At 59.1% G+C, this 45,498-nt stretch carries 57 protein-coding genes (2 of these 57 only partly in view); 44 read left to right on the forward strand and 13 right to left on the reverse strand.

Annotated elements, in window-relative coordinates:
• The 4 genes from I6L41_RS17430 to dtd form a co-directional block, all read left to right on the forward strand.
• A protein-coding gene (locus I6L41_RS17430) for an aromatic amino acid transporter (protein WP_005355439.1) crosses the window boundary here: on the forward strand, positions 1-613 show its 3' portion. 614 nt of this gene lie to the left of the window's left edge; only the last 613 of its 1,227 coding nucleotides appear in the window; the start codon falls outside the window, past its left edge; it ends in the stop codon at positions 611-613.
• A gap of 254 nt (positions 614-867) precedes the next feature.
• Entirely contained in the window at positions 868-2,109 is a 1,242-nt protein-coding gene (locus tag I6L41_RS17435) for a malic enzyme-like NAD(P)-binding protein (RefSeq protein ID WP_158114060.1), read from the forward strand.
• A 176-nt stretch (positions 2,110-2,285) separates the two neighbouring features.
• On the forward strand, positions 2,286-3,158 hold the full coding sequence (locus I6L41_RS17440) for a virulence factor BrkB family protein (RefSeq protein ID WP_005340664.1): 873 nt from the start codon (positions 2,286-2,288) through the stop codon (positions 3,156-3,158).
• Positions 3,159-3,244: 86 nt separating this feature from the next.
• Positions 3,245-3,682, forward strand: coding sequence for a D-aminoacyl-tRNA deacylase (gene dtd, locus I6L41_RS17445; protein ID WP_005356887.1), 438 nt, complete (start codon positions 3,245-3,247; stop codon positions 3,680-3,682).
• Here the strand turns inward: dtd and I6L41_RS17450 are convergent.
• Complete coding sequence (locus tag I6L41_RS17450) at positions 3,671-4,351, reverse strand: spermidine synthase (RefSeq protein ID WP_216963997.1); 681 nt, start codon at positions 4,349-4,351, stop codon at positions 3,671-3,673. The genes dtd and I6L41_RS17450 overlap by 12 nt on opposite strands.
• A 169-nt stretch (positions 4,352-4,520) precedes the next feature.
• On the opposite strand from I6L41_RS17450, the gene I6L41_RS17455 reads away from it, so the two are divergent.
• Positions 4,521-5,429: a bifunctional GNAT family N-acetyltransferase/hotdog fold thioesterase gene (locus tag I6L41_RS17455; RefSeq protein WP_167557315.1), complete on the forward strand. Its 909-nt coding sequence runs from the start codon at positions 4,521-4,523 to the stop codon at positions 5,427-5,429.
• A gap of 54 nt (positions 5,430-5,483) precedes the next feature.
• Here I6L41_RS17455 and I6L41_RS17460 read toward each other — a convergent pair whose 3' ends face one another.
• The 4 genes from I6L41_RS17460 to gntU form a co-directional block, all read right to left on the reverse strand.
• Positions 5,484-7,601 carry an AsmA family protein gene (locus I6L41_RS17460; protein WP_216960327.1) on the reverse strand — a complete coding sequence of 706 codons (2,118 nt, stop codon included), beginning with the start codon at positions 7,599-7,601 and terminating at the stop codon, positions 5,484-5,486.
• Positions 7,602-7,744: 143 nt separating this feature from the next.
• Complete coding sequence (gene recG, locus I6L41_RS17465) at positions 7,745-9,814, reverse strand: ATP-dependent DNA helicase RecG (RefSeq protein ID WP_216949978.1); 2,070 nt, start codon at positions 9,812-9,814, stop codon at positions 7,745-7,747.
• Between the two features lie 190 nt (positions 9,815-10,004).
• Positions 10,005-11,354 carry a CDP-diacylglycerol--serine O-phosphatidyltransferase gene (gene pssA, locus I6L41_RS17470; RefSeq protein WP_204480656.1) on the reverse strand — a complete coding sequence of 450 codons (1,350 nt, stop codon included), beginning with the start codon at positions 11,352-11,354 and terminating at the stop codon, positions 10,005-10,007.
• A 150-nt stretch (positions 11,355-11,504) separates the two neighbouring features.
• Positions 11,505-12,845: a gluconate transporter gene (gene gntU / locus I6L41_RS17475; protein WP_216960331.1), complete on the reverse strand. Its 1,341-nt coding sequence runs from the start codon at positions 12,843-12,845 to the stop codon at positions 11,505-11,507.
• Between the two features lie 245 nt (positions 12,846-13,090).
• Between gntU and I6L41_RS17480 the strand changes: the two genes are divergently transcribed.
• The 3 genes from I6L41_RS17480 to I6L41_RS17490 are packed head-to-tail and all read left to right on the forward strand — an operon-like array spanning position 13,091 to position 16,044.
• Positions 13,091-13,600, forward strand: coding sequence for a gluconokinase (locus I6L41_RS17480; RefSeq protein ID WP_005340649.1), 510 nt, complete (start codon positions 13,091-13,093; stop codon positions 13,598-13,600).
• The gene (edd, locus tag I6L41_RS17485) at positions 13,597-15,393 is read left to right on the forward strand and encodes a phosphogluconate dehydratase (RefSeq protein ID WP_216960334.1); all 1,797 of its coding nucleotides are present in this window, start codon (positions 13,597-13,599) and stop codon (positions 15,391-15,393) included. The genes I6L41_RS17480 and edd overlap by 4 nt, the downstream gene beginning before the upstream one ends.
• Positions 15,394-15,402: 9 nt before the next feature.
• A complete protein-coding gene (locus tag I6L41_RS17490; protein WP_216960336.1) occupies positions 15,403-16,044 on the forward strand; it encodes a bifunctional 4-hydroxy-2-oxoglutarate aldolase/2-dehydro-3-deoxy-phosphogluconate aldolase in 642 nt (213 codons plus the stop codon).
• Positions 16,045-16,128: 84 nt separating this feature from the next.
• Here I6L41_RS17490 and I6L41_RS17495 read toward each other — a convergent pair whose 3' ends face one another.
• The gene (locus tag I6L41_RS17495; RefSeq protein ID WP_005355407.1) at positions 16,129-17,136 is read right to left on the reverse strand and encodes a substrate-binding domain-containing protein; all 1,008 of its coding nucleotides are present in this window, start codon (positions 17,134-17,136) and stop codon (positions 16,129-16,131) included.
• An 89-nt stretch (positions 17,137-17,225) separates the two neighbouring features.
• Here I6L41_RS17495 and I6L41_RS17500 point away from each other — a divergent pair, with 89 nt between their 5' ends.
• The gene (locus tag I6L41_RS17500) at positions 17,226-17,876 is read left to right on the forward strand and encodes a Qnr family pentapeptide repeat protein (RefSeq protein WP_216960339.1); all 651 of its coding nucleotides are present in this window, start codon (positions 17,226-17,228) and stop codon (positions 17,874-17,876) included.
• Positions 17,877-18,008: 132 nt separating this feature from the next.
• Here the strand turns inward: I6L41_RS17500 and envC are convergent, their stop codons facing one another.
• Complete coding sequence (gene envC / locus I6L41_RS17505; protein ID WP_216960342.1) at positions 18,009-19,361, reverse strand: murein hydrolase activator EnvC; 1,353 nt, start codon at positions 19,359-19,361, stop codon at positions 18,009-18,011.
• 9 nt (positions 19,362-19,370) lie between these two features.
• The gene (gene gpmM / locus I6L41_RS17510; RefSeq protein ID WP_005356867.1) at positions 19,371-20,900 is read right to left on the reverse strand and encodes a 2,3-bisphosphoglycerate-independent phosphoglycerate mutase; all 1,530 of its coding nucleotides are present in this window, start codon (positions 20,898-20,900) and stop codon (positions 19,371-19,373) included.
• A gap of 246 nt (positions 20,901-21,146) precedes the next feature.
• Here gpmM and I6L41_RS17515 point away from each other — a divergent pair, with 246 nt between their 5' ends.
• The 3 genes from I6L41_RS17515 to gpsA are packed head-to-tail and all read left to right on the forward strand — an operon-like array spanning position 21,147 to position 23,106.
• Positions 21,147-21,578, forward strand: coding sequence for a rhodanese-like domain-containing protein (locus tag I6L41_RS17515; RefSeq protein ID WP_005340640.1), 432 nt, complete (start codon positions 21,147-21,149; stop codon positions 21,576-21,578).
• A gap of 50 nt (positions 21,579-21,628) precedes the next feature.
• Positions 21,629-22,099, forward strand: a complete 471-nt coding sequence (gene secB, locus I6L41_RS17520; RefSeq protein ID WP_005340639.1) for a protein-export chaperone SecB — start codon at positions 21,629-21,631, stop codon at positions 22,097-22,099.
• Between the two features lie 2 nt (positions 22,100-22,101).
• Positions 22,102-23,106 (forward strand): NAD(P)H-dependent glycerol-3-phosphate dehydrogenase, encoded by a 1,005-nt coding sequence (gene gpsA, locus I6L41_RS17525; RefSeq protein WP_216960345.1) that lies wholly within the window; start codon positions 22,102-22,104, stop codon positions 23,104-23,106.
• Positions 23,107-23,175: 69 nt separating this feature from the next.
• Here the strand turns inward: gpsA and nfuA are convergent, their stop codons facing one another.
• Together nfuA and I6L41_RS17535 are read right to left on the reverse strand one after the other, a co-directional pair.
• Positions 23,176-23,754: a Fe-S biogenesis protein NfuA gene (gene nfuA, locus I6L41_RS17530; RefSeq protein WP_005340636.1), complete on the reverse strand. Its 579-nt coding sequence runs from the start codon at positions 23,752-23,754 to the stop codon at positions 23,176-23,178.
• Between the two features lie 80 nt (positions 23,755-23,834).
• On the reverse strand, positions 23,835-24,563 hold the full coding sequence (locus I6L41_RS17535; protein WP_216960348.1) for a ComF family protein: 729 nt from the start codon (positions 24,561-24,563) through the stop codon (positions 23,835-23,837).
• A gap of 38 nt (positions 24,564-24,601) precedes the next feature.
• On the opposite strand from I6L41_RS17535, the gene bioH reads away from it, so the two are divergent.
• From bioH to I6L41_RS17555, 4 genes are all read left to right on the forward strand, one after another.
• Positions 24,602-25,366 (forward strand): pimeloyl-ACP methyl ester esterase BioH, encoded by a 765-nt coding sequence (gene bioH / locus I6L41_RS17540; protein ID WP_216960351.1) that lies wholly within the window; start codon positions 24,602-24,604, stop codon positions 25,364-25,366.
• Between the two features lie 71 nt (positions 25,367-25,437).
• Positions 25,438-25,671, forward strand: coding sequence for a flagellar basal body rod C-terminal domain-containing protein (locus I6L41_RS17545; RefSeq protein ID WP_005342675.1), 234 nt, complete (start codon positions 25,438-25,440; stop codon positions 25,669-25,671).
• Position 25,672: 1 nt separating this feature from the next.
• Positions 25,673-26,440, forward strand: coding sequence for a putative metalloprotease CJM1_0395 family protein (locus I6L41_RS17550; protein ID WP_216960354.1), 768 nt, complete (start codon positions 25,673-25,675; stop codon positions 26,438-26,440).
• Positions 26,441-26,525: 85 nt separating this feature from the next.
• Complete coding sequence (locus I6L41_RS17555) at positions 26,526-26,804, forward strand: hypothetical protein (RefSeq protein ID WP_005355353.1); 279 nt, start codon at positions 26,526-26,528, stop codon at positions 26,802-26,804.
• A 70-nt stretch (positions 26,805-26,874) separates the two neighbouring features.
• Here the strand turns inward: I6L41_RS17555 and I6L41_RS17560 are convergent, their stop codons facing one another.
• Complete coding sequence (locus I6L41_RS17560; protein WP_216960357.1) at positions 26,875-29,184, reverse strand: Tex family protein; 2,310 nt, start codon at positions 29,182-29,184, stop codon at positions 26,875-26,877.
• A 201-nt stretch (positions 29,185-29,385) separates the two neighbouring features.
• On the reverse strand, positions 29,386-29,859 hold the full coding sequence (gene greB / locus I6L41_RS17565) for a transcription elongation factor GreB (RefSeq protein WP_005355349.1): 474 nt from the start codon (positions 29,857-29,859) through the stop codon (positions 29,386-29,388).
• Positions 29,860-30,107: 248 nt separating this feature from the next.
• Between greB and ompR the strand changes: the two genes are divergently transcribed.
• Together ompR and envZ are read left to right on the forward strand one after the other, a co-directional pair.
• Positions 30,108-30,830 (forward strand): two-component system response regulator OmpR, encoded by a 723-nt coding sequence (ompR, locus tag I6L41_RS17570; RefSeq protein ID WP_005340625.1) that lies wholly within the window; start codon positions 30,108-30,110, stop codon positions 30,828-30,830.
• Positions 30,827-32,137, forward strand: a complete 1,311-nt coding sequence (envZ, locus tag I6L41_RS17575; RefSeq protein ID WP_128834456.1) for a two-component system sensor histidine kinase EnvZ — start codon at positions 30,827-30,829, stop codon at positions 32,135-32,137. The genes ompR and envZ overlap by 4 nt, the downstream gene beginning before the upstream one ends.
• A gap of 37 nt (positions 32,138-32,174) precedes the next feature.
• Here the strand turns inward: envZ and I6L41_RS17580 are convergent, their stop codons facing one another.
• Positions 32,175-33,089 (reverse strand): DMT family transporter, encoded by a 915-nt coding sequence (locus I6L41_RS17580; RefSeq protein WP_005355344.1) that lies wholly within the window; start codon positions 33,087-33,089, stop codon positions 32,175-32,177.
• A 356-nt stretch (positions 33,090-33,445) separates the two neighbouring features.
• On the opposite strand from I6L41_RS17580, the gene rpsJ reads away from it, so the two are divergent.
• The 26 genes from rpsJ to rpsD all read left to right on the forward strand — a co-directional run.
• Positions 33,446-33,757 (forward strand): 30S ribosomal protein S10, encoded by a 312-nt coding sequence (rpsJ, locus tag I6L41_RS17585; RefSeq protein WP_005307944.1) that lies wholly within the window; start codon positions 33,446-33,448, stop codon positions 33,755-33,757.
• Between the two features lie 22 nt (positions 33,758-33,779).
• Positions 33,780-34,412: a 50S ribosomal protein L3 gene (gene rplC / locus I6L41_RS17590; RefSeq protein ID WP_005340620.1), complete on the forward strand. Its 633-nt coding sequence runs from the start codon at positions 33,780-33,782 to the stop codon at positions 34,410-34,412.
• Positions 34,413-34,429: 17 nt separating this feature from the next.
• Positions 34,430-35,035, forward strand: a complete 606-nt coding sequence (gene rplD, locus I6L41_RS17595) for a 50S ribosomal protein L4 (RefSeq protein ID WP_005340616.1) — start codon at positions 34,430-34,432, stop codon at positions 35,033-35,035.
• Positions 35,035-35,334, forward strand: coding sequence for a 50S ribosomal protein L23 (rplW, locus tag I6L41_RS17600; RefSeq protein WP_342690021.1), 300 nt, complete (start codon positions 35,035-35,037; stop codon positions 35,332-35,334). The genes rplD and rplW overlap by 1 nt, the downstream gene beginning before the upstream one ends.
• A 15-nt stretch (positions 35,335-35,349) precedes the next feature.
• On the forward strand, positions 35,350-36,171 hold the full coding sequence (rplB, locus tag I6L41_RS17605; RefSeq protein WP_005340614.1) for a 50S ribosomal protein L2: 822 nt from the start codon (positions 35,350-35,352) through the stop codon (positions 36,169-36,171).
• Between the two features lie 22 nt (positions 36,172-36,193).
• Positions 36,194-36,472, forward strand: a complete 279-nt coding sequence (rpsS, locus tag I6L41_RS17610; protein WP_005307960.1) for a 30S ribosomal protein S19 — start codon at positions 36,194-36,196, stop codon at positions 36,470-36,472.
• A 10-nt stretch (positions 36,473-36,482) separates the two neighbouring features.
• A complete protein-coding gene (gene rplV, locus I6L41_RS17615; RefSeq protein WP_005319741.1) occupies positions 36,483-36,827 on the forward strand; it encodes a 50S ribosomal protein L22 in 345 nt (114 codons plus the stop codon).
• Positions 36,828-36,830: 3 nt separating this feature from the next.
• Complete coding sequence (gene rpsC / locus I6L41_RS17620; protein WP_005307962.1) at positions 36,831-37,544, forward strand: 30S ribosomal protein S3; 714 nt, start codon at positions 36,831-36,833, stop codon at positions 37,542-37,544.
• 13 nt (positions 37,545-37,557) lie between these two features.
• Positions 37,558-37,971 carry a 50S ribosomal protein L16 gene (gene rplP, locus I6L41_RS17625; protein WP_005340612.1) on the forward strand — a complete coding sequence of 138 codons (414 nt, stop codon included), beginning with the start codon at positions 37,558-37,560 and terminating at the stop codon, positions 37,969-37,971.
• Positions 37,971-38,162 (forward strand): 50S ribosomal protein L29, encoded by a 192-nt coding sequence (rpmC, locus tag I6L41_RS17630; RefSeq protein WP_005307965.1) that lies wholly within the window; start codon positions 37,971-37,973, stop codon positions 38,160-38,162. The genes rplP and rpmC overlap by 1 nt, the downstream gene beginning before the upstream one ends.
• A complete protein-coding gene (rpsQ, locus tag I6L41_RS17635) occupies positions 38,162-38,410 on the forward strand; it encodes a 30S ribosomal protein S17 (RefSeq protein WP_005307966.1) in 249 nt (82 codons plus the stop codon). The genes rpmC and rpsQ overlap by 1 nt, the downstream gene beginning before the upstream one ends.
• 147 nt (positions 38,411-38,557) lie before the next feature.
• Positions 38,558-38,926: a 50S ribosomal protein L14 gene (gene rplN / locus I6L41_RS17640; protein WP_005307975.1), complete on the forward strand. Its 369-nt coding sequence runs from the start codon at positions 38,558-38,560 to the stop codon at positions 38,924-38,926.
• Between the two features lie 11 nt (positions 38,927-38,937).
• Positions 38,938-39,255 carry a 50S ribosomal protein L24 gene (gene rplX, locus I6L41_RS17645; protein ID WP_005307977.1) on the forward strand — a complete coding sequence of 106 codons (318 nt, stop codon included), beginning with the start codon at positions 38,938-38,940 and terminating at the stop codon, positions 39,253-39,255.
• A 13-nt stretch (positions 39,256-39,268) separates the two neighbouring features.
• Positions 39,269-39,808 (forward strand): 50S ribosomal protein L5, encoded by a 540-nt coding sequence (gene rplE, locus I6L41_RS17650; RefSeq protein WP_005331162.1) that lies wholly within the window; start codon positions 39,269-39,271, stop codon positions 39,806-39,808.
• A gap of 10 nt (positions 39,809-39,818) precedes the next feature.
• Positions 39,819-40,124: a 30S ribosomal protein S14 gene (gene rpsN, locus I6L41_RS17655; RefSeq protein WP_005340609.1), complete on the forward strand. Its 306-nt coding sequence runs from the start codon at positions 39,819-39,821 to the stop codon at positions 40,122-40,124.
• Positions 40,125-40,145: 21 nt separating this feature from the next.
• Positions 40,146-40,538, forward strand: a complete 393-nt coding sequence (gene rpsH / locus I6L41_RS17660) for a 30S ribosomal protein S8 (RefSeq protein ID WP_005307980.1) — start codon at positions 40,146-40,148, stop codon at positions 40,536-40,538.
• Positions 40,539-40,551: 13 nt separating this feature from the next.
• Positions 40,552-41,085: a 50S ribosomal protein L6 gene (gene rplF / locus I6L41_RS17665; RefSeq protein ID WP_005340607.1), complete on the forward strand. Its 534-nt coding sequence runs from the start codon at positions 40,552-40,554 to the stop codon at positions 41,083-41,085.
• Between the two features lie 9 nt (positions 41,086-41,094).
• Positions 41,095-41,448, forward strand: a complete 354-nt coding sequence (gene rplR / locus I6L41_RS17670; protein ID WP_005340606.1) for a 50S ribosomal protein L18 — start codon at positions 41,095-41,097, stop codon at positions 41,446-41,448.
• A 14-nt stretch (positions 41,449-41,462) separates the two neighbouring features.
• Positions 41,463-41,963 (forward strand): 30S ribosomal protein S5, encoded by a 501-nt coding sequence (gene rpsE, locus I6L41_RS17675; RefSeq protein WP_005340605.1) that lies wholly within the window; start codon positions 41,463-41,465, stop codon positions 41,961-41,963.
• 6 nt (positions 41,964-41,969) lie between these two features.
• Positions 41,970-42,149, forward strand: coding sequence for a 50S ribosomal protein L30 (rpmD, locus tag I6L41_RS17680; protein WP_005307985.1), 180 nt, complete (start codon positions 41,970-41,972; stop codon positions 42,147-42,149).
• A gap of 2 nt (positions 42,150-42,151) precedes the next feature.
• The gene (rplO, locus tag I6L41_RS17685) at positions 42,152-42,589 is read left to right on the forward strand and encodes a 50S ribosomal protein L15 (RefSeq protein WP_005340604.1); all 438 of its coding nucleotides are present in this window, start codon (positions 42,152-42,154) and stop codon (positions 42,587-42,589) included.
• A gap of 8 nt (positions 42,590-42,597) precedes the next feature.
• Positions 42,598-43,926 carry a preprotein translocase subunit SecY gene (secY, locus tag I6L41_RS17690; protein WP_005340602.1) on the forward strand — a complete coding sequence of 443 codons (1,329 nt, stop codon included), beginning with the start codon at positions 42,598-42,600 and terminating at the stop codon, positions 43,924-43,926.
• Between the two features lie 27 nt (positions 43,927-43,953).
• Positions 43,954-44,067, forward strand: coding sequence for a 50S ribosomal protein L36 (gene rpmJ / locus I6L41_RS17695; RefSeq protein WP_005319705.1), 114 nt, complete (start codon positions 43,954-43,956; stop codon positions 44,065-44,067).
• A 139-nt stretch (positions 44,068-44,206) separates the two neighbouring features.
• Positions 44,207-44,563, forward strand: coding sequence for a 30S ribosomal protein S13 (gene rpsM / locus I6L41_RS17700; RefSeq protein ID WP_005307991.1), 357 nt, complete (start codon positions 44,207-44,209; stop codon positions 44,561-44,563).
• Between the two features lie 14 nt (positions 44,564-44,577).
• On the forward strand, positions 44,578-44,967 hold the full coding sequence (rpsK, locus tag I6L41_RS17705) for a 30S ribosomal protein S11 (RefSeq protein ID WP_005307993.1): 390 nt from the start codon (positions 44,578-44,580) through the stop codon (positions 44,965-44,967).
• A gap of 39 nt (positions 44,968-45,006) precedes the next feature.
• Positions 45,007-45,498, forward strand: the 5' portion of a protein-coding gene (rpsD, locus tag I6L41_RS17710; RefSeq protein WP_005340600.1) for a 30S ribosomal protein S4. Its footprint extends 129 nt past the window's final position; the window shows 492 of its 621 coding nt (coding positions 1-492); the start codon lies at positions 45,007-45,009; its stop codon lies beyond the right edge, outside the window.

A 45,498-nucleotide genomic window follows, 5' to 3' on the forward strand; every position in this document is an offset into this window, starting at 1 on the left:
CTATTACCAGAACGAGCAGCAGGCCAGATGGGCCATTCTGGGGGGAACCCTGATCGCGCTGGCGCTCTACGTGCTCTGGCTGCTGGGGATCTTCGGCAACCTGCCCCGTCAGGATTTTGCCCCTGTGATTGCCAAAGGGGGAGACGTGAGTGTGCTGCTCTCCGCGCTTTCAGGGGTGATCGAATCGGAGAAGGTGGCCAGCGCCATCAACGGCTTCTCCATGGCGGCGATCCTCTCCTCCTTTATCGGGGTGGGGCTCGGGGTGTTCGACTATCTGGCTGATCTGTTCAAGTTCGATAACAGCCGCGCCGGTCGCTGCAAGACCTGGGCGGTCACCTTCCTGCCGCCGCTGGTGCTCTCCCTGCTCTTCCCGTTTGGCTTCCTGCTGGCCATCGGCTATGCCGGTGCTGCAGCCACCATCTGGACCTGCATCATCCCGGCACTGCTGGTGCTGCGCACCCGGGCGCGGGCCGAGCGGGGCGAAGTGACTCCCCACTTCGTTACCCCCGGCGGCAAGCTGATGGCCTGGTTGCTGATCCTGTTCGGGTTGGCGACCGCGCTGTTCCACTTTCTGTCTATGGCAAATCTGTTGCCGGTCTATCTGGGCAACTGAGTCAGGTCTACAGCACTGACAGAAAGGGCGGCAAGGCCAACTTGCCGCCCTTTTTGCGCCATTTTTACCCCACATAGCAGGATCTATAACTAAAGTGGTATGTGCGGGCGGGGTAAGGTGCTGAAATAACTGGTCTGATCTGGCTGATGGCAGCATGATCTGCTGGGCATGCTCAGCGCTTTCTTTTATGATCCCCGCCCTTCTGTGTGCCCCCTGTCGGCACCTCATTTGCACCAACCACATCGGGGTCCCCCATGTCCGATCTGCGTCAAGAAGCACTCGATTACCACGCCCAGCCCGTACCGGGCAAAATTGCCATCGCCCTGACCAAGCCTGCCGAAACCGCCCGCGATCTGGCGCTGGCCTACAGCCCGGGTGTTGCCGAGCCGGTGCGCGAGATCGCTGCCAACCCGGCCGATGCCTACCGCTATACCGGCAAGGGCAATCTGGTGGCCGTCATCTCCAACGGTACAGCCATTCTGGGTCTGGGCAATCTGGGGCCGCTGGCCTCCAAGCCGGTGATGGAGGGCAAGGCCCTGCTGTTCAAGCGCTTCGCCGGCATTGATGCTATCGACATCGAGGTGAAGCACGAGACCAGCCAGCAGTTTATCGACACGGTGGCGGCTATCGCCGATACCTTCGGTGGCATCAATCTGGAAGATATCAAGGCGCCGGAGTGTTTCGAGATTGAAGAGGCGCTGATCGCGCGCTGCGACATTCCGGTGTTCCACGATGACCAGCACGGCACCGCCATCGTCACCGCCGCCGGCCTGCTCAACGCGCTGGAGATCCAGGGCAAGCTCATCAGTGACAGCCGCATCGTCTGTATGGGGGCGGGGGCTGCCGCGACCGCCTGTATGGATCTGCTGATCAAGTGCGGCGCCAGGGCGCACAACATCTTCATGCTGGATCGTCAGGGTGTTATCCACACCGGCCGCAGCGATCTCAACAAGTACAAGCAGCGTTTCGCCAACGAGACCCCGCTGCGCACCCTGATGGATGTCATCGAAGGGGCGGATGTGTTTGTCGGCGTCTCCGGCCCCGATGTGCTGCCCGCTGAAGCGGTCGCCCTGATGGCGCCCAATCCGGTTATCTTCGCCTGCTCCAACCCGGATCCGGAGATCAAGCCTGCGCTGGCCCACGGGGTGCGTAGCGACCTTATCATGGGCACCGGCCGCTCCGACTACCCGAACCAGATCAACAACGTGCTCTGCTTCCCCTTCATCTTCCGCGGTGCCCTCGACGCCCGTGCCAGCCGCATCAACGATGCCATGAAGATTGCCGCGGTCGAGGCGATCCGCGCGCTGGCCAAGGAGCCGGTGCCGGCCGAGGTGCTGACCGCCGCCGGGGTCAACGAGCTCGCCTTCGGCAAGGATTACGTCATTCCCAAGCCGATGGATGCCCGTCTGCTGCCGCGGGTTGCCCGCGCCGTGGCGCTGGCGGCGGTGGCCTCCGGCGTCGCCCGCATCGAGCTGCCCGCGGACTACATGCTGTAATCCGGCATTGCAAACGGCCCCATAGCGGGGCCGTTTTTATTTCTGCTTCTGACGACAGCCAGAGACGCCAGCCGGGCGACAGGTTGGGGCAGATGGAGGCAAATCGGGTGCAAAGGTGGTCAAACAGCGCTCTCCTCTGACACAATATTGCCACTATGACGCTAACGAGAATCAAGATGCAGCAGCCTGTCAGCGGCCGTTTGGCCCACGCCCTCTCCTTCTTGCGCCATGATGGTCGCCACTTTGCCCAGTTTGTCTGGGGCCGTTTCCAGCAGGACAGATTGACGGTTACCGCCGGTTATCTGGCCTATGTCACCCTGCTTTCACTGGTGCCGATGATCGCCGTGGTCTTTGGCATGATGTCCGCCTTCCCGGTGTTCCAGAGCCTCAAACAGGCGATGGAGCAGTTCGTCTACCACAACTTCGTGCCGACCGCGGGCGATATGCTCAAGGAGTACATCGACGGCTTCGTCGCCAATGCCACCAACACCACGGCTGTGGGGATTGGGGCGCTGGTGGTGGTGGCGCTGATGCTGATCTCCGCCATCGACAAGAACCTCAACTACATCTGGCGCTCGACCCAGGGCCGCCCGCTGGCGCAGGCCTTTGCCATGTACTGGATGATCCTCACCCTGGGGCCCGTGCTTATCGGAGCCAGTATCGCCATCTCCTCCTACATCTTCTCGCTGCGGCTGTTTGGCGCCGAGAGCCTGTTCGGTATCGGTTATCTGCTGTTGCGGGGTTTGCCGTTCCTCTTCTCGGTGCTCACCTTCCTGCTGGTCTATACCGTGGTACCCAACTGCAAGGTGCGGCTGATCCACGCCTTTATCGGTGCGCTGGTAGCGGCGACCCTGTTCGAGCTGGCCAAGCGCGGTTTTGCCATCTACATCACCAACTTCCCCTCCTATCAGGCCATCTACGGCGCGCTGGCCACCATCCCGATCCTGTTTGTTTGGGTCTATTTGAGTTGGCTGGTGGTGCTGCTGGGGGCTGAGACTACGGCTTGCCTCGGCGAATATGAGAAACCGGCGAGTGAGGAGCTTGGCTAAGCCATCGCCTTGCCCACCGGTTTATTGGTAGCATCGACGACCGCCCCTGCGAGGGGGCGGTCGTTCTGTTTTCAAAGGAGAGGGATGTGATTGCATTGATTCAGCGGGTCAGCGAGGCCAGCGTGACTGTCGAGGGGGAGGTGACCGGCGCCATCGGTCAGGGATTGCTGGTGCTGCTCGGGGTGGAGCAGGGGGATGATGAGGCCAAGGCCGACAAGTTGCTGCATCGGGTCAGTGGTTATCGCATCTTTCCGGATCAGGAGGGCAAGATGAACCTCAATGTCAGCCAGATCGGCGGCAGTCTGCTGGTTGTCTCCCAATTCACGCTGGCGGCGGATACCAAGCGAGGGATGCGTCCCAGCTTCTCCTGCGGAGCTCACCCGAGCGAGGCCGAGCGCCTCTATGACTACTTCGTGGCCAAGGCTGCTGCCAGCGGCATCCCGACCGAAACCGGCCGTTTTGCCGCCGACATGAAGGTGGCGCTGGTCAACGAGGGGCCAACGACCTTCTGGCTACAGGTCTGAAGATGTTTCGTCCCGCGGTGTGACGTGGACGATCACGTTGATAAGTCCCGCAACCGGATAGGGGGTGGCGGGGCCAATCCACTGTTCTATCTGCGTCAGGGCGTGGGTTAGCTCAAGCGCGGTGCGCGGCAGCAGGTTGATCACCAGGGTGCCGCAGAGGCGGGGAGCCAGCGCCCGGTAGAGCCGTTCCTGAAACAGCAGCAGCGGGTTGCCATCCTGACTGAATAGATCGAGCAGGATGAGGTCGTACTGCTGCTCGCTCTGCTCCAGAAAGGCGAGGGCATCGGCCTGATGGAGTGCCGGCGCGGCGTGTTCATCGCTCTCCTGATGCTGGAAAAACTGCTGATAAACGGTCAGCACCTCTTCGTCGAGGTCGACGCACTCGTGGCGGGCATCGGGCCAGCGTTGGCAGAGATGGCGAGTGAGATCGCCGCCCCCCAGCCCCAGTTCGAGTATCTGTGTGGCCTGCTCCGGCAGCAGGCAGGCGATGACCCGTTGATGGGGCAGACAGAGGGTCGCGGGGTCGGCGAGCGACATGGCGGATTGCACCACGCCGTCTATCTCCAGCCAGCGGTGGTGGCTATTTTCCTGTACCGTGAGGCGGCGCTGGGGTTTGACGCTGAGGTGCAACAAGTGATCGGCTTGGTACGCTTGCAGATTGAAGTCCATGAATTTGCACGGCAAGATGGTTTCCGACCAGTGTAACTCAAGGATCGATCTATGTACTGGGTGGTCCCCCCCAAACGGCAGCCGAGCCGGGTACTTACTGCAAGCTGCGCTGGAAACGTCTGTGCAAGCCCTTCCATCTGCCAGTCAGCGCAAACTCAAGGATGAAACTATGTATCGGGTAGTCACCCCTCAGACAGCCGCCGAGCTGGATGCCTATTACCAGTTGCGCTGGGAACTTCTGCGTAAACCCTTCAATCTGCCCGTCGGTTCCGAGCGGGACGAATACGACACCGTCGCCATTCACCGGCTGATGCTGGCACCCGATGGCACCCCCATCGCGGTGGGGCGCCTCTTTATCGGCGGCGATGAGGCGCAGATCCGCTTTATGGCGCTGCGTCCCGAATATCGCGGCCAAGGGCTGGGCGCCAAAATGGTGGAGGACCTCGAAGAGCTGGCCCGCAGCGAGAAGGTGAAGCGGCTAGTGATGAACGCCCGTCAGGAGGCGGTGGAGTTCTATCGCAAGTGCGGCTTTCTCGAAGTGGGGGGCGGCCCCGTCTCCTTTGGCCGGATTCCCCATCGCCAGATGATCAAATCCCTGAGCCCGTTGCAGACTATCCAGTATCGGCCGGAGTGGTGTCAGGATCTCACCACCCGCTGGTCACGCGGGGTGCCCATCAGCGAGAAGATGGGGATGCACATCAGCCACTACGATGGCCAGACTTTCCACCTCAAGGCCAATCTGGCGGCCAACTTCAACGTGCATGGCAGCATGTTCGCCGGCAGTGTCTACAGCCAGTGCGTGCTGGCGGGCTGGGGGCTGATCTGGCTGCAGCTTAAAGAGGAGGGGCTGGTGGGCGAGCCGGTGCTGGCCGAGAGCACCATCAAATATCATGGCCCTGTCGATGAGGAGCCGGAGGCGCGAGTGGCCCGCGAGGGGATGCCCGCCGTGCTGCAGCCGCTCAAACGGGGGGAGCCTGCCACCTTCAGCCTCAAGATCCAGCTGTTCAGCGGCAGCAAGCTGGCGGCGGAGTTCTGCGGTCACTACGTGGTGCAGCCGCCCCGCCGTCCGGGCCAGTAACCGCGTCGTTTCCCCATCAAACAACAAGGCCTCATCATGAGGCCTTGTCTGTTTTTACCCTTGCTGGCTGTCGCTTGTCTGCCCGGCTTGGGTCTGCACTTGGGCCTGGTTTTGGGCTTTCGTTGCGGGAGCCGGTCGCCAGAGCGGGGCGCTGTTGCCTTGCGGCGGATAGCGTACTCCCACTTCCCAGCCGCAAGAGTCCTGCTTCTGCGGGAAGCTCCAGGCCAGCGTGGGGGCAGTTAGCGGCCCGCGCCACTGGCCGAGCAGCTCGGCGCAGCGGTTGCCGTTGAGGATCCCCAGATCGAGCTGCCACTGTTCGTTGACCAGATCGATCCCCCCTTGCAGCGCCAGCAGATGGGTGATGGTGGAGGCGCCAGCCTGCTCGACTTGTAGTTGCCCCTTGTCGATCTTGCCCTGCAGCTTGATGCGGTAGAAGGGGGTGTCACCCTCCTGCATCGCCTGCCACAGCTGATCCGGCGTCAGGGTGGGCGGGGTCGCCCCCTTGAACCACTGATCCAGCAGCGGATCTATCTTTACCTTGTCCCAGAACGGCTCGTCGGCATCGAGGGCAAAGCTGCCCTGCAGGGTCTGGCGCCACTCGCCCGCCGTTTTGCCATGTTCGGCTTGCAGATCGGCGCTCACGTCCGCCTTGCCAGCGAGCGAGACAGGGGAGTGGAATATCTTGCCCCATTGCTGCAGATCCAGCTTGGTTGCCTGCAGTTGGAGGCGGCTGCTCTGGCCCGGTTCGCGGCCCCACTGGCCACTCAGGCTGAGAGTGCCCTCATCCGGCAGCGAGCTGGTGAGTTTGCCCAGTTGCCAGGAGCTGGGGGTCAGCTCCCCATCCAGCTCGCCGTTGCGGGCGCTGAGGCCATCCCACACCAGCTCGAACCACTTGCTCTCGATACGGGCACGGCCGAGCAGCGGGCCGGGTTGGTTATCGCGCAGGGCGAGATCGCTCAGATAGAGCTGCCAGCCGGTCAGCGACAGGGGCAGGGTATCGTCGAAGGAGAGCACCTTAAGCTTGTCGAACGCCAGCTTGCGGATATCCACCTGCTGCGGGCGCCAGCTCTGCCAATCCTGCCACCAACCCTGCGGCAGGCTGATATCCATGCCGCTCAGCGCCACGTCTTTCAGGGTCAGCTTCTGCTGCTGGCTATCGAGGGAGAGCTCGACATTGAACTCCCCTTCATAGGCCTTGCCCTGCAGTTCGCCGTCGATCTGCTGGGGCGAGAAGGCGAGCTTGCCCTTGATCTCCTCCAGCTGAAACAGGCCACGGCCCATGTCGCCCAGGGTGCCGCTCAGGTAGCCGGTGGGCTGGTTGCCCGCCTGCCAGTTGAAGGCGGTGAGCTGGCCGCTGAAGTTGTTGAAGGAGAGCTCCTGATTGATGTCGTTGAGGCTGATGTTGTCCAGCTGGCCGCGATCCAGCGACACGCTTTGCAACGGGAAGCGCTGCGGGAAGCCTTGTTGTGTCAGATCCCCCAGCTCCACCCGCATGCCGCGCGCCTTGAGATCGTGCAGTTGCAGGGTGCGGGCTGGCCAGTCCAGCACCATGCCGGTCTCCAGCAGACCGTCGAACAGGTTGGTCACCAGCTTGTCGGTGCGCAGCATTTCTCCTTCCAGCCGTCCTTGCAGGTTGAGACGGGCGAAGGTGAACTGCGGGGTCTCCAGCTGGCCGATATTGAGGCTCAGGTTGGCCTGTGGTTGCCGTTTCGGGTCGATCAGCTCCCAGTCGCTCAGGGTGGCATTGAGGCCGCGCAGGGTCAGCTCGGGGCTCTCCAGACTGAGGCGATCGATAGTGCTGTCACTGATGGTGAGGGAGTGCACCGGCAGGTTCGGCAGCTGGTTGGGCAGCGGCAGCTTGATGGCGGGACGAATGAGATCGAGATGGGCGATGCGCACGTCGCGGCTCAGCCAGTCGATGCTCTCGATCTCCAGATAGATCTTGTCGAGTGAGACTGCATCGCCGTAGCGTACCTGCTCTGCCAGCAGGGTGTAAGGGTGCAGCGGGTTGAACACCAGTCGCCCTATGGTGACCGGCACGCCGGTCTGCTGGCTGATCCAGCTGGCGATGGGGCCTTTGGCGCGCTCGGCGTCGAACAGGCCGAGGGCAACCCAGACAAACAGCAGCAGGAAGGCGAAGGTGTAGAGCAGGCCGCGTAGCCAGGAATTCATGGTTGCTTTCCTCCTGTTTTGGGATCTGTTGTCAGGCGTTTGAGTAGTGGTCTCGCAGACCGAGCCAGCGCCGTATCAAGGGTTCGACATGACTCGGATGCCTATCCATAAGGAGATGTGCCCATCTTCTGCATTTACTTCGATCAGGCATTGGAATAGTGATCCCGTAAGCCGAGCCAACGGCGAATCAAGGGTTCGACATGGCTTGGGTGCCTATCCATGAGGAAGCGCGCCATTTTTTGCACCTGTGGAATAAGCGGCTGATCCCGCACCAGATCGGCGATCTTGAGATCGGCCAGACCGGTCTGGCGGGTGCCGAGCAGTTCCCCCGGGCCGCGCAGTTCCAGATCGCGCTGGGCGATGAGGAAGCCGTCGTTGGTCTCCCGCAGCACCCCGAGCCGGCTCTGGGCCGTCTTGGACAAGGGGGCATGATAGAGCAGCACGCAGTGAGAGGCCACCGCCCCCCGGCCAACCCGGCCGCGCAGCTGGTGCAACTGCGCCAGCCCGAGACGTTCTGGGTTCTCGATGATCATCAGGCTGGCGTTGGGCACATCCACCCCCACCTCGATGACGGTGGTGGCGACCAGCAGTTGCAGTATGCCTGCCTTGAACTCCTCCATCACCCGCTGTTTCTCCACCGGCCGCATCCGGCCGTGCACCAGCCCGATATGCAGACCGGGCAACAGGTTCTGCAGCTCGGCGGCGGTATCCTCGGCAGCCTGGCACTCCAGCACCTCCGACTCCTCGATCAGGGTGCATACCCAGTAGGCCTGCTTGCCCTCGGTGCAAGCGAGCTTGACCCGCTCGATCACATCGCCGCGTCGGCTGTCGGGCAGCGCTACCGTGGTGATGGGGGTGCGGCCCGGCGGCAGCTCGTCGATGACCGAGGTGTCGAGGTCGGCATATGCGGTCATTGCCAGAGTGCGGGGGATGGGGGTGGCGGTCATGATGAGTTGATGAGGATGTACCCCTTCCCGCTCCCCTTTCTCGCGCAGGGCGAGGCGCTGATGCACCCCGAATCTGTGCTGTTCATCGATGATGACCAGCGCCAGACGCTGGAACACCACCTGCTCCTGAAAGATGGCATGGGTGCCCACCACCATCTTGACGCTGCCATCTTTGATCGCGGCCAGCGCCTCCTCCCGCGCCTTGCCTTTCTGCTTGCCCGCCAGCCAGCCGACTCCGATGTCGAGCGGCTCCAGCCACTTGGCAAAGTTGATGGCGTGCTGTTCCGCCAGCAGCTCGGTCGGCGCCATCAAGCCCACCTGACAGCCGTTGCCGATGGCCTGCAGGGCGGCCATCGCCGCGACCAGGGTCTTGCCGGAGCCCACATCCCCCTGCACCAGCCGCATCATGGGGTGGCTCTGTTGCAGATCCTTGCTTATCTCCGCTACTACCCTACTCTGGGCGCCGGTGGGTTTGAACGGCAGAGCGCCGAGCAGCTGTTCAACCAGCTCGGGCGCCGGTTTGAGGGCGCGGGCCAGCTGGGTTTGTGCCTGAGCACGCACCTTGAGTACCGAGAGGTTGTGAGCCAGCAGCTCCTCCAGCACCAGTCGCTGCTGGGCCGGATGCTGGCCGCTTTCCAGTAGCGGCAGCGCCACCGAGGGAGGCGGGCGGTGCAGCAATTTCAGGGCGGCGGCCAGCTCAATCTGATGGGGATAGAGGCCAGCGGGCAGCAACTCCTCGACGCCGTAGAGGTCGAGCTGGGCCAGCGCCTGATCGGTGAGGTTGCGCAGGGTGAGCTGGCGCAGCCCTTCGGTGGTCGGGTAGACGGGGGTGAGCGCCTCTTCGGTCTGGCCTGCCTGCTCCTCGCCGAGCAGCTTGTACTCGGGGTGAGCCATCTCCAGCCCGTATTTGCCGGGGCGCACCTCGCCAAAACAGCGGATCAGGCGGCCCGCCGCCAGACTGTTTTTCTGGGCGGCGGTGAAGTTGAAGAAGCGCAGGGTGAGGGTGCCGGTACCGTCGCTGATGCGACAGACCATCATGCGGCGGCGCCCCATCACCAGCTGAGTGTCCTGGATTTCGCCCTCGACGGCGCCGTGCAGGCCGGGCGGCAGATCGCCGATGGGCCACACCTGGGTGCGGTCCTCGTAGCGCAGGGGGAGGTGGAACAGCAGATCCTGTACCGTGGCCAGCCCCAGCCGCTCGAGCTTCTCCAGCATCTTGCTGCCGACACCCTTGAGGCTATCGAGAGGAATTTTATCCAATTTCATCAATTAGATGCCCGAAAACACTGTAAATATGTCCAGATGATAGGGGTTGTTGAGGGGCCGATGCAAGCCGAGTTGCTGCTGGCAGGGCCGCCAAGGCGGGGGAAACGGCCGATATAACAAAGGCCTGCCGAAAACGGGAGGCCTTTGTGTGGTTGCCAACAGGCAAGGTGCGGGCGCATGGCGCCCAAGGTCAGATGATGCGTTTGAGCAGCAAATGGGCCTTGACCCGATGGATCCGTCCCAGCAGCTTGCGCACCTGTTCCGGGTAGTCCTGGATCTGCTCCACCTGATCGAAGTGACTGATCCGCTTGGTGTTGGTCAGGATGTTCTCCCGCTCCGCGTTGAACTGGGGACGCAGCAGGTGGCGACGATCGTGTACCAGCAGGCCATTCTCCAGATCCAGCGCCCAGGCGCGGGGGTTGAGGTTGTTGCCGGTGAGCAGGGCCCACTCGTCATCCACGAAGATCCCCTTGAGATGGTAGGAGTTGCGCTCGCAACACCAGAGCATCAGGTTGAGGCGGCCGTCGTCGATGTGACGCTGGTTACGCTCGGCAAACTTGCGCAGGTTGGTCTCGTAGAGATAGGGCAGGCCACCGATGGTGGAGAACTTCTCTTCCGGCGGAATGAAGAAGTCGTTGGCGGTCTTGTCGCCCACTACGATGGTGACTTTGCAACCGCGCTGCAGCAGATCCTCGATATCCTTGCTCAACTCCTTGGGGGGGTTGAAGTAAGGGGTGCAGATGAAGATCTCCCGCTCGGTGGCGCGCACCAGATTGCGGATCATCAGGTTGAGCTGATTGTTGCGCTTGCCCAGACCCACCATGGGGGTGACGGCCACTTCCTGAGTGTTGACCGGCATGGTGCTGAAGCGGTACTGGCTCTGACGCAGGTTCTGCTTGAAGCGGCGGATCGGCCCCTTCAGCTGTTTGGCGCTGGGGATATCGCTGTGATCCAGTCGCTGCACCGCGTCGCTCTTCACGAACAGGTCGTCCACATAGTTGACCATGCTGCGGGCCAGCTCCGGGCTGGTGATCTGGTGATAGCGATCGAAGCGGTATCGATCCTGCTGATGCAGGTAGATGTCGTTGAGGCTGGCGCCGGAGTAGAGCACCACATCATCAAAGATGAAGCCCTTGAGGTGGAGCACGCCGAGCAGCTCGCGCCCTTTGACCGGCACACCGTAGATTTCGATCTGCTGCTCGTAGCGGGCAGCCATGGCCTGATACATCAGGTGGTTGCCGCCCTGTTTGCCTTTGCCGATCAGGCCGCGCTGGGCACGGTGGAAGTCGACGAACACCTTGATGTCGAGGGCCGGATTGCGCTGCTTGGCGGCGTAGAGGGCGGAGAGGATCTCCCGGCCGGCTTCGTCATCCTGCAGATAGAGCGCGACCAGATAGATGCGCCGGGTGGCACTGGCGATAAGCGCAAGAATGCGGCGTTTGAAATCCTGGGCGCTATAGAGCACTTCAAACTGATCCGCTGCGACGGCGATCTGGGGCAGGCGCGCCAGCAGTTGTCGATAATGGGCCGATGAATGCATAGATAAACCTGAAATCACGGGGTTAAGCGTTCCACTCGGAGCGATGAATAGGCGATTCTAGCAATCTCGCCCTCTCAGCCAAAGAAAGAATCATCAGAAAGATGAAAAAGGCCTCACGAGTGAGGCCTTTTTGTCAGCATTTTGCCCTTGTCAGAGGAAGCTGTAGATGATCATCGCCATCACGCCGCCGGTGGTGCCGATGATGGTTTCCATCACGGTCCAGGTCTGCAGGGTCTGCTTCTCGGTCAGGCCGAGGTAGCGGTTCGCCAGCCAGAAACCGGAGTCGTTGACGTGGGAGAGCACGATGGCACCGCCGCCGATGGCGATGGTGACGGCAGCCAGCTGGGCACCGCTCAGGCCGAGGGGTTCCAGCATCGGCAGCACCAGACCGCAGGCGGTCAGCATGGCGACGGTGGCGGAACCCTGAATCACCCGTACCGCAGCGGCCAGAATGAAGGCCAGCGCGACGATGGGCAGACCGGAGTCGGCCAGCATGTTGCCAAGCGCGGCACCCACGCCGGAATCAACCAGTACCTGTTTGAACACGCCACCGGCACCGGTCACCAGAATGATGACACCTGCCGGCTGGATGGCGCTGTTGCAGACGCTCATCACCTCGTCACGGGACATGCCGCGGCGAATACCCAGCAGATAGAAGGCGGCCAGACAGGCGACCATGATGGCGGTGAAGGGGTGACCGATGAACTCCAGCCAGTTGTGCAGAGTGGAGCCCGCCTCGACGAAGCGACCGACGATGGTCTTGAGGCCGATCAGCAGCAGCGGCAGACCGATGAGGCCCATGGCCAGCACGAAGGAGGGCAGGGATTTGCTGTCATCGTGGACGCTGTTCTGGGCATCGGCAGGCAGCGGTACATCGACGATCTTGCTGATGAAGTCACCGAACAGCGGGCCAGCCAGGATCAGCGCCGGTACGGCGGCGATCAGGCCGAACAGGATCATGTAACCGAAGTCGGCACCCAGCTGGGATGCCACCAGGATCGGGCCCGGCGCCGGAATAAGGAACGCCTGGCAGGTGGCGATACCCGCCAGCAGGGCGATACCGATCTTCACTACGCTGCCGCCGCCACGACGGACGATGGCGAAGGCGACGCCGATCAGCAGCACCACGGCCACGTCAAAGAAGAGCGGCAGGGCGCAGACAAAGCCGGTCAGGGCCATGGCCCAGTTGGCGCGCTTGACGCCAAACTTGCCGAGCAGGGTGTGAGCCACCCGGTCGAGAGCACCGGTCACTTCCATCACCTTGCCGAACATGGCGCCCAGCGCCACCACTACCGCGACGAAACCGAGGGTGCCACCCATCCCTTTCTGGATGGTGTTGGCTATGTCGGCCGGGTTCATGCCAGCGGCGAGACCCGCCACCATGGAGACCAGGATCAGGGCTACCACGGCGTGGAGCCGGGCCTTCATCACCAGGAAGAGCAGCAGCACAATCGAGCCGGCGGCTGTCATGATCAGGGAGAGGTCAGACATTGTTATGCGTTCCTTTTTCCAAGTTCAGTCGTGACACCTTGCCGATCCGTCGGCAAACCATATCTTTATGATTTATTTAGATTTATGGCAAGGGCTCAACATCATATGCCCAGGTGACTATGGGTTTGCTCAGTCTGTGGCAGACTTCACATTTTCAATCGTTACCGGTAACATGTTACCGGTAACGTGTTAGATTAGAACCCATCAACAGCTGGTTTTTTGAAAAGTGGGACAGAGGTCAAATTATGGCGGGTAAGTGCATTATCGTGATGGGTGTGTGTGGTAGCGGCAAATCCAGCGTGGGTCTGAAAGTGGCCGAAGCGCTGGGCGCCAAGTTCATCGATGGTGATGACTTGCACCCCAAGGCCAACATCCAGAAGATGGCTGGCGGCAACCCCCTCAACGATGAGGATCGTGCCCCCTGGCTGGAGCGGATCCGCGACGCCGCCTACAGTCTCGAGCAGAAGAACGAGACCGGCATCATTGTCTGTTCCGCCCTCAAAAAGAAGTACCGCGACCAGATCCGCGAAGGCAACGAGTCGGTCAGCTTCATCTTCCTCGATGGCAGCCAGCCGCTGATCCTCGAGCGGATGCGTGCCCGCAAGGGCCACTTCATGCGTGAAAGCATGGTACAAAGTCAGTTCGATACTCTGGAGCGCCCGGATGGCGAAGCCGGTGTATTCCACATTGATATAGACGGCACCTTCGAACAGGTGGTTGACCGCGCCGTCACAGCATTGGAGCAAGCCCAATGATTCATCAGGTAATTTCCGACGTCACCGCCCGCATCCGTGAGCGCAGTGTCGCCCGTCGTCAGGCATTTCTGGCCCGCATCCAGCGTCAGGCAGAGCAGGGTAAGACCCGCGCCGCGCTGGCCTGTGGCAACCTGGCTCACGCCGTGGCCGCCTGCAGCAGTGACGAGAAGGGTCGCATTCTCGATATGACCCGCGCCAACGTCGGCATCGTCACCGCCTACAACGACATGCTGAGCGCCCATCAGCCCTATCATGGCTATCCGGATCAGATCAAGGCAGTGCTGGCCGAACTGGGCCACAGTGCTCAGGTTGCCGGTGGCGTTCCCGCCATGTGCGACGGCGTGACTCAGGGTCAGCCGGGGATGGACATGTCCCTCTTCTCCCGCGACCTGATCGCCCAAGCAACCGCGCTGTCGCTCTCTCACAACACCTTTGATGCGACCCTGCTGCTCGGTATCTGCGACAAGATAGCTCCGGGTCAGATCATGGGGGCCCTCTCCCACGCTCACCTGCCGACTGCATTTGTTCCTGCTGGCCCCATGGCGAGCGGCATCAGCAATGACGAGAAGGTGAAGGTGCGTCAGAAGTACGCTGCCGGTGAAGTGGGTCGCGATGCCCTGCTGGAGATGGAGTGCAGCGCCTACCACGCGGCAGGCACCTGCACCTTCTACGGCACCGCCAACACCAACCAGCTGGTATTCGAGGCTATGGGCCTGATGCTGCCGGGCTCCGCCTTTGTGCACCCGCATAGCGAGTTGCGCCGCGCCCTGACCGCCGAAGCGGCCCGCCGCATCAGCGCCATGATCCCGGGTTCCCCGGCCTATCGCCCGTTGAGCGAGGTGCTGGATGAGCGCTCGCTGGTCAACGGTCTGGTGGCCCTGCTCGCCTCCGGCGGCAGCACCAACCACAGCATCCACATGGTGGCACTGGCCCGCGCGGCCGGTCTGGTACTGACCTGGGATGACATCAGCGATCTATCCGACGTGGTGCCGCTGCTGGTTCGCATGTACCCGAACGGCCCGGCCGACGTCAACGCCTTCGAACAGGCAGGCGGCGTGCCCGGCCTGATGCGCCGTCTGGCGCAAGAGGGGCTGATCCACATGGACGCTACTCCGGTCTTTGGCGAGATGCAGGATTACCTCAGCCGTCCGGCACTGGTCGATGGCCAGCTGGTATGGCAGCCGGTGGGCGAGAGCGGCGATGCGAGCGTGTTGTCGCCTTCCGGCAGCGTATTCCAGGCCACCGGCGGTACCAAGTTGCTGGCGGGCAATCTGGGCCGCGCCGTGGTCAAGGTCTCCGCCGTGGCTCCCGAGTATCGGGTGATTGAAGCCCCGGCGCGGGTTTTCTCCTCCCAGCATGCGGTGGAAGCGGCCTACAAGGCGGGCGATCTCAATCAGGATGCCGTGATCGTGGTGCGCCACAATGGTCCGGCCGCCAACGGCATGCCGGAGCTGCACAAGCTGATGCCGGTGCTCGGCAACCTGCAGAAGGCTGGTTACAAGGTGGCGCTGGTCACCGATGGCCGCCTCTCCGGTGCCTCCGGCAAGATCCCGGCCGCCATCCATGTCACTCCGGAAGCGCTGCACGGCGGGGCCATCGGCCTGCTTGCTGACGGCGACCTGCTGCGGGTTGACGCGGTAAACGGCAGCCTCGACTGTCTGACCGATTTGAGTGGCCGTACCCAGGCCGAGATTGACCTCACTCTGGAACAAGAGGGGTGGGGCCGTGAACTGTTCAGCGTGATGCGTCGCGCGGTATCGAGCGCCGAGTGTGGCGCTACCATCTTTGACTAAGGAAGAGCTATGCAGAACTGGAAAGTGACCCCGGCCGAGGTGTTTGCCGCCTCCCCGCTGGTACCCGTGATGGTTATCAACGAGCTGGATCAGGCCCTGCCGATGGCCAAGGCGCTGCTCGACGGCGGCATCTCTGTCTTCGAAATCACCTTGCGCACCCCGGTGGCGCTCGATGCCATCGCCCTCATCGCCAAGGCGATGCCGGATGCCATGGTCGGTGCCGGTACCGTGCTCAACTGCGAGCAGTTTGACGCAGCCGTTGCCGCCGGTGCCCGCTTCGTCATCTCCCCGGGGATGACGCCGGCCCTGCTGGCTCACGCAGCCAACAGCACCGCGCCGCTGATCCCGGGCGTTGCTACTCCGTCTGAAGTGATGCAGGCGCTGGAAGCAGGCTATGACCATCTGAAGTTCTTCCCGGCCGAAGCGAACGGCGGTACCAAGGCACTCTCCGCCATTGCCGCCCCACTGCCCCGGGTGAAGTTCTGCCCCACCGGTGGTATCGGCCCGAAAAACGTGGCCGACTATCTGGCGCTCAAGTGCGTCGCCACCGTCGGCGGCTCCTGGATGCTGCCGGCCGATGCGGTCAAGAGCGGCAACTGGGAAGAGGTGACTCGCCTTTCCCGCGAAGCGGTTGAGCTGGTTAAACGCTAAGCGTCAGTTGTGCAGAAAACCAAACAGGCCACCCTCGGGTGGCCTGTTTGCTATCAGCGTGACTTAAGTGGGTGAGGGAAGGGATTACCCCAGACTCTCCCCGACATAGAGGGAGAAGCCGATATCCTTGCGGGTGTCGGGTTGGGATTGGCCGTTGAGACGCGCCAGCAGCATGGTGGCCGCCTCCCGACCGATCGCTTCCCGCGGGGTGGCGATACTGGCCAGCTTGGGGGTCATGGCGTGGCCGATGTCGAGAGCGTTGCAACCGGCGATGGCGATCTGCTGGGGCACCGGGATCCACTTGGCTTGACACTGCAGCAGGGCGCCCACCGCCAGGTCATCGTTGGTGCAGAACAGGCCGTCGAGGTCGGGATAGCGCACCAGCGCCTGATCCAGCAGCTCGCCCCCCAGAGTGAAGCTGGAGGATTGTTCGGTCAGCAGATGCTGGCCGGTGAGGCCGAAGTCGGTCATCGCCTGATAGTAACCCTCCATCCGCAGCTGGGTACGCACGTCGAGCCGCGCCCCCAGATAGACCACCTTGCGTCGGCCCCGGTGCAGCATCTCTGTTACCATGGCCCGGGCCGCGGCTCTATGATCCATGCCGACCACCATGTCGATGGGGGTTTGCGGCAGATCCATGGTCTCCACCACCGGGATGCCGGCGGTGGCGATCATCTTGCGGGTGCGCTCTGTGTGCTGGCTGTCGGAGAGGATGAGGCCATCCACATGGTAGGAGAGCAGGGACGCGACCTGCTCCTCCTCCCGCTCCGGGCTGTAGCCGTAGTGGGCCAGCAGGGTCTGGTAACCGGCCGGTCGGGTCACCGACTCGATGCCGTGGATTACCGCCGAGAAGACCTGGTTGGAGAGGGAGGGGATCAGGATGCCGATCGCCTTGCTGGTCGCGTTGGAGAGAATGTCCGGCGCCCGATTGGGGATATAACCCAGCTCTTCCACCACAGCCGCGATCCGCTCGCGGGTCCCCTCCGCTACGGTCTGCGGGTCGCGCAGATAGCGGCTGACAGTCATCTTGGTCACGCCGGTCTGGTCGGCGATATCTTGCAGGGTGGGGCGGCGCTTGCGGGTGGGGCTCATAGGGGTGTCCAGCGTGGATGTTACATGTAACATTACCGTTTTTGGCGGATAAAGTCAGCATATGAAGCCGTTTTTGCAGGAGTTTTCCGATGATCAGAGGCAAGCAGTTCGTGGATGTCCGGTTCGAGCAACAGGATGTGGAGGGGGAGCAGTTCTCGGAGTGCCGCTTTATCGGCTGCAACTTCTCCTGGCTGGATTTGAGCGATAGTCGCTTCATCGACTGCAGCTTCTACGATCGGGAAAGTGAACGGGGCTGCCTGTTGCAGGGTTGTGATCTGCGCGAGACCAGCTTCCTGTGCTGCGATCTCACCATGGCCGATTGCAGCCGCAGCCAGTGTCTGGGGCTGGAGATGCGCGACTGTCAGGCGGTCGGTATCAACTTCAGCCATGCCAGCTTCGCCAACCAGATCACCGCCAAAAGCTACTTCTGCGAGGCCCATCTGACCGGCAACAACTTCAGCTACGCCAGCTTCGAGGGCTGCCTGCTGGAGAAGTGCGAGCTGACTGGCAACCGTTGGCAGGGGGCCAACCTGTTTGGTGCCTCGCTGGCGGGTTCCGATCTCAGCGGCTCCGAGTTTGGCCAGATTGACTGGACCAGCTTCAAGCTGCAGGGCTGCGATCTGCGCCAGTGCGATCTGCCGGGGCTGGATCTGCGCCGGGTCGATCTGCAGGGAGTACAGATCAACGAGGATCAGCAGCAGACCTTACTGGAGCAGATCGGTCTGGTTGTCTTCCCCTGAGCCGAGCGAAAAAATAGGTAATTTTTCATCAAATGGGGCCGACAGTGGGGAGGGCGCTCTTGAAACGACAAAAGCCTGCGTGAGGCAGGCTTTTGCTAGTGAGCGTGTGACGCGTTTGTCGGCCGGGTTAACTCAACCCTTGGCCAGCCATTTGGTCGGGTTGATCGCCTCGCCCTGATAGCGAATTTCGAAGTAGAGGCCAGGTCTGTCCTGACCGCCACTGTCACCGACCAGTGCCACCGGTTCACCCTGTTCCACATTCTGGCCAACCTGACGCAGCAGCGACTGATTGTGACCGTAGAGGCTCATATAGCCTTTGCCGTGGTCGATCACCAGCAGCATACCGAAGCCGTCGAGCCAGTCGGCGTAGACCACTTGTCCCGGCGCAACCGCCTTGACCTGGGTCCCTTCGCTGGCGCCGATCAGGGTGCCTTTCCACTTGAGCTGGGCGGTGCGCGGTGAACCGTAGGAGATGAGGATCGGCCCCTGTACCGGCCAGCGCAGGCTGCCATTGGTTTTGAGACCGCTGTAGTGACCGGCACTGCTGATGCCCGAGCCGCGCTCCGGTTTGCTGCTGGCCACCTCTTCGGCAGGTTCTGCCGGTTTGACGGTTTTATTCTGCTGGGCGGCGAGTCGTTGTTGCTCGGCGCGGCGCTGTTCGGCCAGCTTGCGCTGACGCTCCTGCTCCGCTTTCAGCTTGGCCAGCCGTTCCCGCTCGGCCCGTTCACGGCGCTCCTGCTCTTCCCGCTTGCGACGCAGCTCTTCCAGCCGGGCTTTCAGCGCTTTCTCCGCCTTGACCAGCTTGGTGAGCTTCTGCTCGTCATCCTGTACCGACTGCTGCAACTGGTTGCGCACCTTGGCCCGGCTCTGCTGGCTGGCCAGCAGGGTCTGGTGATGCTCCTGCTGTTCGGCAAGCAGGGTCTGCAGTCTGGTCTCGGTCTCTTTGGTTGCCTGCTGGTTTTTCGCCAGCTTGTCGCGGGTGGCGCGCAGGGCGTCGATGGCCTCGATGCGGGCCTTGTTGAGGTAGTCGTAGTAGTCGAGGGAGCGGCTCAGTTTGGCCGGATCCTGCTGATTGAGCAGCAGTTTGAGGTAGTCGTGGTTGCCCGCTTGAAAGGCGCTTTCCGCCTGCTTGGCCAGCAACTGCTTTTGATGTTTGGCTTGAACTTCCAGCGCCAGCTTGTCTTTTTGCAGGGTCGCCAGCGTCTGCTGGTTCTGCTTCAACTGCTGCTTGGTCTGGTTGAGTTTAGCGGCGGCGGCCGAGATGGCCTGCTCGTCAGCCTTGAGCTGGGTATTGAGCTTGGCAAGCTCCTGCTTGCTGAGCTTGATGGTCTGCTGTTGTTCCTTGATCTGGGACTGCATGGTCCCCAGCTGCTGATTGGCGGCCAAAGCCGGTTTGCTGGCGCCAAACGACAGGCAAAAAAACAGCGCGCCGGCCAACAGGCCGACGCGACTGGTTTTCTGTGAAATAACTTCGCATCCCCGCATGGGGAAGGATTATTTCAGAATCATCAGGGGCTTGCCAGTCATTTCCGGCGGCACCGGCAGGCCCATCAGGGTCAGCATGGTGGGGGCCAGATCGGACAGTTTGCCACCTTCAACCACCTCGGCTTTGCGACCGAAATAGATGAGCGGAACCGGCAGATTGGTGTGGGCGGTGTGGGCCTGACCAGTCTCTTCGTCCAGCATCTTCTCGGCGTTACCGTGGTCGGCAGTGATCAGGCACTCGCCACCTACTTCGGCCAGGGCGTCGGTCACGCGACCGATGCAGTGGTCAACGGCTTCACACGCTTTGACGGCGGCATCGAATACACCGGTGTGACCAACCATGTCGCCATTCGGGTAGTTACAGATGATGACGTCGTACTTGCCGCTCTTGATGGCCGCAACCAGCTTGTCGGTCAGCTCTTCGGAGCTCATCTCCGGCTGCAGGTCATAGGTCGCCACTTTCGGGCTGGCCACGATCTCGCGATCTTCGCCGGTGAAGCAGGACTCTTCGCCACCGTTGAAGAAGAAGGTGACGTGAGCGTATTTCTCGGTTTCGGAGATGCGCAGCTGGGTCTTGCCCTGCTTGGCCAGCCACTCACCCAGGGTGTTGACCAGAGCGGTCGGCGGGTAGGCACAGGCAGTTTTGATGTCGGCCGCGTATTCGGTCAGCATCACGAAGTTCAGCTTAGGCTCGACTGCACGAGCGAAGCCGGTGAAGTCGGTGTCAACGAAGGCGCGGGTGATTTCACGGGCGCGGTCGGCACGGAAGTTCATGAAAATCAGCGCATCGCCATCTTCCATCGGTGCAGCTTCGCCGATGCGGGTCGCTTTGACGAACTCGTCGTTCTCGTCGCGGGCATAAGCGGCAGCCAGTGCTTCGGTGGCGCTCTCGGCGGTGAACTCGCCCTTGCCCTGGGTCATCAGGTCATAGGCTTGCTGCACGCGATCCCATCGGTTGTCACGGTCCATGGCGAAGTAACGGCCGATCATGGAGGCGAAACGACCCTTGCCCAGCTTGGCGAACAGGGCGTCGAACAGCTCGATGGAGGACTGGGCGGAGCGCGGCGGAACGTCGCGGCCATCCAGGAAGGCGTGCAGGTAGATCTTCTCGGCGCCACGCTTGGCGGCCATTTCGATCATGCCCATGATGTGCTCTTCGTGGCTGTGTACGCCACCCGGGGACATCAGGCCCATGATGTGAACTGCTTTGCCGTTGGTCACGGCAGCGTCAACAGCCTTGGCCAGCTCGACGTTCTGGAAGAATTCGCCATCCTGGATGTCTTTGGAGATGCGGGTCAGCTCCTGATAGACGATGCGACCGGCACCGATGTTGACGTGGCCCACTTCGGAGTTGCCCATCTGGCCATCCGGCAGACCGACGTCCAGACCGGAGCCGGAGATCAGGGTGCTGGTGTAGTCACGGGCCAGACGATCGAGGTTGGGAGTCTTGGCGGCAGCGACGGCGTTGTGCTCTTGCTTGGTGCTGTAGCCCCAACCGTCCATGATGACCAGAACCAAAGGTTTCTTAGCTGTTGACATAAGACTATGTCCTCTCGGATTGGAAAAAATGCGGGAAATGAAACTAGCGTAATATTACTACATCTGCCGAAATAGTCACCTGATAGCCAAGGGGCGCTCCCGCGGCCCCGCAAGCCATGCCCTTCCTGCCATGCTCGCAGCCCAATGATGATGGGAGCCTGCTCGCGCTTTGCCGCCAAGATGGCTGATCTTATCAATACCCCCATGTATACTCGGGCCCTTGTCTTGGTCCCTGGATAGTAGAAGATGCAAGAGTATTTGGATTTTGCGGCCCGCAACCCGCTGCTGACCGCAGCCTGGTTGGGTCTGGCTGGCACCCTGGTTTACACCACTGTGCGTGCCCGTTTGTCTCCGGTAAAAACCGTCAACAATCACACCGCGACCCTGCTGATCAACCGCGAGAATGCCACCGTGGTGGATATTCGCAGTCAGGAAGAGTACGCCAAGGGCCATCTGGCCGGTGCCCAGCACCTGCCGCTGACCCAGATCCAGAGCAATAATCTGGGCCCGGTTGAAAAGCATAAAGATGCCCCCATCATAGTGGTGTGCGAGTCGGGAATGACTGCGGGCGGCGCGGGCCGTCAGCTGAGCAAAGCTGGCTTCAAGCAGGTTTATGTGCTCGGCGGTGGCATGGCCCAATGGCGTGCAGAAAATCTGCCGGTAACCAAGAAACGCTGATTTAAGCAGGGCCTGAGCCCACTTATCCATATAACAAGGAATCAAACGAAATGGCTGACGAGATCAACAACCAGGAAGTACAACCGGAATTCCACATCCAGCGTGTTTACACCAAGGATGTCTCTTTCGAAGCGCCGAACACCCCGCACATCTTCCAGAAAGAGTGGCAGCCGGACGTCAAGCTGGATATGGATACCAAGACCAACATCCTGGCTGAGAACGTGTACGAGGTTGTCCTGACCCTGACCGTAACTTGCAAACTGGAAACCGAAACCGCCTTCCTGTGCGAAGTACAGCAAGCCGGTATCTTCACCATCGGTAACCTGCCGGAGCCGCAACTGGCTCACTGCCTGGCTGCCTTCTGCCCGAACATCCTGTTCCCGTATGCCCGCGAAGCCGTGGCCAACATGGTGAGCAAGGGTTCCTTCCCGCAGTTGAACCTGGCACCGGTCAACTTCGATGCCCTGTTTGCCCAGCACATGGCGCAAGCACAGGCCCAGCAGGCGACTGCGGAAGCCTGATAATGGCTGACCAGATCGCTATCTCGGTCTTGGGGGCGGGGTCTTATGGCTCCGCCCTTGCCATTTCTCTGGCGCGCAATGGTCATCCGACCCTGCTGTGGGGTCACGACCCCGCTCATGTCGCCGAGCTGGAACAAGACCGCTGCAACAAGGCATTTTTGCCTGATGTCCCTTTTCCTGCCGATTTGCAGCTGACTGCGGATCTGCAACGTGCGGTACAAGCTGCCCCCGTGCTGCTGCTGGTCGTGCCAAGCCATGTATTTGGTGATGTACTGACCCGGATCAACCCCTTCTTGCGCCCCGATACCCGTATCGCCTGGGCCACCAAGGGTCTGGAGCCGGACAGTGGCCGTCTGCTGCAGGATGTGGCCCGCGAAGTGCTGGGTGACGAGATACCGTTGGCGGTCATCTCCGGTCCCACCTTTGCCAAGGAGTTGGCTGCCGGTCTGCCGACCGCCATCTCGGTCGCCTCGACTCACGACGAGTTTGCCGACGATCTCTCCCACCTGCTGCACTGTGGCCGCTCATTCCGGGTCTATACCAATCCGGACTTCGTCGGTCTGCAGCTGGGCGGGGCGGTGAAGAACGTCATCGCCATCGGTGCCGGTCTTTCCGACGGGCTAGGGTTTGGCGCCAATGCCAGAACCGCGCTCATCACCCGGGGTTTGGTGGAGATGCAGCGTCTGGGTGCGGCGCTGGGTGCCGATGCCAAAACCTTTATGGGGATGGCGGGGCTCGGGGATCTGGTGCTCACCTGTACCGACAACCAGTCGCGCAACCGTCGCTTCGGGCTGGCCCTCGGGGCAGGCAAGGATGTGAACACCGCCATGACCGAGATCGGTCAGGTGGTGGAGGGGTATCGCAACACCAAAGAGGTGCATCTGCTGGCGGCCCGCTGCGGCGTCGAGATGCCCATCTGTGAGCAGATCTTCAAGGTGCTCTACGAGGGTAAGAACCCGAAAGAGGCGGCCATCGCCCTGCTGTCGCGAGACAAGAAGGACGAGTAATCTGCCGATTGCCCATGCAAAAGGCCCCGCCAGATGGCGGGGCCTTTTCTTTGCTGCAAGGGCTGCAAATCAGTAGTAAGAGTGGTCGCCGCGCTGGTGCTCGGTGGCGTCTTTCACGCCGTTGAGTTCGCCCGGGAACTTCTCCAGCAGCTGCTTCTCGATCCCCTCTTTCAGGGTGTAATCGACCATGGAGCAACCGTTGCAACCGCCGCCAAACTGCAGGATGGCCAGTTTGTCTTCAGTCAGCTCTACCAGGGTGACCTTGCCACCGTGACCGGCCAGCATGGGGTTCACTTCGGACATCAACACGTACTCGATGCGCTCGATCAGCGGCGCGTCGTCGGCCACTTTACGCATCTTGGCGTTCGGTGCTTTCAGGGTGAGCTGGGAGCCCATCTGATCGGTCACGAAGTCGATGGTGGCATCCACCAGGAAGGGGGCGCTCAGGGGATCGACCATGCAGTCGAAGCCGCTGAAGGGCAGGTGTTGATCTTCCGGGTCCACGGCATCGGGCGGGCAATACGATACGCCACACTCGGCATTCTGGGTTCCCGGATTGACCACAAACACCCGGATATTGGTGCCATCAGGCTGTTTTTCCAGCAGTTTACGGAAATGGGCCTGGGCGGCGTCGGAAATGCTGATCATCACTATCCTCATAAACCTGAGTGTACGACTAGGGTATTCATGATAACGCGGTTATTAATGCTTGGGTAGCATGCTGATGGCTACTTGCTGTGCCGCAGGGTACGACAGATTGCCCATACTTCTACCTTTGTGATGCCGCTCTCATGGAGCAAACGGCTGAGCTGCCCAGCGGTGGCGCCTGTGGTCACGACGTCATCGAGCAGGGCGACATGGCGATAGTGGTGGGGGCGGATCCGGAATGCCCCGCGCAGATTGCGCCGCCGCTGCCCGGCGCTCAGGGTTGTTTGTTGCGGGGTCGCCTTGATGCGCTGCAACAGGGTGTTGTCGCAGGGAATGTCGGTGAACTCGCCAAGGGCTTGCGCGATCTCCTCCGCCTGGTTGAACCCACGTCGCCACTGCCGCCACCAGTGCAGGGGAACCGGAATGATCGCCTCCGGCGGCTCGCGGCCATCCAGATGATCGGCCAAGAGGCGTGCCAGTAGCGGCGCCAGCAGGATCTGGCCGGAATATTTGAGCCGGGGGATCAGCATGGGGTAGGGAGCCTGGTAGTCGCCGATCACCTGCAACCGCTCCCAGGGGGGAGGTCTGCGTTGGCAGCGGCCGCAGACCGGTATGCTCTCTTCTATATAGTCAGCCAGCGGTGCGGCGCAGAGGTGGCATCTCGGCTGTGACTGGTGCAGCGCCTGCCGACACCAGCTGCAGAGCAGGGGAGCGTTGTCGCAAGGCTGATGGCAGAGCAGGCAACTCCCTTGCCAGTCACCGTGGCTGCCGAGCAGCGGGCTTGCTTTAGCGAGCAGTCGCTTTAACATGCTGACCCCAAGAGCATGAACAGGGATCTTGAGTCTAGATGAGCATATCGGTAGAGCAGTTTGGCCAGGGGCCCGATCTGGTGCTGTTGCACGGGTGGGGGATGAACGGTGCGGTTTGGCATGGTGTTGCCCAACAGTTGTCGTCCCACTATCGGGTTCATCTGGTGGATTTGCCCGGCTTTGGCAACAGCCCGCTGGCAGACGAGGTGGATTACAGCCTGCCCTGGCTTGCCGAGCAGGTGGCCGCCATCTTGCCGCAGAAGTGCCATCTGCTTGGCTGGTCGCTCGGCGGTCTGGTGGCAAGCCAGTTGGCGCTGACGCATCCCGATCGGCTGCACTCTCTGATCACCGTGGCCAGCTCCCCCTGTTTCATGGCCCGTGATGAGTGGCCGGGGATCGCCCCCAAGGTACTGACCGGCTTCAACCAGATGTTGGCGGGGGATTTTCGCCAGACCATAGAGCGCTTTCTGGCGATCCAGGCGATGGGCAGCGAACATGCCCGGGACGATATCCGTCAGTTGCGCCACTGGCTGGCCGAGCGGCCGGCGCCCGAGTTTGCCGCACTCGAGGCTGGACTGACGCTGTTGGCCGAGATTGATCTGCGCGAACCGCTGCAGGTGCTCGATCTGCCCTGGTTGCGGATCTATGGCCGACTGGATTCATTGGTGCCCAAGGCGGCCATTCCCCTGCTGGATGATCTCTACCCTGCCAGCCGCAGCGTGACTCTCAATAAGGCCTCACACGCACCTTTTATCTCCCACCCTGACGAATTCATTGAAATCGTTCGAGATTTTGTTGGCTAAAAAACAGCCTGCAAGCTTCATTAATCCTCTGGTCTGGCGGATAATTAAGCTGTGACCAGAGGAGTAACACCATGCGTATTGATTCTGCTTTCAACAGCGGGGTACAGGGATTTCAGCGAGCCGAACAGATTGCCGACAAGGCATCCAATCAGATCGCCCGCCTCAATACCCCCAGCGGGGATCAGGTGCAAGTGACCGATGAGCTTGTCAATCTCAAGGTGGCCGAGCAGCAGGCTGGCGCTTCCGCCAAGGTAGTGCAGACCGCCAGCGAGATGATGGGAACCCTGATCGACATCCGGGTGTGAGATGAACATCAATGTCAGTCTGCCTCCCCTTATCCCGACACAGCTGCAACCCCAGGTGGAAGCGGCGAGGACGGATAATCGCCGGGCAGAACTGATCCCTCAGGCCCGAGCGGGCCAAGCTTCCGTTGCCGAATCTGAAGTCGGCTCCCAGAAAGAGAAATCCAAAGCCGCTCAGGCCTCCAGCAATCAGACCTCCCAGAACAGCCGTGAAACCGGGCAATTAGCCCCGACGACACTGCCAGATAATCGCTTTGTCGAGGCCACCGGTGAGGATGGGCAGCGCAAGCAGCAAGATCCCAAACAGCAGGAGCAGCAACAGCGGCAAGAGCAGCAGGTTCAGGATCTTGTCGAGCGTGACAAGGAGGTGCGCACTCACGAGCAGGCGCACCAGTCTGCGGGTGGAGAGTACGCCAGCTCGCCCACCTATCAGTTTACGCAAGGGCCGGATGGCAAGCGTTATGCGACGGGTGGCGAAGTCCAGATCGATACCAGTGTCGTACCCGGTGACCCTGCCGCTACCATCGCCAAGATGCAGCAGATCCGCTCTGCAGCGCAGGCGCCTGCCGAGCCTTCTGCGCAGGATTTGGCCGTCGCGCGCAGCGCCGCCGCCAGTGAAGCCAAGGCGCGCAAAGAGCTGATGGCCGAGCAGAGCGCAAAATCGGGCGGCGTGCTGAGTGCCTATATGGACAAGCGCAACAGCGTCATCGCGGGCCACTATCAACAGGCTGTCAGCCCGGCCTCGACCCAGTCCCTCAGTCTGCATATCTGAATCACTCTCGCCAAACTTTCAGCTGCTTTGCCTGTTTTGCAACTAACCTGAAGATCAGGCCCATTCCAATTTCACAGGAGCTGTCATGCATTTCGATGAAGTCAAAGCGGAAGATTTCACCACCTTCTCCCGTGTACCGCCCCCCCACCTGCAGATGGAGCAGTTTCTGATGCAGCTCGGGGGAGGGGGAACTGAAGGAACCAGTTTCAAGAAGAAAGTGATGCTGGCGGCTGGCTGGAGCCACACCGGCGTCGTCTCTTACGGTAAGTATCCGCAAGAGGCCTGCAAGGCATTCAACCGACTGCGGGAGGTGCTGGCCCAGCATGGAGAGCCCGAGAGTATTCTTGCTGCCCTGACGCAGTGATCTCGAGCTTCGCGTGTAAAAAAGCCCCTTGCGGGGCTTTTTGCATTCAGAAGTGTTCTGGAAGGTGTCGTTACTTTTTCGCTTTGGAGAGCGCTGCCGCGAAGGCGTTGCCCATGGCACCACCCATAGGGGGGCTTTGGCGCGGCTCATTTCTTGGTTTGGTGTTGCCAGCACTGCTGTTGCGCGCTTCAGCCGGCTTGCGGGCAGCTTGTCCCGCTTTCTCGTCGAGACGCATGGTCAGGCTGATCCGCTTGCGCGGGGCGTCCACCTCCAGCACCTTGACCCGCACAATGTCGCCGGCCTTGACCACCTCACGGGGATCCTTGACGAAACGGTCGGTCAGGGAGGAGATGTGCACCAGCCCGTCCTGATGAACACCGATATCGACGAAGGCGCCGAAGTTGGTGACGTTGGTGACCACCCCTTCCAGCACCATCTCGGGCACTAGGTCGCTGATCTGCTCCACCCCTTCCTTGAAGGTCGCGGTTTTGAACTCGGGGCGCGGGTCGCGGCCCGGCTTGTCCAGCTCGCCGATGATGTCGGTGACGGTAGGTACGCCAAATTGCTCATCGGTGTAATCGGCCGGTTTCAGGCTGCGCAGCAGGCTGCTGTTGCCGAGCAGGCTCTCCACGGTCTGCTCCAGCTTGGCGAGTATCCGCTCCACCACCGGATAGGACTCCGGGTGTACCGCCGAGCTGTCGAGGGGATTGCTGCCGCCGCGAATGCGCAGGAAGCCGGCGCACTGTTCGAAGGCTTTTGGGCCGAGTCGGCTCACTTTCAGCAATTGCTGACGGCTCTTGAATGCGCCGTGCTCATCCCGGTAGGCGACGATGTTCTGGGCCAGCGTCTGGGAGAGGCCGGAAACCCGGTTGAGCAGGGCGACCGAGGCGGTATTCACATCCACACCGACCGCGTTCACGCAATCCTCGACCACGGCATCCAGCCGGCGGGCCAGCTGGCTCTGGCCGACGTCGTGCTGATACTGGCCCACCCCGATACTCTTGGGATCGATCTTGACCAGCTCGGCCAGCGGGTCTTGCAGGCGGCGGGCGATGGAGACGGCGCCACGGATCGAGACGTCGAGATCCGGGAACTCCTGAGAGGCAAGCTCGGAGGCGGAGTAGACAGAGGCCCCCGCTTCGCTCACCACTATCTTCTGCGCCTTGGCGGCGGGGTAGCGCTCGAACAGGTCGCTGACCAGCCGGTCGGTCTCCCGCGAAGCGGTACCGTTGCCGATGCTGATGAGCTCGACCTTGTGTTTCTGGCACAGCTCGCTCAGGGTCTTGAGGCTCTGATCAATCTGGCGTTTTGGTTCGAACGGATAGATGGTGGCGTGATCGACCAGTTTGCCGGTGGCATCCACCACGGCAACCTTGACCCCGGTGCGGATGCCCGGATCCAGCCCCATGGTGCAGCGCATGCCCGCTGGGGCCGCCATCAGCAGATCCTTGAGGTTCATGGCGAACACCTTGATCGCCTCCTCCTCTGCCGACTCGCGGATGCGACCGATCAGCTCGGTCTCCATTTGAAGCGACAACTTGATCTTCCAGGTCCAGCTCACTACCCCCTGCAGCCATTTGTCGGCCGGGCGGTTCTGCAGATTGAGCTTGAGGTGGTGGGCAATGATCCCTTCGCAGGGGCTGGCACTCTCGTCGTCACCGGTGACCAGCGCCAGATTGAGGATCCCCTCATTGCGGCCGCGCAGCATGGCCAGCACCCGGTGGGAGGGGGCCTTGTGCAGGGGTTCGTCGTGTTCGAAATAGTCCTTGAACTTGGCCCCTTCCTGCTCCTTGCCTGCCACCACGCGGGCGCGCAGGGTGGCATTTTGCCACAGGTAGTCGCGCAGCTTCTCCAGCAGGTCGGCCTGCTCGGCGAAGCGCTCCATCAGAATATAGCGGGCGCCGTCGAGGGCAGCCTTGCTGTCGGCAATGCCCTGTTCGGGATTGAGGAAGGTGGCTGCAGCTTGCTCGGGATCCTGCATCGGGTCGCTGAGCAGCAGGTTGGCCAGCGGCTCCAACCCGGCTTCGATCGCCATCTGCCCCTTGGTGCGGCGTTTGGGCTTGTAGGGGAGGTAGAGATCTTCCAGCCGGGTCTTGCTGTCGGCACCATTCAATTCGCGCATCAGCTCGGGGGTCAGCTTGCCCTGCTCTTCGATGGAGCGAATGATCACCTGACGGCGATCTTCCAGTTCACGCAGATAGCCGAGGCGGCTCTCTAGGGTGCGCAACTGGCTATCGTCCAGACCGCCGGTCACCTCTTTACGGTAACGGGCGATAAAGGGCACGGTCGAGCCTTCATCCAGCAGGCGCACTGCGGCCTGCACCTGCTCCGGGCGAGCATTGAGCTCACCGGCAATCTGTCTCTCTATGGTTTGCATCATGATGTTGTTGAGGGCCTCTGTGGTCGAGTCCGCGCCATCAGGCGCCAAGTGTGAGCACTATATGGGGTCGTGTTGCGGGATGCCACCCTGCGCCGGGGTCTGCACCCGTCAGACTGATAAGTCGCAGGGGAGAGCGCATATCTTGCCATTGCACCTGTGACTCAGGATGTGCCTGTGGCAAGCAGCTCACCAGTAGTCCGGCTATTTGGGGTAGCTGATCTCGTTGATATACCAGCAGACGTCACCAACTGGCGTACGGACGATGGCTTCATCACCGACCTCTTTCTTGAGCAGGGCGCGGGCCATGGGGGAGTCGATGGAGATGTAATCCTTGCGCTCGAAGATCTCGTCATAGCCGACGATGCGAAAGCGCTTGGTCTCGCCCTCTTCGTTTTCCACCTCGACCCAGGCGCCGAAGAAGACCTTGCCCTCCTGCGCGGGGGCATAGTCGACGATCCCCAGCTCTTCGAGGCATTTGCGCAGGTAGCGCACCCGCCGGTCGATCTCCCGCAGCCGCTTCTTGTTGTACTGGTAGTCGGCATTTTCGCTGCGATCCCCCAGACTGGCGGCCCATGCCACCTTCCTGGTGACCTCGGGGCGCTCCTGGCGCCAGAGGAAATCGAGCTCTTCTTTCAGCTTGTTGTAGCCTTCGCGGGTGATCAGCTTTGTCTTCATGGTGATGCGGACCTGTCAAAGAGGGGTATTCATCGCTAACTGCTCGGGAATATTAGCTTTTGTCCTTTTGCTGTCGAGGGAAATCGTGATGGCTCGGCTGGCGCCATTCAGGGAGTCGCTGGCCAGCGCAGTGACTTGATGGCCGTCACGCTCTCGGGATGGGTAATAACCGGTAACATATTTGTGCTTTGCTCCCGCTATATCCCCCCCTAGTATTGGGGGCAGCTAAAGAATGAAGAGGCAAAGCAATGAGTCAGCAGCAATACAAGGTCCTGGTCGTGGACGATGACCTGAAATTACGTTCCCTGTTGGAACGCTATCTCACCGAGCAGGGATTCGTAGTGCGCGGCGTGGCCAATGGCGAGCAGGCCGATCGCTTGCTGACTCGTGAAAACTTCAGCCTGATGGTGCTCGACCTGATGTTGCCGGGGGAGGATGGGCTCTCCATCTGCCGCCGTCTGCGGGAAGCGGGTAACCAGATCCCGGTGCTGATGCTCACCGCCAAGGGGGATGAAGTGGATCGCATCGTCGGGCTCGAGATGGGGGCCGATGACTATCTGCCCAAGCCGTTCAACCCCCGCGAACTGCTGGCGCGGATCCGTGCCGTGCTGCGCCGTCATACCGTCGAGTTGCCCGGGGCCCCCTCGGCTGCAGAGAAGGTGGTCAACTTCGGGGCCTTCCAGCTCAATCTCGCGACCCGCGAGCTGAGCCGGGATGGCGAGCCTATGGCGCTCACCAGCGGTGAGTTTGCGGTGCTCAAGGTGCTGGTCAGCCATCCGCGTGAACCGCTCTCCCGCGACAAGCTGATGAATCTGGCCCGTGGCCGCGAATACACCGCCACCGAGCGCAGCATCGACGTGCAGGTCTCTCGTCTGCGCCGCCTGCTGGAGCAGGATCCGGCCCAGCCCCGCTACCTGCAGACCGTCTGGGGTCTGGGGTATGTGTTCGTGCCAGATGGTGACGGTGCATGAAAAAGGTCGGCAGCATGTTCTCGCGCATGCTCTGGTTTCTGGCCGCCGTTCTGGTGGTCTATCAAGCAGTCTCCTACGTCACCTTCTACAACTATCTGCTGGCGCCAACCGTCAAGCAGATCAGTCACTTGCTGGCCAATCAGGTCAAGCTGATCTTTCCGGTTAACACTGAACAACTGGCGCTGAGCGAAGATGCCGAGGCGCTGGTCTATGTGACGACCGGTACCGACATCTATACCCAGAGCGAGGCGGTGCAGCATGGCTTCAACGATGCCAAGCCGTACCCCTATCTGGAGGAGAACATCAGTCGCGAACTGGGTGGCCCGGCCAAGGTGCGGGTCGAGATCCAGGATCACTACATCATCTGGATCCAGCCGCCGCAGGCCAGCAAAATCTGGGTGCGGATCCCGCTGACCGAGATTGAAGATGACGATATCGAACCCCTCATCATCTATCTGAGCGTGCTGCTGGTGATCACCCTGTTTGCGGCCTGGCGCTTTGCCCGGCAGCTGGTGCGCCCGCTCGAGGATCTCGAGGCTGGTGCCGTTGCTGTTGCCAGGGGTCATTTCCCCGAGGCGCTGGGGGAGCTGGGATCACGGGAAGTGCGGCGACTGACCCGCACCTTCAACCACATGTCGCACTCCATCAAGAGCCTGATCGAAGAGCGTAACCTGATGATGGCGGGGGTTTCCCACGATCTACGCACCCCGCTGACCCGCATCCGGCTGGCGACCGAGATGATGTCCTCCGGTGACGAGTACCTCAAGGAGAGCATCAACGCCGACATCGATGAGTCCAATGCCATCATCGATCAGTTCATCGATTACATCCGCCCGGATGAGGGTCAGGATCTGGAGCCGATCGATCTGACCCAGCTGGTGCACGATACCTTGCTGATCTACTCGGAGCAGGGGCTGGAGGTCGATCTGGCGCTGCCGCAAGAGGCGGTGCGGGTGGCCTGCAATCCGGTCAGTATCCGGCGGGTGTTGAACAACCTCTCAAGCAACTCGCAGCGTTATGGGGCGAGCCGCTTGCATGCCGAGCTCAAGGACGATGGGCACTGGGTGCGCTTGCGCCTCTCCGATGATGGCCCCGGCATTCCGGAGCAGGACTATTCCCGGGTGCTCAAGCCGTTTACTCAGGGGAATGTGGCGCGGACCGTCGGCGGTAGTGGGCTGGGGTTGGCTATCGTGGCCAAGATAGTCGCCCAGCACCACGGCACTATCCGGCTGGGAAGCTCGGAGCTAGGCGGCCTGCTGGTCGAGATGCGGTTGCCGAAACATCAGCCACAGGAGTGGATGGATTGAGAGGAGGGCGTATCCGTGGATACGCCCTTCTGCATGGTCAGCTCTTTGTTTCGACTGATGCTCGATAGCGTTTGCCATACTTGAGCTGCTGGATCAGCAGGGCGGCAACGATGAGCGCTAACCCGATGGGAGTGGCTGGATGGATGGCTTCGCCGATCAACAGGTTGAGCAGCACCAGTGAGGCAAACGGCGAGATAAAGATGAGGTTGCTGATGGGGGCCGTGTTGGTGGCATGGCGCAGCGCCATCAGCCAGAGCACGAAACCGAAGCCCATTTCGAACAGTCCCACATAGATGGCACCAGCCCATCCCTGCCAGGCGGTCATGGCAAAATCGGAGAGCAACCAGGTCGCCACGACAATAAAAGGCAGGCTGATCATAAAGCCGAGCAACAGGCTGACAATGGGATCGCCCTGATTGCGGGTGTTGAGGATCCAGTAGCTGGCCCAGATGAGGGTCGAGACCAGCGCCAGTGTCACGCCGAGCGGGCTGTCGAACTGCAGGCCGAATACATCCCCTCTGGTGGCGATCACCAGTGCGCCAAAATACCCCAGCACGATGGCGACGCCATCACGCCGACGCAGCTTCTGGCCGAGGAAGGGGACGGCCAGCAGACTGAGGGTAATGGCCCAGGTGTAGTTGAGGGTCTGTGCCTGCTGGGCAGGCAACAGGTCATAGGCCTTGAATAGCAACAGGTAATAGAGAAAGGGGTTCAGCACGCCCAGAGTCAGGTAGTAGAAAGGGCGGGCCTTGATATAGCTTCCCAGCAGCGGCAGTTTGCCCTGTTTGGCGACGACGGCTGTCAGCGTGAGAGTCGAGGTGAAGGCGGCCACAAGTAACAGTTGCACAGGTTCGAAATAGGCGAGGGAGATCTTGAAGGCTGTGGCGACCGTCGACCAGAGGGCAACGGCGCAAAGGCCATACTGATAGGCTTTCTTTTGATCTTTGAGCATGGGATGTCGTTCCACTGACAGAGGCAAGCACACAGTCTACCAGTCTGCTTGTAACATTGTCGTTACTTGGGTGTTGGCTGCAGAGAGTGTTGCCTCAGGCGAGATCCATCTGTCACATAAAACTGCGCATAATCTGTTCGCTCTCCCTTGCGCAAATTTGAAAAATCCGTATAATCCCCTCCGCTTACCCATGAGGTAAGCCAGACGATATGTCTGCTGTTGAGTTTCCTGTTTACAGGAGCCAGCCATACAGTCCTCCCGATATGGGGGGAAACGTGAAAAATCACACCTCTGGCGGGAGAAATCTCGGTCGGGCGGTGTTGATTTATGTTCTTTTATCTATTGGAGCTCTGTCAATGCAGAACCAAAGAATCCGTATCCGCCTGAAGGCTTTTGATCATCGCCTGATTGATCAATCCACTGCGGAAATCGTTGAAACTGCTAAGCGCACTGGCGCGCAGGTTCGCGGTCCTATTCCGCTGCCGACTCGCAAAGAGCGCTTCACCGTCCTGATCTCCCCGCACGTCAACAAAGATGCGCGTGATCAGTACGAGATCCGCACTCACAAGCGTCTGGTAGACATCGTTGAGCCGACTGACAAGACCGTAGACGCCCTGATGCGTCTGGATCTGGCAGCTGGTGTAGACGTCCAGATCAGCCTGGGTTAATTACGGAAAGAGGTTGATAACAATGACAATCGGTCTTGTAGGTCGCAAAGTGGGTATGACTCGCATCTTCACTGAAGATGGCGTTTCTATCCCGGTGACTGTTATCGAAGTTGAAGCTAACCGTGTAACTCAGGTCAAATCTGTAGAAACCGACGGCTACAACGCTATTCAGGTTACCACTGGCGCCAAGAAAGCCAGCCGTGTGACCAAGCCGGAAGCTGGCCACTTCGCCAAAGCTGGTGTAGAAGCCGGTCGCGGTCTGTGGGAATTCCGCCTGAACAACGGTGAAACTTTCACTGTTGGTAGCGAGCTGAAAGTAGATCTTCTCGCTGACGTTAAGCTGGTAGACGTTACCGGCACATCCAAAGGTAAGGGCTTTGCTGGTACTGTTAAGCGCCACAACTTCCGCACCCAGGATATGACCCACGGTAACTCCTTGTCTCACCGCGTTCCGGGTTCTATCGGTCAGAACCAGACTCCGGGTCGTGTATTCAAGGGCAAAAAGATGGCTGGTCACATGGGTGCTGAGCGTGTAACGACTCAGAACCTGGAACTGGTTCGTGTTGACGCTGAACGCAACCTGCTGCTCATCAAAGGTGCAGTACCGGGTGCAACCAACGGCAACGTGATCGTCAAACCTGCCGTCAAAGCGTAACGTCTGAGGAGATAGTAATGGAATTGGTAATGAAAGACGCCAAGAGCGCTCTTGAAGTTTCCGAGACTACCTTCGGGCGCGAATTCAACGAAGCTCTGGTTCACCAGGTCGTCGTTGCATATGCCGCTGGTGCCCGTCAGGGTACTCGTGCGCAGCTGACTCGCTCTGAAGTGTCTGGTGGCGGCAAAAAGCCGTGGCGTCAGAAGGGTACTGGTCGTGCCCGTGCTGGCTCCATCCGTTCGCCCATCTGGCGTTCCGGTGGTGTGACTTTTGCTGCTAAGCCGCAAGATCACAGCCAGAAAGTAAACAAGAAGATGTACCGCGGCGCTATCCGTAGCATTCTGTCCGAGCTGGTACGTCAAGAGCGCCTGATCGTTGTTGAGAAGTTCGGCATCGAAGCTCCGAAGACCAAAGAACTGATCGCCAAGCTGAAAGAAATGGAACTGACTGACGTTCTGATCGTGACTGCTGAAGTCGATGAGAACCTGTTCCTGGCTGCTCGCAACCTGTACAAAGTTGACGTGCGTGACGTTGCCGGTATCGACCCGGTCAGCCTGATCGCTTTCGACAAGGTTCTGATGACTGCTGACGCAGTTAAGCAAATCGAGGAGATGCTGGCATGATCCGTGAAGAGCGTCTGCTGAAAGTTCTGAAGGCTCCGCACATCTCTGAAAAGAGCACCATGGTTGCAGAAAAGCAGAACACTATCGTGTTCAAAGTTGCTGTTGATGCTACCAAGGCGGAAGTCAAAGCTGCAGTTGCGAAACTGTTCGAGGTCGAAGTTGAGACCGTCCGTACCCTGAACATGAAGGGTAAGACCAAGCGCGCAGGTGCACGCGTAGGCCGTCGTTCCGATTGGAAAAAGGCTTATGTGACCCTGAAAGCTGGTCAGGACATCGACTTCATGGGCGCAGCCGAGTAAGAGGAGTTCTCAAAAATGGCAATCGTTAAGTGCAAGCCTACTTCTCCGGGCCGCCGCCACGTCGTCAAGATCGTCAATCAAGAGCTGTACAAGGGCAAGCCCTTCGCCGCTCTGCTGGACAGCAAAAGCAAGTCCGGTGGTCGTAACAACAACGGCCGTATCACTACCCGTCATATCGGTGGTGGTCACAAGCAGCACTACCGTATCGTCGACTTCAAGCGCGACAAAGACGGTATCCCGGCTAAAGTAGAGCGTCTGGAATACGATCCGAACCGTACCGCTAACATCGCTCTGGTGTTGTATGCAGACGGTGAGCGTCGTTACATCCTGGCTCCGAAAGGCCTGAAAGCTGGTGACGCGATCGCTTCTGGTGCTGATGCAGCCATCAAGGTAGGTAACGCCCTGCCGATGCGCAACATCCCGGTTGGTTCTACCGTTCACGCTGTAGAGATGAAGCCTGGTAAAGGTGCCCAGCTGGCTCGTTCCGCTGGTACTTTCATCCAGATCCTGGCTCGTGAAGGTAACTATGTAACTCTGCGTCTGCGTTCCGGCGAAGTACGTAAAGTTCTGGCCGAGTGCCGCGCTACCATCGGTGAAGTCGGTAACTCCGAGCACATGTTGCGTCAACTGGGTAAAGCCGGTGCAAACCGCTGGCGTGGTATTCGTCCGACCGTTCGAGGTATGGCGATGAACCCGGTTGACCACCCGCACGGTGGTGGTGAGGGTCGTAACAAGGGCATGCAGCCTGTGTCCCCATGGGGCCAGAAGGCTAAAGGCTTCAAGACCCGTAAGAACAAGCGTACCGACAAGTACATCGTACGTCGTCGTAACAAGTAATTGTTAACATAGAGGAATCACCATGCCACGTTCTCTCAAGAAGGGTCCATTTATTGACCTGCACTTGCTGAAGAAGGTAGAGAAAGCGGTGGAAAGCGGGGATAAAAAGCCGGTTAAAACCTGGTCCCGTCGTTCAATGATCATCCCGAACATGATCGGTTTGACCATCGCTGTCCATAATGGTCGTCAGCACGTTCCGGTTTTCGTTACCGAAGAAATGATCGGTCACAAACTGGGTGAATTCGCACCGACTCGTACTTATCGCGGCCATGCTGCTGATAAGAAGGCTAAGAAGCGCTAAGGGATAAATGATGGAAGCTATCGCTAAACACCGTTATGCCCGTACTTCTGCCCAGAAAGCTCGTCTGGTAGCCGATCAAGTACGTGGTCTGTCCGTAGACAAGGCTCTGAATATCCTGACCTTCAGCCCGAAAAAGGCTGCTGTGCTGGTTAAGAAAGTGCTGGAATCTGCCATTGCAAACGCTGAGCACAACGAAGGCGCCGATATCGACGCGCTGCGTGTTGCTACTATCATGGTCGACGAAGGTCCCTCCATGAAGCGCATCCGTCCGCGTGCCAAAGGTCGTGCGGATCGTATCCTCAAGCGTACCGCTCACATCACTGTAGTGGTATCCGACGCTAAGGCTGGGAGATAAGCAATGGGTCAGAAAGTACATCCTAATGGCATTCGCCTGGGTATTACCAAGCCTTGGAATTCTACCTGGTTCGCGAACACCAAAGACTTCGCTGACAACCTGTACAGCGATTTTCAAGTACGCCAGTTCCTGACCAAGGAACTGAAAAACGCGTCCTTGTCCAAGATCACCATTGAGCGTCCGGCCAAGAGCATCCGTGTGACCATTCACACCGCTCGTCCGGGTGTTGTAATCGGTAAGAAAGGCGAAGACGTTGAGAAGCTGCGCAAAGCTGTAGCCACTATTGCTGGCGTGCCTGCTCAGATCAACATTTCCGAAGTCCGCAAGCCGGAGCTGGATGGCAAACTCGTTGCCGACAGCATCACTTCCCAGCTGGAGCGTCGTGTAATGTTCCGTCGTGCTATGAAGCGCGCCGTACAGAACGCAATGCGCCTGGGTGCCAAGGGCATCAAAGTGGAAGTTTCCGGTCGTCTGGGCGGCGCTGAAATCGCGCGTACCGAATGGTACCGTGAAGGTCGTGTGCCGTTGCACACCCTGCGTGCCGACATCGACTACGCAACTTCTGAAGCCCACACCACTTACGGTGTGATCGGCGTTAAAGTTTGGATCTTCAAGGGCGAAGTTCTGGGCGGTCTGGCTGCTGTTAACGCTGCCGCTGCTCAAGAGCAAGCTCCTGCAAAGCCCAAGCGTGACAACAAGCGCCGCGCTGCTAAGTAAGGAGATTCGGTAAATGTTGCAACCTAAGCGTACTAAATTCCGCAAGACCCACAAGGGTCGTAACCGCGGTCTGGCCACCTCTGGTAACGAAGTATCCTTCGGTACCTTTGGCCTGAAGGCGACATCCCGTGGTCAACTGACTGCTCGTCAAATCGAAGCAGCCCGTCGTGCCATGACCCGTCACGTTAAGCGTCAAGGTAAGATCTGGATCCGTGTGTTCCCGGACAAGCCTATCACCGAAAAGCCCCTCGAAGTTCGTATGGGTAAAGGTAAGGGTAACGTGGAATACTGGGTTTGCCCGATCCAGCCTGGCAAGGTTCTGTACGAGATGGACGGTGTACCTGAGGCTCTGGCGCGTGAAGCGTTTGCCCTGGCCGCAGCTAAGCTGTCTGTTCAGACCACTTTCGTAATTAAGACGGTGATGTGATGAAAGCCCAAGATCTGCGTCAAAAGAGCGTCGAAGAACTGAACCAGGAGCTGCTGGGCCTGCTGCGTGAGCAATTCAACATGCGCATGCAAGCGTCCACCGGCCAGCTGGCTCAGACTCACACTCTGAAACAAGTGCGTCGTGACGTCGCACGTATCAAGACTGTACTGACTGAGAAGGCAGGTGCGTAATGACTGACAAGATCCGTACTCTGCAAGGTCGTGTAATCAGCGACAAGATGGACAAGTCCATCACTGTTGCTATCGAGCGCAAGGTAAAGCACCCGATCTACGGTAAGATCATCAAGCGCACTACCAAGCTGCACGTGCATGACGAAAACAACGAGTGCAAAGCTGGCGACCTCGTGGAAATCCGCGAATGCCGCCCGCTGTCCAAGACCAAGTCCTGGACCCTGGTTGCCGTTGTAGAAAAGGCCTAATCGGTACTTTGTAGTCCAAGCGGCCCCTTTCAGGGGCCGTTTGTTTTTTAGGCTACCTTTTCTGAAAATCCTGTGTTATAGTTTCGCGCCTTTTGAAGGCAGCCAGATCCCATTAGGGATAAGAAGTAAACAAAGCGGAGCACTAAGATGATCCAGATGCAAAGTATGCTGGGTGTTGCCGACAACTCCGGCGCTCGCAGTGTAATGTGTATTAAGGTTCTGGGTGGCTCGCACCGCCGTTACGCCGGCATCGGCGACATCATCAAGGTTTCCATCAAGGAAGCCATTCCTCGCGGTAAAGTGAAGAAAGGTGATGTGTATAACGCGGTGGTCGTACGCACCCGTAAAGGCGTTCGTCGTCCGGACGGCTCTGTCATCCGTTTCGACAACAATGCGGCTGTGTTGCTTAACAACAACCAACAGCCAATCGGTACTCGTATTTTTGGCCCGGTGACCCGTGAACTGCGTAATGAGAAGTTCATGAAGATTGTGTCCCTGGCACCCGAAGTACTGTAAGGAGTCGAACGATGGCAGCTAAAATCCGTCGCGAAGACGAAGTGATTGTTCTTACCGGCAAAGACAAGGGCAAGCGTGGCAAAGTCACTCAAGTCCTGATTGCAAAAGGTAAGGTAATCGTGGAAGGCATCAACCAGGTGAAGAAACACCAGAAGCCGGTACCCGCACTGGGTCAGGCTGGCGGTATCGTCACCAAAGAAGCCCCCATCGATGTATCAAACGTAGCGCTGTTCAACTCTGCCACTGGCAAAGCTGACCGCGTTGGTTTCCGGATTGAAGACGGCAAAAAAGTCCGTTTCTTCAAATCCACCGGCGAACTTGTGAAGTAATTGGAGTTTAACGATGGCGAAACTGCATGATTACTACAAATCCGATGTAGTAAATGAACTGTCCAAGCAGTTCGGTTACAAGACTATCATGCAAGTCCCTCGGATCGAGAAAATCACCCTGAACATGGGTGTTGGTGAAGCGATCTCTGACAAGAAATTGCTGGAAAATGCTGCTGCCGATATGGCTGCCATTTCCGGTCAGAAGCCGCTGATCACCAAAGCTCGCAAATCTGTTGCGGGCTTCAAGATTCGTGAAGGCTACCCGATAGGTTGTAAAGTAACCCTGCGTGGCGAGCGTATGTGGGAGTTCCTGGAACGGCTGATCTGCATCTCCGTACCGCGTATCCGTGACTTCCGTGGCCTGAACGCTAAAGCGTTCGATGGTCGTGGTAACTACTCCATGGGCGTGCGTGAGCAGATCATCTTCCCGGAAATCGACTATGACAAAGTCGATCGCGTCCGTGGTCTGGATATCACCATCACCACTTCAGCGAATACCGATGAAGAAGGCCGTGCTCTGCTGGCTGCCTTTAACTTCCCATTCCGCAAGTAAGGTTAGGGTTATGGCTAAAACATCCATGAAAGCGCGCGAAGCAAAGCGTGCCAAGCTGGTAGCCAAGTACGCGACCAAGCGTGCCGAGCTGAAAGCTATCATCGTTGACATGAACGCTTCTGAAGAAGCGCGTTGGGATGCTGTACTGCAACTGCAACAGCTGCCCCGTGATTCCAGTCCGTCCCGCCAGCGTAACCGTTGCAATATTACTGGTCGTCCGCACGGTTTCCTGCGCAAGTTTGGCCTGTCTCGCATCAAGGTGCGTGAGCATGCCATGAAGGGCGAAATTCCGGGCCTGAAGAAGGCTTCTTGGTAACGAATCTCGGGAGTTAGACTTATGAGCATGCAAGATCCGATCGCGGATATGCTGACCCGCATCCGTAACGGTCAGGCGGCGAGCAAAGTTGCGGTTTCCATGCCTTCTTCCAAGCTGAAAGTGGCTATCGCCAAAGTGCTGAAAGAAGAAGGTTACATCGCTGGCTACTCCGTAGCTGGTGACGTGAAGCCGGAACTGGAAATTGAACTGAAATATTTCCAGGGCAAGCCAGTTGTAGAACTGATCCAACGCGTAAGCCGTCCAGGCCTGCGTATTTACAAGCGCACTACTGATCTGCCGAAAGTTATGGGCGGTCTCGGTGTTGCTATCGTGTCCACGTCTAAAGGTGTGATGACTGACCGTGCTGCTCGTAAAGCAAGCATGGGCGGTGAGATCATCTGCTACGTCGCTTAATAGGAGGTAGGAAATGTCTCGTGTTGCTAAGGCACCCGTCACTATTCCTGCTGGCGTAGAGGTGACTCTGAACGGCCAGGAACTGACCATCAAAGGTGGTAAAGGTTCTCTGGTTCGCTCTATTCACGCCGGTGTAGAAGTGACCAAAGAAGACAATGTACTGAAGTTCGCCCCGCGCGGCAGCATCGCTGGTGCTGACGCTCAGGCCGGTACTGCCCGTGCATTGGTCAACAACATGGTAATCGGTGTTACCCAAGGCTTCGAGCGCAAGCTGCAGCTGGTTGGTGTAGGTTATAAAGCCTCCATCAAGGGCAATGCTGTTGCGCTGGCTCTGGGCTTCTCTCACCCGGTAGAGCATGCGCTGCCGGCTGGTGTGACCGCTGAGTGCCCGACTGCTACAGAAATCGTTCTGCGTGGCGTCGACAAGCAGCTGGTTGGCCAAGTCGCCGCCGATATCCGTGCTTACCGCGCTCCGGAGCCCTACAAGGGCAAGGGTGTACGCTATGCCAACGAGCAAGTGCGTACTAAAGAAGCTAAGAAGAAGTAAGGTAACACTATGGACAAGAAAGCAGCTCGTCTCCGTCGTGCTACTCGTGCTCGGAAAAAGATGCAGGAACTGGGAGCTACCCGTCTGGTTGTTCACCGTACCCCGCGTCATATCTATGCGCAGGTTATTGCAGCCAACGGTTCCGAAGTTCTGGCCTCTGCTTCCACAGTAGAGAAAGCCATCAGTGAAGCTCTGAAATACACCGGTAACGCAGATGCTGCTACCGCTGTAGGTAAGGCTATCGCTGAGCGTGCTATTGCCAAAGGCGTTCAGAACGTATCTTTCGATCGTTCCGGTTTCAAGTATCACGGTCGCATCGCTGCCCTGGCAGCTGCCGCACGTGACGCTGGTCTTCAGTTCTAAGCTAGGAGTCGAAGATGGCTAAAGTCGAATCTCAAGCCGGCGAACTGCAAGAAAAGCTCATTGCAGTAAACCGTGTTTCGAAAACTGTTAAAGGTGGTCGTATCATGTCCTTCACCGCGTTGACCGTGGTGGGTGATGGTAACGGCCGTGTAGGTTACGGTTACGGTAAAGCCCGTGAAGTTCCGGCTGCTATTCAAAAAGCAATGGAACAGGCTAAGCGTAACCTGAACAAGGTTGAGCTGAACAACGGCACTCTGCACCACCCGGTGCGTGGTGTTCACTCTGGCTCCACCGTGTTCATGAAGCCGGCCTCCCAAGGTACTGGTATCATTGCAGGCGGCGCTATGCGTGCTGTTCTGGAAGTTGCCGGTATCCACAACGTGCTGGCCAAGACCTACGGTTCCACCAACCCAATCAACGTTGTTCGCGCTACTGTAGACGCTCTGGTTCACGGTCAGTCACCGGAACAGATCGCTGCCAAGCGTGGTCTGCGCGTTGAAGAAATTCTGGGGTAATGCGACATGGCTAACACTGTAAAAGTAACTCAAACTCGCAGCTCTATCGGCCGTCTGCCAAAGCACAAGGCGACTCTGCGTGGTCTGGGTCTGCGTCGCATTGGTCACACCGTTGAGCTGGAAGATACTCCTTGCGTACGCGGCATGATCAACCAGGTTTATTACATGGTTAAGGTGGAGGGCTAAGCATGCGTCTGAACACTCTGTCTCCGGCCGCTGGTTCCAAGCCTGAAAAACAACGTCGTGGTCGTGGTATCGGCTCCGGCCTGGGCAAGACTGGTGGTCGTGGTGTTAAAGGCCAAACCTCTCGTTCCGGTGGCGGCAAAGTTCGCAACGGTTTCGAAGGCGGCCAGATGCCTTTGAAAATCCGTCTGCCGAAGTTCGGTTTCTTCTCTCGCAAATCTTTGGTTTCTGCCGAAGTGCGTCTGAACGAAATCGCCCTGGTAGAAGGTGATGTGGTCGACCTGAGCACTCTGAAGCAAGCCGGTGTTGTTACTAAGAACATCGTGTTCGCTAAAGTTGTTCTGTCAGGCAACATTGACCGTGCTGTGACCGTTCGTGGTCTGTCCGTCACCAAAGGTGCACGCGCAGCCATCGAGGCCGCTGGCGGTAAAATCGAGGAATAATCAGTACAATGGCTAAGAAACCAGGATTGGATGTTAAAGCACAGGGTGGTCTGAGTGAACTGAAGAGCCGTCTGCTCTTCGTTCTCGGGGCGATTATCGTTTTCCGTGCAGGCTCTTATGTGCCGATTCCTGGTATTGACGCCGCCGTACTGGCCGAGTTGTTCCAGCAACAGAAGGGCACCATCATTGAGATGTTCAACATGTTCAGTGGTGGTGCACTCTCGCGTGCTTCTATTCTTGCGTTGGGGATCATGCCGTACATTTCGGCATCGATCATTATCCAGCTGCTGACAGTGGTTCACCCCGCTCTTGCTGAACTCAAGAAAGAAGGTGAATCCGGCCGTCGCAAGATTAGCCAATATACCCGTTGGGGCACGCTGGTTTTGGGAACTTTCCAGGCCATTGGTATTGCAACCGGTCTGCCGAATATGATGCATGGACTCGTGACTAATCCGGGTCTGGGCTTCTATTTCACAGCGGTTGTGAGTCTGGTCACCGGTACCATGTTTTTGATGTGGTTGGGTGAGCAGATTACCGAGCGTGGGATTGGTAATGGTATCTCGTTGATTATTTTCACAGGTATCGTTGCTGGTCTGCCGCATGCCATTGGCGCTACGGCCGAACAGGCACGTCAAGGGGAATTGCACATCCTGCTGTTGTTGTTGCTGGGCTTGATTGTTTTCGCAGTGACTTACTTTGTGGTGTTCGTGGAGCGTGGTCAGCGTCGTATCGTCGTTAACTATGCCAAGCGTCAACAAGGCCGCCAGGTATTTGCCGCGCAAAGCACACATCTGCCGTTGAAAGTTAATATGGCTGGTGTGATTCCTGCGATTTTCGCATCCAGTATCATCCTCTTCCCGGGGACCATTACCTCTTGGTTTGGTCAGGGGGAGGGTAAAGTAGCTGATATCCTGCAACAGGTCTCTATGGTCCTGCAGCCGGGTCAACCGCTTTACGAGATGCTGTATGCAGCAGCCATTATCTTCTTCTGCTTCTTCTATACCGCGCTGGTGTTCAACCCCCGCGAGACAGCAGATAATCTGAAGAAGAGTGGAGCCTTTATCCCGGGGATTCGCCCGGGCGAGCAGACAGCACGTTACATCGATAAGGTTATGACTCGCCTGACATTGGCAGGTGCGCTCTATATAACCTTTATCTGTCTGGTACCCCAGTTCTTGATGACTGCCTGGAACGTACAGTTCTACTTCGGTGGCACTTCGCTGCTGATTATCGTGGTTGTTATCATGGACTTCATGGCTCAGGTACAAACCCATATGATGTCTCATCAATATGGCGACGTCCTGAGGAAGGCCAACCTGAAGGGCTACGGCCGCTAAAGGTCGGCGTAGTTACGGAGTTAAGCAATGAAAGTTCGTGCTTCCGTTAAGGCAATCTGCCGTAACTGCAAAATCATCAAGCGTCACGGTGTGGTGCGTGTGATTTGCAGCGAGCCAAAGCATAAACAGCGCCAAGGCTAATTTTTTACGGTTAGTACTTGCAACAAATAGTTGTGCTGGCTAATATAGCCAGCCAACTTTTGTTGTGTATTGGTTGACCGCCACGTATCCGCTCACGGGCTTTGTGGTGGTCGTAATCTACTATATGTAGGAGTGAATAGTGGCCCGTATCGCTGGCATTAACATTCCTGACCATAAGCATGCAGTCATCGCTTTGACTGCGATTTATGGCGTCGGTCGTACCCGCTCCAAGGCCATCTGTGCCGCAGCCGGTATCGCTGAGAATGTGAAAATTAAAGACCTGGACGAAGCTCAGATCGAGAGTCTGCGTGAACAAGTAGGTAAATTCACCGTTGAAGGTGACCTGCGTCGTCAGATTTCCATGAACATCAAGCGATTGATGGATCTGGGTTGCTACCGTGGTTTGCGTCACCGTCGTAGCCTGCCTGTTCGTGGTCAACGTACCAAGACCAACGCTCGTACCCGTAAGGGTCCGCGCAAGGCTATCAAGAAGTAACGGGAAGGTAGAAAATGGCTAAAACTCCGACTCGTGCTCGCAAGCGCGTTAAAAAGCAAGTGAGCGACGGTATTGCGCACGTTCATGCATCTTTCAACAACACAATCGTGACCATTACTGACCGTCAGGGCAATGCTCTGTCTTGGGCTACTTCTGGTGGTTCCGGTTTCCGTGGTTCTCGTAAGTCCACCCCGTTCGCTGCTCAGGTAGCTGCCGAGCGCGCTGGTGAGATGGCCAAAGAATATGGCGTCAAGAACCTGGAAGTCATGGTCAAAGGTCCGGGTCCCGGTCGTGAGTCTTCCATCCGCGCCCTGAACGCGGCTGGTTTCCGCATCACTAACATTACTGATGTGACTCCGATCCCGCACAACGGTTGTCGTCCTCCCAAGAAGCGCCGCGTATAACGCTGTAGCTACTTGGTCTAGGATTGTTGGAGAAAGAAGATGGCAAGATATATCGGTCCTAAGCTTAAGCTTAGCCGTCGTGAGGGCACCGACCTCTTCCTGAAGTCAGGTGTTCGTGCGATTGATTCTAAGTGCAAGATTGACACCGCCCCTGGTCAGCATGGTGCGCGCAAAGCGCGTCTGTCCGACTACGGTGTTCAGCTGCGCGAGAAACAAAAAGTTCGTCGTATCTACGGCGTATTGGAAAAACAGTTCCGCAACTACTACCGCGACGCTGCCCGTCAAAAGGGTAACACCGGTGAAAACCTGTTGCAGCTGCTGGAAGGTCGTTTGGACAACGTTGTTTACCGTATGGGCTTCGGCGCTACCCGTGCTGAATCTCGTCAGCTGGTGAGCCACAAGGCTATCATGGTAAACGGTCGCGTTGTGAACATTCCTTCTTTCCAGGTTTCCCCTGAGGACGTGATCTGCGTTCGTGAGAAGGCTAAGAAGCAAGCGCGTATCAAAGCTTCCCTGGAAGTTGCTGGTCAG

The organism is Aeromonas sp. FDAARGOS 1411 (assembly GCF_019047125.1).
In the GTDB taxonomy this organism is placed as follows: Bacteria; Pseudomonadota; Gammaproteobacteria; order Enterobacterales; family Aeromonadaceae; genus Aeromonas; species Aeromonas veronii.

What these genes read in the sequence shown, in the direction of transcription:
- I6L41_RS17435 (WP_158114060.1), top strand. Translation starts at nt 868, where the DNA reads ATGTCCGATCTGCGTCAAGAAGCACTCGATTACCACGCCCAGCCCGTA.
- I6L41_RS17440 (WP_005340664.1), top strand. Translation starts at nt 2,286, where the DNA reads ATGCAGCAGCCTGTCAGCGGCCGTTTGGCCCACGCCCTCTCCTTCTTG.
- I6L41_RS17450 (WP_216963997.1), bottom strand. Translation starts at nt 4,351, where the DNA reads ATGGACTTCAATCTGCAAGCGTACCAAGCCGATCACTTGTTGCACCTC.
- I6L41_RS17455 (WP_167557315.1), top strand. Translation starts at nt 4,521, where the DNA reads ATGTATCGGGTAGTCACCCCTCAGACAGCCGCCGAGCTGGATGCCTAT.
- I6L41_RS17460 (WP_216960327.1), bottom strand. Translation starts at nt 7,601, where the DNA reads ATGAATTCCTGGCTACGCGGCCTGCTCTACACCTTCGCCTTCCTGCTG.
- recG (WP_216949978.1), bottom strand. Translation starts at nt 9,814, where the DNA reads ATGAAATTGGATAAAATTCCTCTCGATAGCCTCAAGGGTGTCGGCAGC.
- pssA (WP_204480656.1), bottom strand. Translation starts at nt 11,354, where the DNA reads ATGCATTCATCGGCCCATTATCGACAACTGCTGGCGCGCCTGCCCCAG.
- gntU (WP_216960331.1), bottom strand. Translation starts at nt 12,845, where the DNA reads ATGTCTGACCTCTCCCTGATCATGACAGCCGCCGGCTCGATTGTGCTG.
- I6L41_RS17480 (WP_005340649.1), top strand. Translation starts at nt 13,091, where the DNA reads ATGGCGGGTAAGTGCATTATCGTGATGGGTGTGTGTGGTAGCGGCAAA.
- edd (WP_216960334.1), top strand. Translation starts at nt 13,597, where the DNA reads ATGATTCATCAGGTAATTTCCGACGTCACCGCCCGCATCCGTGAGCGC.
- I6L41_RS17490 (WP_216960336.1), top strand. Translation starts at nt 15,403, where the DNA reads ATGCAGAACTGGAAAGTGACCCCGGCCGAGGTGTTTGCCGCCTCCCCG.
- I6L41_RS17495 (WP_005355407.1), bottom strand. Translation starts at nt 17,136, where the DNA reads ATGAGCCCCACCCGCAAGCGCCGCCCCACCCTGCAAGATATCGCCGAC.
- I6L41_RS17500 (WP_216960339.1), top strand. Translation starts at nt 17,226, where the DNA reads ATGATCAGAGGCAAGCAGTTCGTGGATGTCCGGTTCGAGCAACAGGAT.
- envC (WP_216960342.1), bottom strand. Translation starts at nt 19,361, where the DNA reads ATGCGGGGATGCGAAGTTATTTCACAGAAAACCAGTCGCGTCGGCCTG.
- gpmM (WP_005356867.1), bottom strand. Translation starts at nt 20,900, where the DNA reads ATGTCAACAGCTAAGAAACCTTTGGTTCTGGTCATCATGGACGGTTGG.
- I6L41_RS17515 (WP_005340640.1), top strand. Translation starts at nt 21,147, where the DNA reads ATGCAAGAGTATTTGGATTTTGCGGCCCGCAACCCGCTGCTGACCGCA.
- secB (WP_005340639.1), top strand. Translation starts at nt 21,629, where the DNA reads ATGGCTGACGAGATCAACAACCAGGAAGTACAACCGGAATTCCACATC.
- gpsA (WP_216960345.1), top strand. Translation starts at nt 22,102, where the DNA reads ATGGCTGACCAGATCGCTATCTCGGTCTTGGGGGCGGGGTCTTATGGC.
- nfuA (WP_005340636.1), bottom strand. Translation starts at nt 23,754, where the DNA reads ATGATCAGCATTTCCGACGCCGCCCAGGCCCATTTCCGTAAACTGCTG.
- I6L41_RS17535 (WP_216960348.1), bottom strand. Translation starts at nt 24,563, where the DNA reads ATGTTAAAGCGACTGCTCGCTAAAGCAAGCCCGCTGCTCGGCAGCCAC.
- bioH (WP_216960351.1), top strand. Translation starts at nt 24,602, where the DNA reads ATGAGCATATCGGTAGAGCAGTTTGGCCAGGGGCCCGATCTGGTGCTG.
- I6L41_RS17545 (WP_005342675.1), top strand. Translation starts at nt 25,438, where the DNA reads ATGCGTATTGATTCTGCTTTCAACAGCGGGGTACAGGGATTTCAGCGA.
- I6L41_RS17550 (WP_216960354.1), top strand. Translation starts at nt 25,673, where the DNA reads ATGAACATCAATGTCAGTCTGCCTCCCCTTATCCCGACACAGCTGCAA.
- I6L41_RS17555 (WP_005355353.1), top strand. Translation starts at nt 26,526, where the DNA reads ATGCATTTCGATGAAGTCAAAGCGGAAGATTTCACCACCTTCTCCCGT.
- I6L41_RS17560 (WP_216960357.1), bottom strand. Translation starts at nt 29,184, where the DNA reads ATGATGCAAACCATAGAGAGACAGATTGCCGGTGAGCTCAATGCTCGC.
- greB (WP_005355349.1), bottom strand. Translation starts at nt 29,859, where the DNA reads ATGAAGACAAAGCTGATCACCCGCGAAGGCTACAACAAGCTGAAAGAA.
- ompR (WP_005340625.1), top strand. Translation starts at nt 30,108, where the DNA reads ATGAGTCAGCAGCAATACAAGGTCCTGGTCGTGGACGATGACCTGAAA.
- envZ (WP_128834456.1), top strand. Translation starts at nt 30,827, where the DNA reads ATGAAAAAGGTCGGCAGCATGTTCTCGCGCATGCTCTGGTTTCTGGCC.
- I6L41_RS17580 (WP_005355344.1), bottom strand. Translation starts at nt 33,089, where the DNA reads ATGCTCAAAGATCAAAAGAAAGCCTATCAGTATGGCCTTTGCGCCGTT.
- rpsJ (WP_005307944.1), top strand. Translation starts at nt 33,446, where the DNA reads ATGCAGAACCAAAGAATCCGTATCCGCCTGAAGGCTTTTGATCATCGC.
- rplC (WP_005340620.1), top strand. Translation starts at nt 33,780, where the DNA reads ATGACAATCGGTCTTGTAGGTCGCAAAGTGGGTATGACTCGCATCTTC.
- rplD (WP_005340616.1), top strand. Translation starts at nt 34,430, where the DNA reads ATGGAATTGGTAATGAAAGACGCCAAGAGCGCTCTTGAAGTTTCCGAG.
- rplB (WP_005340614.1), top strand. Translation starts at nt 35,350, where the DNA reads ATGGCAATCGTTAAGTGCAAGCCTACTTCTCCGGGCCGCCGCCACGTC.
- rpsS (WP_005307960.1), top strand. Translation starts at nt 36,194, where the DNA reads ATGCCACGTTCTCTCAAGAAGGGTCCATTTATTGACCTGCACTTGCTG.
- rplV (WP_005319741.1), top strand. Translation starts at nt 36,483, where the DNA reads ATGGAAGCTATCGCTAAACACCGTTATGCCCGTACTTCTGCCCAGAAA.
- rpsC (WP_005307962.1), top strand. Translation starts at nt 36,831, where the DNA reads ATGGGTCAGAAAGTACATCCTAATGGCATTCGCCTGGGTATTACCAAG.
- rplP (WP_005340612.1), top strand. Translation starts at nt 37,558, where the DNA reads ATGTTGCAACCTAAGCGTACTAAATTCCGCAAGACCCACAAGGGTCGT.
- rpmC (WP_005307965.1), top strand. Translation starts at nt 37,971, where the DNA reads ATGAAAGCCCAAGATCTGCGTCAAAAGAGCGTCGAAGAACTGAACCAG.
- rpsQ (WP_005307966.1), top strand. Translation starts at nt 38,162, where the DNA reads ATGACTGACAAGATCCGTACTCTGCAAGGTCGTGTAATCAGCGACAAG.
- rplN (WP_005307975.1), top strand. Translation starts at nt 38,558, where the DNA reads ATGATCCAGATGCAAAGTATGCTGGGTGTTGCCGACAACTCCGGCGCT.
- rplX (WP_005307977.1), top strand. Translation starts at nt 38,938, where the DNA reads ATGGCAGCTAAAATCCGTCGCGAAGACGAAGTGATTGTTCTTACCGGC.
- rplE (WP_005331162.1), top strand. Translation starts at nt 39,269, where the DNA reads ATGGCGAAACTGCATGATTACTACAAATCCGATGTAGTAAATGAACTG.
- rpsN (WP_005340609.1), top strand. Translation starts at nt 39,819, where the DNA reads ATGGCTAAAACATCCATGAAAGCGCGCGAAGCAAAGCGTGCCAAGCTG.
- rpsH (WP_005307980.1), top strand. Translation starts at nt 40,146, where the DNA reads ATGAGCATGCAAGATCCGATCGCGGATATGCTGACCCGCATCCGTAAC.
- rplF (WP_005340607.1), top strand. Translation starts at nt 40,552, where the DNA reads ATGTCTCGTGTTGCTAAGGCACCCGTCACTATTCCTGCTGGCGTAGAG.
- rplR (WP_005340606.1), top strand. Translation starts at nt 41,095, where the DNA reads ATGGACAAGAAAGCAGCTCGTCTCCGTCGTGCTACTCGTGCTCGGAAA.
- rpsE (WP_005340605.1), top strand. Translation starts at nt 41,463, where the DNA reads ATGGCTAAAGTCGAATCTCAAGCCGGCGAACTGCAAGAAAAGCTCATT.
- rpmD (WP_005307985.1), top strand. Translation starts at nt 41,970, where the DNA reads ATGGCTAACACTGTAAAAGTAACTCAAACTCGCAGCTCTATCGGCCGT.
- rplO (WP_005340604.1), top strand. Translation starts at nt 42,152, where the DNA reads ATGCGTCTGAACACTCTGTCTCCGGCCGCTGGTTCCAAGCCTGAAAAA.
- secY (WP_005340602.1), top strand. Translation starts at nt 42,598, where the DNA reads ATGGCTAAGAAACCAGGATTGGATGTTAAAGCACAGGGTGGTCTGAGT.
- rpmJ (WP_005319705.1), top strand. Translation starts at nt 43,954, where the DNA reads ATGAAAGTTCGTGCTTCCGTTAAGGCAATCTGCCGTAACTGCAAAATC.
- rpsK (WP_005307993.1), top strand. Translation starts at nt 44,578, where the DNA reads ATGGCTAAAACTCCGACTCGTGCTCGCAAGCGCGTTAAAAAGCAAGTG.